Consider the following 56,099-nt stretch of genomic DNA (forward strand, 5'->3'; position numbering starts at 1 on the left):
TCCAGAATCGACGCATTCAGTTGTGCATCGCGCTGAGCACTCAGCGTGCCGCCCTGATTAGCCAGCTCCCCCGTGTTGATGCTCAAGTCACGGCTGGCGATCACCGTCTTACCGGTGTTGTCGATGCTTTGCGCTTTTAAGCGCACATCGCCTTGGGCATTGCGGGTGTTATCGGCATTGACGCCGGCTTCGATAATTCCGTTGTTGGTCAACCGCCCACCGGCGTCCAGTGTGATGCTGTCTTTGGCTGCCAGGGTTTTCTGATTGGTCAGTGCGCCTTGAGTGTTCACCGACAAGTCAGTACCGGCATACACCGCGCCTTTGGCCTCTACGCTGGCCGCTTTGACCGCCACCGCCGTACCGGCTGAGGTTTGGCCCATGACCACGTTACCCGCCGCGTCAATCTGGATATCACCACCGGCAACCATGTCCCCGGACAGCTTTACGCCGACGCCTGCTTCGGTCCCAACCAGCTTCACCGCCCCCACGTACATGCCGCCCAACGCCGACGAGTCAATCGCCAGGTCCGGCGCCTTGCTACCGTCCGCCGCACGCGCCGTCGCATTCAAGGTGCGCGCGTCCACATCGTTGCGCCCCGCCACGATGGTGAGTTTTTTTGCCTGGATCTGCGCGTTGATGGTGGTGGCGCGGGTGATGATTTCGAACTGGTCGACATTGCTGGCATTCAGGCCAGTGCCGTCAATGGACACGCTGCCCTTGTCCACTTGATAACGGCTGATCTGGCCGTTTTCGATGACCGCCTTGCCCGTGGTGAGTGTGGCTTGTGGTGTGTTGATAAAGCCGCAGCCGTTGCAGCTGATGCCGTAAGGGTTGGCCACGATCACATGGGCCGACTGCCCTGCTACTTCGGTGTAGCCACGCAGTTGGCTGGGGCTACCGCCATTGACCTCATTGAGGATGACGCTGGCGGCGCTGCCGTGGAAATTCGGGTTGCCGACAATGATCCCGCCGAGTTGGGTGGATTGCGTACGGTCGGTGGCATTGTTGAGGATGACGCCGTTGGCACCGACGTTGTAGTCGTGGAATTGGTTGTGCGACAGCCCGTTGGCGTTGGGCGCGGCAATATTGACAATCGGTACGCCGTTGCCCGCTTGCCCGAGCGTGGTACCCGGCCCACTCACTGCAATGCCGTCCGCCTGAGCCAGCAATGGCTGCCAGAACATGGCGTTGGCCAGCACCAATGCCAACCCGCGCTTGGGCAGGCCCAGGAAGGTAGAACGACTTTTTACGGCCGCAGAAGGTTGGCGCGCGAGGAAGGCGAACTGGCGAACATCCATGTGGTGTCTCGATGCCCAAAGGGCGGTAAAAAATTAAAAGAAGAAATCCATGCGGAAATAGATCGGCGCTTCACGTTCCGTGATCGGGTCCGGTCGTTCCAAAGAGTGTGCAAAGGTCACCGTGGCCGCGACGTTCTTGCCGCGTGCGAACAGTTCCAGGGAATTACTGCTCATGCGCCCATGCTGCTCGGCGTTGTAGCGACCATGGCGGATCACGCCCTGGTCGTAGCCGAGGCTGGTGCCGTATTCGGTCAGCACGGGTTGCAGCCAGGCCCAGGTCACCGGGCGGCTCCAGCGCAGGTCGTTGCGCCAGTAGCCGCCGCTGTCGCCGGAGAGCATCTGATCCTTATAACCACGAATCGATGACTGCCCGCCGAGGCTTATGCGCTGGGGGCTGAACAGCACGTCCTCACTGCGCTGGCCGGTCATCAGGCTGCTGAAACTCAACGACTCGCCCCACAGCTTGAACGGGTACAGGTAGCTCACGGTTGCGGTGTATTTGCGGTAGCGCGCATCCGCCTGACCCGGCCGTGGGTTGTGATTTGCCTGGGCGTCGAAGGCGCCGATGCCATCCTGCATGCCCAGGTCGATGTTGAGGAATGACCCGCCGATGCGTCGGCCGTGGTTGATGCCAAACTGCGCTTCGCTGAGACGGTTGCTGCTCAGGGCCAGCTTGCTGTCTTCGATGAAGTTGTTGGTGCGCAGGTAAGCCAATCCGGTGCTGAGAGAGGTTTTGCTCAGCGCGTCACGGTGAATGACTCGCTCCAGGCGCAACTGGTGACTCTGGCTGTCGCCCGACTGTTTGAAGTTGAAGTTGTTGGCCTGAGCCAGGGAGCGGTATTCGGACTCGCTGTAGCTGTAATTGAGGTTCCACCAGCCAAACGGCAGGTTGTAATTGAGCATCGAGTTGCGCGAGGTTTTCTGGTGATCGCTGACGGCATCATGGCCGCCACGCAAGGAAAGCTGGTCGGCCAGGCCGAGCGGATTATCCCAATCAAGACTGGCGCCCCATTGCTGCTCACCGGTGCTGCGCTGACCGCCGTTATGGCGTGACAGCCCAACGCGCCAGGGCTTTTGCGGGGTGTTTTTGACCAGTACATCGCTGCCACCCACCTCTTTACCCGGCGCCAGCTCCATCTGCGCCTGGTTCGACGGCAGGCGGTTCAACTGGTCGACCATCTGCTCGATTTCGCGCAGGTTGAGTAATTCACCCTGTTTACCTGGAAAGCTCATCCCCAGTTGGCGGGCGGTAATACCGCTGCCCTCCTCGCCCTTCAACCCTTCCAGCCGGCCTTCGACTACCTGGATCTTGAGCACGCCGCTGGAGAGGTCTTGTTGTGGCAAGTAGGCACGACTGGTGACCAGTCCCTTAGCCAGGTAGCGGTCAGTGATGACCTTGAGCACCTCATTGAGTTGCGGCACGCCCAAGCACTGGCCGATGTAAGGCTGGATCAGCGCGTGGCGTTCGCTTTCTGAGAGCGCGTCGGCACCGGAAACCTCAATGGTCTTGATGGGGAAACAACGAGTGTCGACTGGGGCCGTTGGCGTGGTGGGCGCGACGGTTTTACCAGGCAGATCCTTGAGTTCTTCGAGGCGACGCTGCTGCTCTTCGAGCAAACGATCCTGGCGATCACGGATCAGGTCGGTGATGCCCGGCGTGTTCTGCGGGGTGGCTGCTTGGGCCAAACCGGCTGTGCTCAGGCAAAAAAAGCGGACAGCAGGCCAAGCCCGGTCCGGCGTACCAAACGCCACATTTATAGATCCCTCTATATGGCACAGAGCCATCATTGAGGGGCGATCATATGGTGGCGATATAGTGGCGTCAATTAAATGTACAAATTTGTTTCGTTATAGATACAGAGCGATCGCCTATTTGGGCGTAAATCGAGCATCAGAGATGGTCTCAGACCTGCAGCTCTATTCGCGCCGATTGCCCGGTAAAACTCAACGAAAAGAAACCTGCAGGCCCTGCAGGCTTCTCTTTATCTAGCATCTCAATACAGGTTCTAAAGAGACTGAATCGTAAGATTTGAGACGGCTTCATGCTGGTCACGCTGTGCGCTTTGATCACCCTGGAGAAATCCAAGGCAAAAAAAAGCCTGCATCTCTGCAGGCTTTCTCTATCTGGCTCCACGACCTGGACTCGAACCAGGGACCCAATGATTAACAGTCATTTGCTCTACCAACTGAGCTATCGCGGAATGCGCCGTATGTTACTGATTAAAAAGGATAAGTCAAGCCTTCTCCGGTATTTTGCGTGATTAAACCGGATGATCGGTTGAATCGGCGTGTTCCCTGGCCAACTCCAACCACGCCAGCGCGGCCGGTGGCAGGTGGGCGCTGGTGCGCCAGGCCAGAGCGATGTGCCAGTCTGTGTGGGGTTCGTCCAAGGGAATCAGGGCGATGCCCGCGTGTTGATGCTTGTGCGCCAGCATGCGTGGCACAAAGGCCACGCCCAGTCCGGCGGCGACCAGGTCGATGATGAAGTCGATCTGCCCGCTGCGTGCGGTCACCTTGGGGCTGACGCCTTTGCGCTCGCAGGCTGCGAGGATCTTGGCGTTGAGGGCGAAGCCGGCTTCGAACAAGATGAAAGGAGAATCCGCCAGGTCGGTGAAGTCGATGCGTTTGCGCTGGGCTAACGGATGACTGATGGGCAACACGGCCATCAAAGGTTCATTGCGCACGGGCTGGTAATCGAAATCTTCGTCTACCGGCAGCAGCAGCGCCGCCAGGTCGACCTCCCCCGCCTCCAGGCATTCGCGCAACTTTTTGCTGCCGTACTCGGTGAGTTCGATGTCGATATCCGGGTAGCGGCTGCGGTAGGTCGCAAACATCGTCGCAAACAGCACACCGCAACCTACCGGCGGCAGACCGATGCGCAGCACGCCACGCTTTAAACCACGCAGGTCGTTGATCTCGGCCACCAAATCGTTGCGCTCGGCGAGCAGCACCAAGGCGCGGCGGTAGGCGATTTCGCCGGCGGCAGTGAGTTCGTTGCGGTGGCCCAGGCGATTGAGCAGCGGGGTGCCCAGTTCATCTTCCAGGGTCTTGACCGCCTTGCTGACGGTGGATTGGGTCAGTGAAACCACCTCGGCAGCCTGGGAAAAACCGCCCTGGCGCACCACTTCGACAAAGGCGCGCAACGTTCTCAGGTTCATCAGTATTCCTTTGGCGACTGGCTACCAGCGATAAAAGTTGTTTTTATCATGCCAGAGAATTGCCTATCCTGAACCCACCTTGCCTTGTGGAGCCCCCAATAATGATCATCTCGTCCGCCTCCGACTACCGTGCAGCCGCCAAGCGCAAGCTGCCGCGCTTCCTGTTCGACTACATCGACGGCGGCGCCTACGCCGAGCACACGCTGCGCGCAAACAGTTCGGACCTTGCCGAGATCAGCCTGCGCCAGCGCATCCTGCGCAATGTGGACAACCTGAGCCTGAAGACCACGCTGTTCGGCCAGGCGCTGGACATGCCGGTGATCCTCAGCCCGGTGGGCCTGACCGGCATGTACGCACGACGTGGCGAAGTGCAGGCGGCCAAGGCAGCGGCGAACAAAGGCATTCCGTTCTGCCTGTCGACGGTGTCGGTGTGCCCGATTGAAGAGGTGGCATCGCAGAGCGCCCAGGCGATCTGGTTCCAGCTGTATGTGCTCAAGGACCGTGGTTTCATGCGCAACGCGCTGGAGCGCGCGCAAGCCGCCGGCGTCACTACACTGGTGTTTACCGTGGATATGCCCACGCCCGGCGCGCGTTATCGCGATGCCCACTCGGGCATGTCCGGACCGTTCGCAGCACAGCGGCGCATGCTGCAAGCCGTCACCAAGCCGCAATGGGCCTTCGATGTAGGACTGATGGGCCGTCCCCATGACCTGGGCAATATCTCCAAGTACCTGGGCAAACCCACCCACCTGGAAGACTACATCGGCTGGCTGGCGAACAATTTCGACGCCTCCATCAGTTGGAAAGACCTGGAATGGATCCGCGAATTCTGGAAAGGCCCGATGATCATCAAAGGCATCCTCGACCCGCAGGACGCCAAGGACGCAGTAAGTTTCGGCGCCGACGGCATCGTGGTCTCCAACCATGGCGGTCGCCAGTTGGACGGCGTGCTATCCACCGCCAAGGCCTTGCCGCCGATTGCCGATGCGGTGGGCGATGACCTCACGGTGCTGGTGGACTCCGGCATCCGTTCCGGCTTGGACGTGGTGCGCATGCTGGCCCTGGGCGCCAAGGCCTGCCTGCTGGGTCGCGCCACGGCCTACGCGTTGGCCGCCGACGGCCAACACGGCGTGGAAAACCTGCTGGACATCTTCGCCAAGGAAATGCGCGTGGCCATGACGCTGACCGGCGTCACCTCCATCGCGCAGATCGACCGCTCTACCCTGGTCTAACCCTGCTGCTCGACGATCCCACGGGCCTTGAGTTGGGCCAGTTGCTCCGCCGACAAGCCCAACCGTTCACCGAGGATATCGTCGGTGTGCTGCCCCAGCCTCGGCGCCGGCCGTACGTATTCCACGGGCGTGCCGGACATTTTTATCGGGCTGCCGACCATGGCGAAATCCGGGTTCTGCGGGTGTGGAATCTTCACCATCAGGTTACGTGCGATCACCTGGGGTTCTTCCAAAGATTGCGCAATCGAGTTGATCGCCCCCACCGGCACCTTCGACGCATGGATGCACGCCACCCACTCATCGGCGCTGCGCCCCAGGAAGTGCGCCGAGAGCAACGCAACGATCTCTTCGCGATGGGCCACGCGGTCGGCATTGCGACAAAAGCGCGGGTCCTGCGGCAAGTGCGGCAGGCCGATGCTCTGGCACAGGGCGATGAACTGGCTGTCATTGCCGCAGGCGATGATGAAGTCACGGTCGGCGGCACGGAACACCTGGTAAGGCACGATATTGGCGTGGGCATTGCCGTAACGCTGCGGCACCTTGCCTGATGCCAGGTAGTTCATGCTCTGGTTGGCCAACGTGGCGACCTGCACGTCCAACAACGCCATGTCGATGTATTGGCCAACGCCGGTGCGCTCACGGCTGAGCAATGCGGCCTGGATTGCCACGGTGGAATACAGGCCGGTCATCAGGTCGGAAAACGCCACGCCAACTTTTTGCGGGCCGCCGCCCGGCAAATCATCACGCTCGCCAGTAATGCTCATCAAGCCGCCGATGCCCTGGATGATGAAGTCGTAACCCGGCTCTTCGGCACGCGGCCCGGTCTGGCCGAAACCGGTGATGGAGCAATACACCAGGCGCGGATTGATCTCGGCCAGGGTCGCGTAATCCAAGCCATAACGGGCCAGGGAGCCGGCCTTATAGTTCTCGATCAGTACATCCGAGCTGGCCGCCAATGCGCGTACCAATTCCTGACCTTCGGGCGTGGCCATGTCGATGGCCACGGATAACTTGCCGCGATTGGTCGACTGATAATAAGAAGCCTCACCGGATGATTCGCCAGTGTCGGTCTTCATCCAGGGCGGCCCCCACGCACGGGTGTCGTCGCCGCTTTTCGGGCGTTCGATCTTGACCACTTCCGCGCCAAGGTCGGCCAACACTTGCCCACACCAGGGGCCGGCCAACACACGGCTCAAATCCAGTACCCGCAAACCTGTCAATGCACCCATTGTTCTTATCCTGTGAGGTTGGGAAATCAGCCGGCTGTCGGCTCTTCATGGCGCAGGGAAACCCCCAGCATCGCCCGCCGCCGCAGCCAGGGGCTGGGACGGTAACGCGGGTCGTGGGTGAGTTCGCTCATTCGCTGCAAAATCGTGAGAATGCGCCGAGGCCCAAGCGCATCGCCCCAGGCCAGCGGACCCTTGGGGTAACCGAGCCCCAGTTGCACGGCCTGGTCGATATCTTCGACGCTGGCGATGCGCTGCTGGGCAATGTCACAGGCCAGGTTGACCACCATCGCCAGGGTGCGCTGGGCGACGAAGCCAACGCTGTCGCCAATCACTGTGACGCCCACGCCGTCTGCTGCGAGCAAAGCGTGAGCCGCGTCGCGCATGGCGGGCGAAGTCAGTGGGTTCTGCATCAAGGTGCGATGGCGCGACAGGTCTGTCAGCAGGTCGATGCACAGGGTGCGCGCAGGGTCGGTATCGAAGCGCACGCAGGCACTGGTGGCGTCGCGGCCATACGGGGCCAGCAGGCACAACGCCTCAGGCGAAGGTTGCGCAGCGTGTTCCAGGTGGGCGCCCAGGTTGATCACCAGGGCGCTCAAGCGTTCGTAGTCTTCACTGTTTTCCGTGGCGATCCATACCGGCGGTTGTTGTTGCACCGTGGGCACTGGCTGGGGTTGCGGGCCGTTGATGAGCTGGCCGTTTTCATACCGATAGAACCCGTGGCCGGTCTTGCGGCCAAGGCGGCCGCCCACCAGCATCTGCCGGGTCAGCGGCGAGGGTCTGTAGCGCGGTTCCTGATAGAACTGGTTGTAGATCGACTCCATTACCGGGTGCGACACATCCAGGCCCGTGAGGTCCAGCAACTCCAGCGGCCCCATCCGGAACCCTGCGCCGTCGCGAAGGATGCGGTCGATATCACCGCGCTCGGCAATGCTCTCATCCAGCATCTTCAAGGCTTCGGTGCCATAGGCACGGCCGGCGTGGTTGACGATGAAACCCGGCGTGTCCTTGGCGCGCACACCGCGATGGCCGATGCGTGCAACCAGGGCCAGCAGCGCGTCGCCCACTTTTCGCGCGGTGGCCAAACCATCGATCACCTCCACCACGCGCATCAGCGGCACCGGGTTGAAGAAGTGCAGCCCGGCCACGCGTTCAGGGTGTCGGCAGCCGGTGGCAATGGCCGTGACAGACAGCGAGGAGGTGTTGGTGGCGAGAATACAGGCCGGGCTGACGATGCCTTCCAGCTGTTGCAGCAGCCCGCGCTTGGCGTCGAGGTTTTCCACGATGGCTTCGACGATCAGGTCGCAATCGCCCAAGTCATCAATCGCCTCGACAACCCGCAGGTTGGCCAGCGCCGCCTCCATCGCGGTCTGGCTGATCTTGCCCTTGCTCACCAATTTGGCAAAGGTGCCGCTGAGATTATCCCGAGCCGATTGCGCAGCGCCTTCACGGGCATCGAACAGACGCACCACCACACCGGCCTGGGCCGCGATTTGTGCGATACCGGCGCCCATGACGCCCGTGCCCACCAGCCCCATCGTATTCGAGGTGTCGGTCATGCTTATTCCCCCCGATAATGCGGCGTGCGTTTCTCGAAGAACGCCGCGGCGCCCTCCTTCTGGTCCTTGGAATCGAACAGCAATTGGAATGCCTTGCGTTCCAGCACCAAGGCGCTTTCCAGCGGCAGGTCGGCCCCGGCCAGCATCACCTCCTTGATCTGCTCCACCGCCAACGGCGGCAATGCGGCAATCTGCGCGGCCAGCTCCAGGGCGCGGGGCAGTGTCTGGTCGTCGCTGACCATTTCGCTGAGCATGCCGATGGCCAGGGCTTCTTTCGCGCTGACCAAGCAGCCAGTGAGCGCAATGCGCATCGCCTGGAATTTACCCACCGCGCGGATCAGACGTTGAGTGCCGCCCGCGCCAGGCATCAAGCCGAGCTTCACTTCCGGCTGGGCAAATCGTGCCGACTCGCCCGCCACGATCAGGTCGCAATGCATCGCCAGCTCGCAGCCACCGCCCAGGGCAAAACCGTTGACGGCGGCAATCACCGGCCTGGGGCAACGGCTGATGGCTTCCCACAGGTATTCCGTATGGCGGCGGTACATATCGATCGCGCCCGCACTGGCGAACTCCTTGATGTCCGCGCCGGCCACGAAGAATTGCTCGCCACCGGTCAGCACGATGGCGCGTACATCCTGGCGTCGGGACAGCGCGCGGAAGTGCTCGGCGAGGGCTTCACGCACCTGGGCGTTGAGGGCGTTTTTCACTTCAGGGCGGTGGATACGCACCACGGCCACGCCATTGTCATGGACGTCGAGGGTCACCACGGGTGGGTTAGCGCTGGTCACATTCACTCCTGCTGCACGGTTCTTGTTAGTCGGACTGCCATATGTTTCGCTGTGCGAAATAATATTCCGTATTTGTCGATTAGCATAAGTACCGACCCCGCAGGTGTAAACGAAAAAACCCGAGCAACGCTCAAAACATCGACTAACTCGCTGTTTCAAAGGGATTTATCCTTGGAGAAAATCACAGATCAAAAGGTTGATTAGTTTCGCTGTGCGGAATACTATTTTGTTTTGTTGATTTTATAAAAAAATGAGGATTACCATGCGCCGTCGAAACCCCGAGCCGGACAGCACCGAAGTTTCCGCTTTCGAGCACGTGTTGATCGACCCGATGAACAACGATGAGGAGGAAGACAAGGACCGCCAGTTCGTCACCGCGCTGGCCCGAGGCCTGGAACTGCTGCGCTGTTTTACGCCGAGCGAGAGCGTATTGGGCAACCAGGAACTGGCGCGCAAGACCGGGTTGCCGAAACCGACGATCACCCGCATGACCCACACCCTGACCCGCCTGGGTTACCTCAAGCACCTGCCGCAGTCGGGCCGGTACCAGTTGGATGTGGGCGTGATGGCCTTCGGTTACGCGATGTTGTCGAACCTGTCGATCCGCGCCGTGGCGCATCCGTTGATGGAGACCATGGCCAAGTACGCCCAGGCGGCCGTCGCGATGGCCACTCGGGACCGCCTCGACGCGGTGTACCTGGACGTGGTCCAGGGCGAAGCGAACATGACCATGCGCCGCCAGGTCGGCACACGGTTGCCGTTGCACTTGAGTTCAGCAGGCCGCGCCTGCCTGGCAGCGATGCCGGAAAACGAGCGGGAGTTCATTCTCGACCATATCCGCCAGCGTCATCTGGAGGACTGGCCGAACATCCGCAAGGGGCTGGAACGCGCCTTCCGGGACTACACCGATTTCGGCTATTGCATGTCGATCGGTGAGTGGCACCGCGATGTCAACGCCATCGCCGTGCCCCTGCGACACGCACAACACGGCTTGCTGGCGTTCAACTGTGGCGGACCGAGTTTCCACCTCTCCCGGGAGAAACTCGAAGACGACATCGGCCCACGCCTCAAGCACATGGTGAACAATATCGAGGCCGCCACCCGCTAGCTGGAACGGTGCATGGCCTCGGCAGATTGACGATAACAGGCCCGCCGAACGGGCCGCTGAGGAATGCACATGATCCGAGACGCACAAACGCTTCATATCCTGGTGGACGCCATTGCGCAGTTCGTCGACGAAGCGCTGATCCCACGGGAAAACGAAGTCGCCGAGACCGATGAAATCCCGGCGGACATCGTCAGCCAGTTCCAGGACATGGGCCTGTTCGGCCTGACTATTCCCGAAGCCTACGGCGGCCTGGGCCTGACCATGGAAGAAGAGGTGACCATCGCCTTTGAACTGGGGCGCACCTCCCCGGCCTTCCGCTCCTATTTCGGCACCAACAATGGCATCGGCTCCATCGGCATCCTGCTGGATGGCACCGACGCCCAGAAAGAACACTACCTGCCGCTGTTGGCCAGCGGCGAGCTGCTCAGCTCGTTCTGCCTCACCGAGCCGGATTCGGGCTCCGACGCCGCCTCGCTGAAAACCACTGCCGTGCGCGATGGCGACCACTACGTGATCAACGGCACCAAGCGCTTTATCACCAACGCGCCCCACGCCGGGATTTTCACCGTAATGGCACGCACCGACCCGGCGATCCGTGGTTCGGCCGGAATCAGCGCGTTCATCATTGAACGTGACACGCCCGGCCTGTCCCTGGGCAAGCGCGACCACAAGATGGGCCAACAAGGCGCCCACACCAGCGACGTGATCTTCGACAACGTGCGTGTGCCCACCAGCCAATTGATCGGCGGTGTGGAGGGCGTGGGTTTCAAGACTGCCATGAAGGTCCTCGACAAAGGCCGCCTGCACATCGCCGCCGTCAGCGTGGGTGCTGCCGAGCGCATGTTGAACGACGCGCTGAACTACGCAATCGAACGCAAGCAATTTGGCCAGCCGATTGCCGAGTTCCAGTTGATCCAGGCCATGCTCGCCGACAGCAAGGCCGAGATCTACGCCGCGCGTTGCATGGTGCTCGACGCCGCCCGCAAGCGCGACGAAGGTCAGGATATCGGCACCGAGGCGTCGTGTTCGAAGATGTTCGCCACCGAAATGTGCGGCCGCGTCGCTGACCGTTGCGTGCAGATCCACGGCGGCGCCGGCTATATCAGCGAGTACGCCATCGAACGTTTCTACCGGGATGTGCGCCTGTTCCGCCTGTATGAAGGCACCACGCAGATCCAGCAACTGGTGATTGCCCGCAACATGATTCGCGCGGCGCAACGCTAGGACTCACCGCACCACCATACCCAATGCCCTAACAACTACAAGCAAGGTATCGCTATGGAAGTCGCCGCATCGGCGGGCGCGTTGTCGCCTGCAAAAAGCAAACTGTGGATCGTCGTTTTCATCTTCTGCTTCCTCGGCCTATTGATCGATGGCGCGGACCTGATGTTGCTGTCCTACAGCCTCAGCAGCCTCAAGGCCGAGTTCGGCCTGACCAGCGTCGAAGCCGGCAGCCTGGGCAGCTTCACCTTGGCCGGCATGGCCATCGGTGGTATCTACGGCGGCTGGGCCTGTGACCGTTTCGGCCGAGTGAAAACCGTGGTGTGGAGCATCGTGCTGTTCTCCGTGGGCACGGCCATCCTGGGCATGACCCACAGCTATTGGCAGTTTGCAGCCACCCGGTTTTTCGCCTCCCTCGGTCTGGGCGCGCTGTATGTGGCGTGCAACACCTTGATGGCCGAATACGTGCCGACCCGCTACCGCACCACCGTGCTCGGCACCCTGCAAGCCGGTTGGTCGGTGGGCTACATCGTCGCCACCTTGCTGGCGGGATGGATTCTTCCGGAGCACGGCTGGCGCTGGTTGTTCTACGTGGCCATCATCCCGGTGATCCTCGCCGTGCTGATGCAGCGCTTGGTGCCCGAGCCTCAGGCCTGGTTGACCGCACGCGCCGAGCGGGCGAAAGACAAAGCCAACGGCAGCCAGCATGCCCTGAAGAAAAAGCCCGATGGCATGTTCAAGCTGATCTTCAGCGATCCCAAGGCCAGCCGCATGTTCCTGCTCTGGGCCCTGACCGCAGGCTTCCTGCAATTCGGCTACTACGGCGTGAACAACTGGATGCCGTCGTACCTGGAAAGCGAATTGGGGATGAATTTCAAGTCGATGACCAGCTATATGGTCGGCACTTACGCGGCGATGATCTTCGGCAAGATCCTCGCGGGCCTGGCGGCGGACCGCCTTGGACGTCGCGTGGTGTTCGCGTTCGGCGCCCTGGGCACGGCGATCTTCCTGCCGGTGATCGTGCTGTTCCAGAGCCCCGAGAATATCCTGTGGATGCTGGTGGTGTTCGGCTTCCTGTATGGAATTCCCTACGGCGTCAATGCCACCTACATGACCGAAAGCTTCGAAGCGAAGTTTCGCGGTTCGGCGGTGGGCGGTGCATACAACATCGGTCGTATCGGCGCGGCGGTGGCGCCGGCGGCGATCGGTTTCCTGGCGTCCCATGGCTCCATCGGCATGGGCTTTTTGGTGATGGGCGGTGCGTACTTTATCTGCGGTGTCATACCTGCGTTGTTTATTCGCGATAAACAGTTCGATCCGCAGAAACAGTAAGGCCACCGCTTAGTTGCCAAATAACTGGCGTCATCGTTCAGCGACTGTTTTTAGCGATAAAAACAGTCGCTTGATTTATAAGGGTTTTTATTGAGTTGAACCTATTTGGCATGAATCTCGCTCTAACCTCATTCAAGCAGGTTAAGCGATGACAAGACGTGCGGCAGTACCCAGGGGTTATAACCCTGTGTAAAGCGGTCTAAACTGTTACTCATGTTTTACGGAACTGAAGGAACAGTAAGACGCTTGGCACTCGCCACTCTCATCGAGCCTGTAAGACAGCCAAGTGCTTAGAGGCCGATCGCTTATGAAAACACCTACCCAGACCAACGCAATTGACTTTGACAGCGCCAAATTGCAACGCCTGGGGTTTGGTCAGCCATCCCTCCTCCCACGCCGCCCTACTACCCTTGCTCAACTTCGCCAACAACTGGGACTGCAATTGCAGACCAGCCTGGAGCCGGAGCGCATCCTCGGTGTGTTCTTCCGTGAGATCCAACGCCTGGTGCCCCTGGATGCCTTGCAATACCGTCATCAAGCCAGCGACTTGCGCCTGGAATTCGGCCATCGCGGCCACCACTCAGTGAGCTATAGCCTGAGCCATGAAGGCGAGCACCTGGGCGAGCTGATCTTTCGTCGAAACCAGCGCCTGGCAGAAGAAGAACTCGGCCAACTCGAATCCCTGCTGGCCACCTTGCTCTACCCGATGCGCAACGCCCTGCTCTACCGCGCCGCCACCCGCAGCGCCTTGCGCGACCCGCTGACCGAGACCGGCAACCGCATTGCCATGGACCAGACCCTGCAACGGGAAATCGACATGGCGCGCCGGCACCTCAACCCGTTGTCGTTGCTGATGCTGGACATCGATCACTTCAAGACCATCAACGACACTTACGGCCACGCCGCTGGCGATAAGGTGCTGCGCGCCGTCGCCGGGGCGATCAAGAGCCAGTTGCGTAACGTGGATATGGTGTTCCGGTTTGGCGGGGAAGAGTTTCTGATCCTGCTGTCCAACACGGGTCGCGATGCGGCGGCGATGGTCGGTGAACGACTGCGCCAAGCGGCACAGGCCCAGGACTATTGGGCGGATGACACGCGGATCGAATTGACGGTGAGCCTGGGTTGCTCGACCTTGCTGGCCGCCGAGTCCGCCGAAAGCCTGCTACGCCGGGCCGACAGCGCCTTGTACGTGGCCAAGCGAGAGGGTCGCAACCGCCTGGCAATGGCGGGGTAAAGCCCCGCCACTCCCGTTACATCACGCTTCGCTGGCGACCCGCGCCTGGCGCTCGCGCGCCACGGCTGGGGCTTTTTCTTTCTCCAGGCGCATGCAGCTTTCCAGGAACAGGTACATGTAGTCGTAGCTCTTGCACACGGCCTGGCGCAGCTCGGTCTGCAGTTCCTTGGTCGGGTTCATGCCGGCCAGGGTGCAGATGATTTCCAGCGCTTCCCATGGGTGGGCATCATCGTACTGCGCGTGCATCTTCAGCCACTTCATCGCACGCTTGCGCTCTTCCTCTGGGAAGGCCGCCGCATAGACACCGGTAGAACACACCACGGCAGACCATTCCCCGGTAGCCCCTTCGATCGCATAGTTGGTCGCGGCGATGGCCACGATCAGCGAGTCGGCAGAGCTGGTGTGCCAGCACCAATGGCTCAGTGCATGCAGTTCCGGCGGTACGTTCTGGGCCTGCAATTCCTCCAGGCTCACGCCGTGGGCACGGGCCCAGTGCACCCAATAGTCGGCGTGGTTGAGTTCCACACGAATATTGCGCATCAGCCAGCGGCGCGCCATGTCCTCCCCAGGATGGCGGGCAAATTTGGTCTTGGTGAGGTTCTGTGCCATGTACAAGGCAAACTGTTCCACCACGGGCCATCCACCAATCAGGTAGTGGCGCATGGTCTTGGCGCTGAGGGTGTTGTCGCGCATACGCTGGTACAGTTCATGTTCGACAACGCGGCGCTTGCTCTCGCTACAGTCCAGGATCAGTTTCTGAGCCCAGGCGGGGTAACTGGAGGCTTCCATAAGCGGGCCGGTTCTGATGAATGTGTCGATCACTGTTAAGGCTCCTTTTTAAGTGTGATTGTACAGACCAGCAAATGTTTCAGCGGAATGTGCCGGGCGCCTTGAATAACAGAGGCTGCGGCCGCACAGGTCGACACTGCAAGCTATCAAAGGTAAACAATTGCGGTCGTTCAATCAGGTAGCCCTGAGCGTAATCCACACCAATTTCGAGTAATGCCTGTTCGATTTGCGGTGTCTCGACAAATTCAGCAATTGTGCGCTTACCCATGACATGGCCGATGTGGTTGATCACTTCGACCATCGCGCGGTTAATCGGGTCGTCCAGCATATCCTTTACGAAACTTCCATCGATCTTCAGGAAGTCTACAGGTAAATGTTTAAGATAGGCGAATGAGGACATTCCGGCACAAAAGTCATCCAACGAGAAATGACAGCCTAAGGCTTTGAGTTCATTAATAAAGCGGATCGCGCTGCCTAAGTTTGCGATAGCACTGGTTTCAGTTATTTCAAAACAGATCATGCCCGGCGGAATACCGTATGTATGAAACTTCTCACGTAAAAACCCGAGGAAGTCATCGTCACCAATAGTGATGCCTGACAAATTGATCGCACACATGGCCATGGGGCGCCCCGGCCGCTCCTGTATGCATCGATTGATGATCTTGAACACATTCTCGACCACCCAACGGTCCAGGGACGTCATCAAGCCATAACGCTCGGCGGCCGGGATAAAGCTGTCGGGCAAGATGATACGACCGGCTTCGTCATGCAGGCGCAACAGGATCTCGATATGCCCATCGCCCCCGTCGGTCTGCCCCAGGGGCGAGATTTCCTGGGCGTACAGGCAGAAGCGATTCTCTTCCAACGCCATGTGCAGGCGCTGCACCCAAGCCATTTCGCCAAACCGCAGGGACAATTCCGAGTCATCGGCGTGGTAAACCTGCACGCGGTTGCGGCCTTTTTCCTTGGCCATGTAGCAGGCCATGTCGGCGGCGCGCAGTGAGGTTTCCAGCGTCGTCGGGGTTTGCCCCAGATGCACCAGGCCAATGCTGACGGTGGTCATGAACGGCCGCCCCTTCCATACAAAGTGCAGGCTTTGCACAGTATGGCGCAGGCTCTCGGCGATCTTTTCCGCCACCGCTGCCGGGCAGTTCTCCAACAGGATGCCGAACTCGTCCCCACCCAGCCGCGCCAGGGTATCGCCCTCGCGCAGGTCCGACTGCAGCAGCGCGCAGATATGCCGCAGCAATTCGTCGCCGGCCGCGTGGCCACAGGTGTCATTGACCAGTTTGAACTGGTCCAGGTCAAGAAACATCAACGCATGCCGCTCGCCCAAATGCTGCGCTGTGGGGTGCAGCACCTGCTCCAGGCGGAATTCGAATTCGCGGCGGTTGGCCAGGCCGGTCAGGGCGTCGTGGGTGGCCTGCCAGGACAGGTTGGCGATGTATTGACGCTCCTGGGTCATGTCATGCAATACCAGCACCGCCCCCGTGACCTTGCCGGCGCTGCGGATCGGCGCGCCCACCAGGGTCACCGAGACCGTGCTGCCATCCAGGCGCTGGATGGTCTTGGAGTGTTCGCTGCCACCGCTGAGTTGGCCCTTGACGATGTGTTCGATCAGGGTGAAGCCATCCGGTTGGGCATTGTCATCCAGCAGGTTGAACAGCGCCGCCAGGGGCAACCCCTGAGCCTGGGCCGAATTCCAGTGGGTCAGCGCCTCGGCCGCAGGGTTCATGTAAGTGATGGCGCCGTCGACGTCAGTGGTGATCACCCCATCGCCAATCGATTCCAGGGTGATCTGCGCACGCTCCTTTTCTTCTTGCAGGGCATCGGCAAACGCGTGGCGCTGGGTCAACAGCTTATGGGTTCGTAGCAGTGCCAGTACGATAAGGCCGAGGGCCGTGGCCAGGTTGGTAATCAGCAGCAACCTCAGGATCATCCGCGAGCCTTCGCCCAAGGCATCACTGAAAGCCTTGGCCGCCGGGGTCACCCCTTCGTTGATGGCGATGATATGGGCTTTCCACTGACGCACATCGTTGGCGCTCACCTGGTCGCGGGTGATTGAGCTGTGCATCTCCCGCGCCAGGTCATCCAATTGCACCAGGTAGCTATCGCCTACGGTCCACAGCTCGATGGCTTTTTCCAGGTAGCTGAAATGGCGGAAATTGAGGTACAGCCAGATCAAACTGGAGACGTCATCCGGGTGGTTGCCCCCCTTGAGGATGCCCAGGCGGGCAGCGTTGAGGTCTGGCGTGGATTGGTCCAGCGCAACGCGCAGTTCGTGCCCGCCCTGGGGCACGGCGATAGCCTGCTGATATTTGAGGTAGGTGGCTTCGTCGCGGTTGTCAGCGTAAAGCGTCAGGTAATAGATGGCATCTTTCTGGCCCTTGGACCACAGGCTTTCGCCTGCCACATAGCCCCGCACTGCCGAGAGCACGTAGAGACTGACGCAGCCTAACAATGCCTGGAACAGGACGACGGCGATAAAAGGCCAGACAATGCCCAACAGCCGTGGCGTTCCGAGAGTCCGCTTTTGCTTCATGAAGCCCCTTGCACATGCACCGCTGGTTACGCACGCGAAAAACCGCTTCCGATAGCTCAGCCTAGGCTAAATCAACGAACTTGTTGCAAGTGCCCGTAGAGTTTGGCGTACAACCCACCGTCAGCGATCAGCTGCTGATGGTCGCCGTCCTCGGCAATGTGACCGCCGTCAAACACCAATACTCGATCAGCCTGCTTAACCGCCGACAGACGGTGGGCGATAATCAGTGTAGTACGGCCGCTGAGGAACCGCGCCAGCGCCTGGTGCAGGTTGTATTCGGTGGCAGCATCGAGGGCGGAAGTCGCCTCGTCGAGGATCACCACTTTCGGTTCGGCCAATACCATCCGTGCAATCGCCAGGCGCTGACGCTGCCCACCAGAAAACCGCACCCCGGAACGCCCCACCACACTGTCCAGGCCCATGGGCAATGCCTTGACGGTAGCCTCCAGTTGGGCGATTTCCAGTGCCTGCCAGCAGGCCTGGTCACTGCGTTCACGGCCCATGGTCAGGTTGGCGCGCACCGTGTCGTTGAACAGTGCCGGGTGTTGCAGCACCACGGCGACGTTTTCTCGAATGGTCTCCAGGCCGATTTCCTGCTGAGTGGCGCCACCGAAGCGGATAGTTCCAGCCTGTGGCGTATAAAGTCCGAGCAACAGTTGCACCAGGGTACTTTTGCCGCCGCCGCTCGCGCCGACGATGGCCACCTTTTCGCCGGGCGCGATGGCCAGGTTCAACTGGTCGAGGACCAAGTCTTCGCCATAACCAAAATTGAGGCCGCGCACTTCGATGCCGACAGTCTCACGCCCCACGAAGGGATCTTCGCCACCGGCGTATTGCGGCTCATCGCCACGCGCCAGCAGCTCGTTGATCCGAGTCAGCGCGCCGCCCGCCGCGTAGTAGGCGTATTGCAGGTTCAGCAATTGCTCCACCGGGCCGATCATGAACCACAAGTAGCTGAACACCGCGAGCATCTGGCCAATGGACAGGTCGGAGAACAACACGGTGAGCATCGCCGCCGCGCGGAAGATGTCGATACCGAACTGAAACAGCAAACCACTGGCGCGGCTGGAGGCGTCGGTTTTCCACTGGGAGTGGATCGCGTAGTCGCGCACTTCCTGGGCACGCTGGCCCAGACGCCCGAGGAAGAAACCCTGGCGGTTGCCGGCGCGGACTTCCTGGATTGCGTCCAGGGTTTCAGTCAGGGCCTGGGTAAACCGTGAGGTGCTGTCGTTTTCCAGCTTCTTCAGGTGTTTGACGCGCTTGCCCAACTGCACCGTGGCGTAGATCACCAGCGGGTTGAACAACAGGATCAGCAACGCCAGCTGCCAATGCATCCACACCAGGATCGCCGAGGTGCCCACCAGCGTGAGCATGGCCACCAGGAAGCGGCTGAGGGTTTCGCCGACGAATTTGTCCAGCGTGTCGAGGTCGGTGACCAGATGAGTCGTGACCGTGCCGCTGCCCAGGCTTTCGTACTCGCCCAGGGAAATGCGCTTGAGTCGCTCGATCAGGCGCACGCGGATGCGGTACACAACGTCCTTGGCCAATCGCGCAAACAAGCGCGCCTGCACTACGTTGAACACCAACGCACCGCAGCGCAGGAACAGGGTCACCAGCAGCATCAGGCCGATATAGCCAGCCGCCTTCTGCCAGCCCAGCGGCAATGCGTGGTTCATGACCTTGAGCGCAGCGTCACCATGGCCCAGCAGGACTTCGTCCACCAGCAGCGGCAACAACAACGGGATCGGCACGCTGCACAGGGTCGCCAGCACGGCGACACCATTGGCGATCCACAGGGATTTCTTGTGACGCAGGGCCAGGCGGCGAATCTCCGCCCAGGTCAGGCGATCGGTGCGCTGGGCGGGTTCATGCACAGGTGGCTCGCTCCAGCCATCGGCCCAGCAGAGGCGATAGCTCGGACAGCGGCTGGTAACCGTTGGTCAGCAAGGCCAATTGACCATTGCGCTCGGCCAGCAGCGTCGGGAAACCAGCGATGCCCAAGTCCTGCACCCAGGTGAAATCCGCCGCCGTAGCCGCATGCTGCTCAGCGCGGTCAAACTCGCCGGCAAACTCGATACGCGGGATACCCGCCTGTTCCGCCAGTTCCACCAGCACACTGGCGAGGGTCACGTCGCGGCCTTCCACATAGAACGCACGCTGGATCAGCCCCAGCAGCTTCCAGGCGCAGTCCGGCGCCAGGCTGCGGGCGGTGACAATGGCCCGGCACGCCGGCTCCGTGTCATACACAAAACCGTCGGGCAACGCACCTTCGCGCTTGAACGGTTGGCCGGTGGCGTCGGTGACTGCCTGCCAGTGTTCCAGGATATAGCGCCGAGTGGTCGGCTCCAGCGCCGCGCCGCTGCCGGTGCGCAAGCCGCCCACCACCAGGTGCAGTTCCACGCCGGCCGCCTGGGCCTGCTTCACCAACGCCTCGGCCACCGGGGCAAACCCCCAGCACCAGGAACACATCGGGTCCATTACATAGAGCAGGCGCGCGGACATGGGTCAGGCCTCGGAAGGAGTTTGCTTGTAGTTGAAACCAATCGGGTGCGGCATGTTACGGGCCTTGGCCAGCTCGATCTGCTTCTGGCGGTCGATCGCGCTGCGACGGGTCTTCTCGGGCAGCTTATCCCAGCAATGCGGGCAACTGATGCCAGCCACGTAGTGCTCGGAGGCACGGTCTTCGACGCTCACCGGTGTGCGGCAAGCATGACATTGATCGTAGTCGCCTTCGCTCAGGTCGTGGCGCACGGTCACGCGATTATCGAAAACAAAGCAGTCGCCCTGCCATTTGGTTTCGGCCTGCGGCACCTCTTCGAGGTACTTCAGGATGCCGCCCTTGAGGTGGTAGACCTCATCGAAGCCTTCGCTGAGCATGTAGCTCGACGCCTTCTCGCAGCGAATACCGCCGGTGCAGAACATCGCGACCTTCTTGTGCTTGGCCGGGTCGAAGTTGGCTTTGATATAGTCGGGAAATTCGCGAAAACTGGTGGTTTTAGGGTCGATCGCGCCTTCAAAGGTGCCGATGGACACTTCGTAATCGTTACGGGTGTCGATCAACAGCACTTCCGGGTCGCTGATCAGCGCGTTCCAGTCCTGCGGGTCGACATAGGTGCCGACTTTCTTGTTCGGGTCAACACCTTCGACGCCCAGGGTCACGATCTCTTTCTTGAGCTTGACCTTGGTGCGGTAGAACGGCTGGTCGTCGCAGTAGGATTCTTTGTGGTCGATGTCGACCATGCGCGGGTCGTTCTTCAACCAGGCCATCAGGCCGTCAATGCCTTCGCGGCTGCCGGAAACGGTGCCGTTGATGCCTTCTTCGGCGATCAGCAAAGTGCCTTTGATGCCGTTGTCGACCATCGCCTGCAGCAGTGGCTCGCGCAGGGCGACGTAGTCTTCGAGGGTGACGAACTTATACAGTGCCGCCACGACAATCGGTTGAGTCATGGGTGTTCTCTCCAGGTGGCTACCCTCGTAAAGGGTGAACCGGATGCAAAAAAAACGCGCCGGCTAAGCGGCGCGTTGCGGATTCTAACAAATGCCCGGTGTCAGAGACACCCGATCATCAGTCATGTCCGCCAGCGCAGGTCGGCGAGGCCGGGGCTGCGTCGATTTTCGCCCATTCCTCAGGCGTGTAGGTATGCAGCGCCAGCGCATGAAACTCGCTCATCAGGTCACCCAGGGTGGCGTAGACCTTCTGGTGGCGCTTGACGCGGTTGAGCCCCTCGAACTGCGGACTGACCAGCACGGCCTTGAAGTGGGTCTGCAACCCACGGCTGTGCATATGGCTTTCATCCAGCACGCTCAAGTGGTCGGTGCCCAGGGCGGCAAGCGCCGTTTCGATACGCTGTTGCATGGTCATTCCTGCTTACTTCTTCTTGGCCGGAGCAGCGGCTTTAGGCGTCAGCTCGTTGGTCATGTCTTCCAGCAGCTTGTTGACCACCGGCACGGCGCTTTCCAGCTTGGCCTGGGTCATCTGGGCCGATTGCTGGGTCAGCTGCGGCATTTTTTCCAGGACTTTCTTGCCCAATGGCGACTGGTAGAAGGCAACCAGGTCCTTGAGTTCGGATTCGCTGAAGTTGCTGGTGTAGAGCTTGACCATGTCCGGTTTCAGCTTCGGCCAGCCGATAGCCTGGTCCAGGGCGGCGTTGGCCTTGGCCTGGTAGCTGTCCAGTACGGACTGCTTGGCGGCAGGCGCCTTGGTCTGCTCGAAACGCTGGGCGAACATTTGCTGCACTTGCATGTACACCGGGGTACCCAGCTTGTCGGCATGGGCCAGGGTAAGGAAGGCTTCGGCACTGGCGTTGTGGCTGGCGGTATCGGCAAAGACTTGGCCGCTGGCGCAAACCAGAGCAACCGCGGTACAGATGGCACGAAGACGAGTCATCGAGTTTCCTTTTCTAGCAGGCGAGGTCGAACCCCAAGGGCGCCCATTCTGCGCCTAAAAAACCTTATGGCTCAACCCCAAGCCATGTAGGACAAGGATTCTCAAGGGATGAACCCGATGAAAAGTCTTTTAGGGAACCCCACCGGTCGATCAAGGCCTAAACTGCGCAATCAGACCTGAAGGAGTGTGCCCGATGAGCCGTATCGAAACCGACAGCCTGGGAGAAGTCCATGTCCCGGATGACGCTTACTGGGGCGCCCAGACCCAACGTTCGCTGGTGAACTTTGCCATTGGCGAACAGCGCATGCCGCTGGCGGTGTTGCACGCCCTGGCCCTGGTCAAGAAGGCCGCAGCACGGGTCAATGACCGTAATGGCGACTTGCCCGCCGACATCGCCCGCCTGATCGAACAAGCCGCCGACGAAGTGCTCGACGGGCAACATGACGACCAATTCCCCCTGGTGGTCTGGCAGACCGGCAGCGGCACCCAGAGCAACATGAACGCCAACGAAGTGATCGCCGGCCGCGCCAACGAACTGGCGGGCAACAAACGTGGCGGCAAGAACCCGGTGCACCCCAACGATCACGTCAACCGTTCCCAGAGTTCCAATGACTGCTTCCCCACCGCCATGAGCATCGCGGCGGTCCAGGCTGTGCATCAGCGTTTGCTGCCGGCGATTGCCACGCTTTCCGGCGGCCTGGCTGAACAAGCTGCCAAACATATGAAGCTGGTGAAGACCGGCCGCACCCACATGATGGATGCCACGCCGATTACCTTCGGCCAGGAACTCTCGGCGTTCATCGCCCAACTTGATTACGCTGAGCGCGCCGTGCGCGCCGCCCTGCCCGCCGTGTGCGAGCTGGCCCAGGGCGGCACTGCGGTCGGCACCGGGCTGAATGCGCCCCACGGTTTTGGCGAGGCGATTGCCTCCGAGCTGGCGGCGTTGTCGGGGTTGCCGTTCGTCACCGCGCCAAACAAATTCGCCGCCCTTTCCGGCCACGAACCGTTGGTGACCCTGCACGGCGCCCTGAAAACCCTGGCCGTGGCCCTGATGAAAATCGCCAACGACCTGCGCCTGCTTGGCTCCGGCCCGCGCACCGGGTTGGCCGAGGTGAGGCTGCCGGCCAACGAGCCCGGCAGTTCGATCATGCCGGGCAAGGTCAACCCGACGCAGTGCGAAGCGCTGTCGATGCTGGCCTGCCAAGTGTTGGGCAATGACGTGACCATCGGCGTCGCCGCCAGCCAAGGGCACTTGCAGTTGAATGTGTACAAGCCGGTGATCATCCACAACCTGCTGGAATCCATCCGCCTGCTGGCCGACGGCTGCAACAACTTCCAGGAACATTGCGTGGCCGGGCTTGAGCCTGACCCCGTGCAAATGGCCGAGCACCTGGAGCGCGGGCTGATGCTGGTGACCGCGCTCAACCCGCACATCGGCTACGACAAGTCGGCGGAAATCGCCAAGAAGGCCTACACCGAAGGCTTGACCCTACGCGAGGCCGCATTGGACCTGGGCTACCTCACCGATGAGCAATTCGACCAGTGGGTTCGCCCGCAAGACATGCTCGGTGCCTAGGACGCCATACGCAACCGCCGGGCCTTGAGCCCGGCGAGCAACGACGGCGCCAGCGCCACGGTCGCCGAGCCCAACACCACCACCAACGCCCCGGCATAGCCCAGGGCGTTGATCTCTTCGGCCTGCACATACTCGGGCCACAGCCACGCCGCCAGGGCCACAGCCACGAAAGTCACCAGGGGTGTCAGCGCCAGGGTCGCACTGACCCGCGATGCTTCCCAGTGGGCCAACGCTTCGGCAAAGGCGCCATAGGCCACCAGGGTATTCATGCAGCACGCCAGCAACAGCCAGCCTTGCAGCGGGCTCAGGTCCAAGGCCTCAAGGGGATGCGCCCAAGGCGTGAGCAATAAGGCGCAGGTGAGGTAGATCACCATCATCACTTGCAGCGAATTCCACACCGTCAGCAGTTGCTTCTGGCCCAGGGCGTAGAACACCCAGATCGACGTGGCCAACAAGATCGTCAGCACGCCGGCGGTATAGGCGCCAAGGGACGTCAGTAACTCCTCCAGGCGCTGGTTGAAGAACAGGCCAAAGCCTGCGATCAACACGAACAACCCGAGCACCTGCCCGCGACTGAACCGCTCCTTGAACACAAACACACTGGCGATCATCAAGAAGATCGGCCCCATCTGCACTACCAGCTGCGCGGTGCCGGGGCTGAGCATCTTCAGGCCCACCAGGTACAACACGTAGTTGCCCACCAGGCCGCACACCGCCATGCCCACCAGCCAACCGCCCTTGGGGCCCAATACCTTGCGGCTGGGCAAGCGTTTGGTCAGCGCCAGGTAGATAAACAGACAACTGCCGGCCACGATCAGGCGAAACCAGGTGACGGTGATCGGGTCCATCACCTGCAGCACTTGCTTGAGTTTGATCGGCAGAATGCCCCAGAGCAGCGCGGTCAGCAGGGTCAGGAGAAAACCATAGACCCAGCGGCCGGAAGAGATGTGCATGAGTGCCCCAGAAGCCAGAGGAAGTGGAGCCGCATTCTAGGGGCACCCGATGCACTTTGTGTAGCGAAGATCAGCGCACCGCTTCGAACAACCCGGTGGCGCCCATGCCACCGCCCACGCACATGGTGACGATGCCGTAACGCAGATTGCGCCGCTGCAACTCACGTACCAGATGCCCCACCTGCCGCGAGCCGGTCATGCCGAATGGGTGGCCGATGGAGATCGAGCCGCCGTTGACGTTGTACTTGGCGTTATCGATTTCCAGGCGATTACGCGCATACAGACACTGGGACGCGAAGGCTTCGTTGAGTTCCCACAGGTCGATGTCCGCCACTTGCAAGCCCTTGGCCTTGAGCAACTTGGGCACCGAGAACACCGGGCCGATGCCCATCTCGTCCGGCTCGCACCCGGCTACCGTGAACCCACGGAAAAATGCCTTAGGCTTGAGCCCTAATTCCAGGGCTTTTTCCAGGCTCATCACCAGGGTCATCGAGGCGCCGTCGGACAGCTGCGACGAGTTACCCGCCGTCACCGAACCGTCCTCGGCAAACACTGGCTTCAGGCCTTGCAGGCTGGCCAGGGTGGTGTCCGGGCGGTTGCAGTCGTCACGGTCAACCACGCCTTCGAGCACCTGCACTTCACCGGTGTTCTTGTCTTCAACCTTGTACTTGACCGCCATCGGCACGATTTCATCGTTGAACAAGCCGTCGGCCTGGGCCTGGGCCGTACGTTGCTGGCTTTGCAGGGCGTAGAGGTCCTGCTCTTCGCGGCTGACGCTGTAGCGACGCGCGACGATCTCGGCAGTCTGGCCCATGGGGAAATAGATACCCGGCACCTGCTCTTTCAGCAGCGGGTTGATCAGGTTGTCGGTGTTGACGCTTTTCATCGTCAGGCTGATGGATTCGACGCCACCGGCAACGATGATGTCGCTGCAACCGGAGGCAATCTGGTTGGCCGCGATGGCAATCGCCTGCAAGCCCGACGAGCAGAAACGGTTGAGGGTCATCCCGGCCGTGCCGGTGCCCAGTTGCGACAACACTGCCACGTTGCGCCCGATGTTGTAGCCCTGGGCGCCCTCGTTGGAGCCGGCGCCGACGATGCAGTCCTCCACCGTCGCCGGGTCGATGCCATTGCGGGTCAGCAGCGCGTTGACGCAATGGGCCGCCATGTCATCCGGGCGGGTCTGGTTGAACTTGCCGCGAAAGGATTTGGCCAGGCCGGTTCGCACACTGTCGACGATCACTACTTCACGCATGGGCTACCTCGATCTTGTGGTTGTGGGGAGATGGATCGAGGATAGAACCAGCTTTCGTCAACCGCGACGATCATTCATCCCGGATATACAAAACCATGGCGGCCCCCTCATTGTGGTGAGCAGGCCTACTTCTTCTTGCGTTTCTTGTCGTGCTTGTCGGATTTGTCGAACGCTTCTTCAAGCGCCCGGTTGATGGTGCGCAGCACCTTGACCCGTGCCCAGCGCTTGTCATTGGCTTCCACCAAGGTCCAGGGTGCGATTTCGGTGCTGGTGCGGTCGACCATATCGCCCACGGCGGCGCGGTAGTCGTCCCACTTGTCGCGGTTGCGCCAGTCGTCTTCGGTGATCTTGAAGCGTTTGAATGGGATTTCTTCGCGGGCCTGGAAACGCTCCAGTTGGGTCTGCTTATCGATGGCCAACCAGAACTTGACGACGATCACACCCGCATCACGCAGTTGCTCTTCAAAGTCGTTGATCTCGCCATAGGCGCGCATCCAGTCCGCCGGGGTGCAGAAGCCCTCGATGCGCTCCACCAGCACGCGGCCGTACCAGGAGCGGTCGAACACGGTGAACATGCCCCGCGCCGGGATCTTCTGCCAGAAGCGCCACAGATAAGGCTGGGCACGTTCGTCTTCACTCGGCGCGGCAATCGGTACGATGTGGTACTGACGCGGATCCAGCGCCGCCGCCACCCGACGGATAGCCCCGCCCTTGCCCGCCGCATCGTTACCCTCGAACACCGTGATCAGCGCGTGCTTGCGCATGCGTTTGTCGCGCATCAGCCCGGAGAAACGCGCCTGCTCGGTGATCAGTTGTTCTTCGTAATCGTCCTTGTCCAAACGTTGCGTCAGGTCGAGGCTGTCCAGCAGGCTCTTCTTGTCCACGGAGGCGATCAACGGCGCCGGGTTCATGCCGCTGGCCTTGCCCTTGGGCAGCTTCAGCGCATTTTGCAGGCCCTCGAGCAGCAGCTTGCCCACGGTAAGGCTGCGATAGTTGCTGTCCACCCCTTCGATCACATGCCACGGTGCATAGTCGCGGCTGGTGCGGCGCAACACGCGCTCGCCGAAATGCACGAACTTGTCGTAGGTCTCGGACTGTTGCCAGTCCAGCGGACTGATGCGCCAGCTGTGCAGCGGGTCGTCAGCCAGGGCCTTGAGCCGTGCCTTCATCTGCTTCTTGGAGAGGTGGAACCAGAATTTAAAGATCAACGCGCCCTCATCGCAGAGCATCTTTTCCAGGCGCTCGGCACCGGCAATGGCCTGGTCGAGTCTTGCGTCCTTGATCTGCCCGTGCACGCGGGCCTGCAGCATCTGGCTGTACCAATTACCGAAGAAAATGCCCATGCGGCCCTTGGCGGGCAGTTGCCGCCAGTAGCGCCAGGCCGGTGGCCGGGCCAGTTCTTCGTCGGTCTGCTGGTCGAAGGTGCGCACTTCGATCAGGCGCGGGTCCATCCATTCATTCAGCAGCTTGACGGTCTCGCCCTTGCCCGCGCCTTCGATGCCGTTGATCAGGATGATCACCGGGAAGCGCTTCTGCTGTTGCAGTTCGTACTGCACCTCTAGCAGGGCCTCACGCAGGGCCGGCACTTCGGCGTCGTAGGTGTCTTTGTCGATGGCGTGACCGATTTCGGCGGATTCGAACATGGGCAGCTCCGTTTCAAGATGGCTCAAGACTAGCGGATTGGGCCGCATCACGCGGGAGGAAATTCCATCGGCGCTTGCCGTGGGTCAATTCATTGCCTGTTGATCGGCTAGAATGGCTGCCTTGTATTTACCGAGCCGCCCATGACGCCCATCACCCACGCCCAGCTCGACTGGGATGACCAAGGCCGCCCGCACTCGCGGGTGTTTGACGACGTGTACTTCTCCGATAAGTCGGGCCTGGAAGAAACCCGTTATGTGTTCCTCGAACAAAACCGACTGCAGGAGCGTTTTGCCGCCTTGCCGGTGGACGGGCGGTTCGTGATTGGCGAGACGGGGTTTGGCACCGGGTTGAACTTCCTGTGTGCCTGGCAGCTGTTTGAACAGCACGCAGTAGCCGGTGCGCGCGTGCATTTTGTCAGCGTGGAAAAGTACCCGCTGAGCCCCGCCGACCTGCAACGCGCCCTCGCCCTCTGGCCCGAGCTGCAACCGTTCGCCGAGCAGCTACTCAAGCAATACATCGCCATCCACCAGGGCTTCCAGCGCCTGGTGCTGGATAACGGCCGCGTGACCCTGACCCTGTTGATCGGCGATGCCCTGGAGCAATTGCCGCAACTGGATGCACAGATCGATGCATGGTTCCTCGACGGGTTCGCCCCGGCGAAAAACCCGGACATGTGGACCGCTGAACTGTTCGCCGAACTGGCGCGCCTTGCCGCCCCCGGCTCGACCATCAGCACCTTCACCAGTACCGGTTGGGTGCGACGGCTGATCAACGCCGCAGGCTTCAAGATGAAACGCACGCCGGGCATCGGCCACAAGTGGGAGATTCTGCGCGGCGAGTTCCTCGGTTGGCCCGCCGAAACACCTGCACCGGCCGCCGCCAAACCCTGGTTTGCGCGGCCACCGGTTATCGAAGGCGAACGTCACGCCATGATCATCGGTGGCGGCCTCGCCGGTTGCGCCACCGCGGCCAGCCTCGCCGCCCGTGGCTGGCGCGTCAGCCTGCTGGAGCGGCATGCCGCACTGGCCCAGGAAGCCTCGGGCAACCCTCAGGGCGTGCTTTATCTAAAGCTGTCGGCCCACGGCACGGCGTTGTCGCAGTTGATCCTTAGTGGTTTTGGCCATACCCGTCGTCTGCTGGAACACCTGCATCGTGGTATCGACTGGGATGGCTGCGGCGTGTTGCAACTGGCCTTTGATGCCAAGGAAGCCGAGCGCCAGGCAAAACTGGCCGAAGCCTTTGCGCCTGAGTTGCTGCACGTGTTGGATAAAGATCAGGCCCAGCAACGTGCCGGTATCCAACTGGAACAGGGCGGGTTGTTTTTCCCTGAGGGCGGTTGGGTGCATCCGCCGGCGTTGTGCCAATGGCAAACAGCGCACCCTATGATCAGCGTGCTTCCCCATCACCACGCGGTTGAGCTGCGGCACGTCGATAACCAGTGGCAAGCCCTCGACGGCAATCGGCTGTTGGCCAGCGCCCGCGTGGTGGTGCTGGCCGGTGCCGGGGACATCAAGCATTTTCCGGCGAGCAGCGAGCTGCCGCTCAAGCGCATCCGCGGGCAAATCACCCGGTTGGCGCAAACCCCGGCGAGCGAAGCACTGGCGACCGTGGTCTGCGCCGAAGGCTATGTCGCCCCGGCCCGCTTGGGCGAACACACTCTCGGCGCCAGCTTTGACTTTAACAGCGACGACCTCACGCCCACCGCCGCTGAACACGCCGGCAATCTGGAGATGCTGCGGGACATCTCCGAAGACTTGCTGGTCCGCCTGGGCGCCGACCACCTCGACCCCGAGGGGCTGGAAGGCCGCGCCGCCTTCCGTTGCACCAGCCCCGACTACCTGCCCATTGTCGGGCCGCTGGCCGATCTCGCGCTGTTCAACCAAACCTATGCCGTGCTGAGCAAGGACGCCCGGCAAGTGCCGGACACGCCCTGCCCCTGGCTGCCAGGCCTGTACATCAACAGTGGCCACGGGTCGCGCGGACTGATCACCGCGCCGTTGTGCGGCGAATTGGTGGCTGCCTGGATTGATGCTGAACCGCTGCCGCTGCCGGCCAGCGTGGCCGAGGCGTGCCATCCGAATCGGTTTGCCTTGCGCGCGTTGATCCGGGCCAAGTCGACCGCATCTTGATCAACCTGCCGGCGCTTCACACACATGCTGGTCGTCACTGCGCAATGCGCCCTTGGTCAGCCGCTCGATCTCGACGGCTTCGGCCTGCTCCCTTTCCAGCCTGATCTGATTCATCAGGCGCTGGAATTCGGCGCTCGACAGCTCTTCACGTTGCTCATAGACCTCATCGGCGCGCAGGCTGAAGGGGGCGTTCAACGTGTCAAAACGGCTGGCAAAAGCGAGTTTCAGGTAGCGTTCCCAAAACGGCAGCTTGACGATATAGGCCAGTAACTGTGGCGATAATTCAGCACGCTTGAGTTCCAGCTCTGCCTGACTGAGCTTCAGCTCGGTGACGCCGGCCAGGTCGGGGAACAACATACCGCTTGGACACGATAAACCCGCGGCCCGTGGAAAAAGGTTCAAAAACCGCAGCATTCAAGAGCTGAAACGCCGCAAATTTTGCGGCGAAATCGGCTTCTTGTACCGCCACTGGCACGCAGCCCGCGCACGGCCGACAGAGGCCGCGCAGAGATTGCGGCTATTTGCCTTATAACTTATCGGTCTAAAACTCCACGAATAGCCCCGTGTCAGTTTCTGGGTACGCGCCCTTCGGGGCGTATTGAGTGTTTCCCCTCCCCAACGGAAAAACCGGTAAGGAATTTATGTGCGGATTAGCTGGAGAATTACGTTTCGATGCCCAACCTGCCGACCTGGCAGCCATTGAGCGCATCACCCATCACCTGGCTCCCCGTGGCCCAGACGCCTGGGGTTTCCATGCCCAAGGGCCGATTGCACTCGGCCACCGGCGCCTGAAAATCATGGACCTGTCGGACGGCTCGGCCCAACCGATGGTCGATTCGCAGCTCGGCCTGTCATTGGCCTTCAACGGCGCGATCTATAACTTCCCGGAATTGCGTGAAGAGCTGGAAGCCCTGGGCTACGCCTTCTATTCCGGCGGCGACACCGAAGTGCTGCTCAAGGGCTATCACGCCTGGGGCGAGGCATTGCTGCCAAAGCTCAACGGCATGTTTGCCTTTGCCATCTGGGAGCGTGATGCCCAGCGTCTGTTCATCGCCCGTGACCGTCTTGGCGTGAAGCCGTTGTACCTGTCGCGGACCGGCCAGCGTTTGCGCTTTGCCTCGGCCTTGCCGGCCCTGCTCAAGGGCGGTGATATAAACCCGATCCTCGATCCGGTGGCCCTCAACCATTACCTGAACTTCCACGCCGTGGTGCCTGCGCCGCGTACCTTGCTGGCCGGTATCGAAAAGATGCCGCCAGCCAGCTGGATGCGCATCGACGCCAGCGGCAAGACCGAGCAGAAAGTCTGGTGGACCCTGCCCTACGGCCCACACGACGACGAAAAAAACCTGACCCTGGAAGACTGGACCGATCGCGTGCTCGACAGCACCCGCGAAGCCGTGGCCATTCGCCAACGTGCCGCCGTGGATGTTGGCGTGCTGCTCTCCGGCGGTGTCGATTCGAGCATGCTCGTGGGCCTGCTGCGCGAAGTCGGCGTGCAAGACTTGTCGACGTTTTCCATCGGCTTCGAAGACGCCGGCGGCGAAGCGGGCAACGAGTTCCAATACTCCGACCTGATCGCCAAGCATTACGGCACCCGTCACCACCAGTTGCGCATCGCCGAAAGCGAGATCATCGAGCAACTGCCCGCCGCCTTCCGTGCCATGAGCGAGCCGATGGTCAGCCACGACTGCATCGCCTTCTACCTGCTGTCGCGGGAAGTGGCCAAGCATTGCAAGGTGGTGCAGAGCGGCCAGGGCGCAGATGAGCTGTTCGCCGGGTACCACTGGTACCCGCAGGTGGACGGCGCCAGCGATCCGTACGCGGCCTATCGCGATGCGTTTTTCGACCGCAGCTACGACGATTACGCGGCGACTGTCGCGCCAAAATGGCTGACCGCCAATGACGCCGCCGGTGACTTCGTGCGCGAGCATTTCGCCATGCCGGGCGCCGATGCCGCGGTGGACAAGGCCCTGCGCCTGGACAGCACGGTGATGCTGGTGGACGACCCGGTCAAACGCGTCGACAACATGACCATGGCCTGGGGCCTGGAAGCGCGCACGCCGTTTCTCGATTACCGCCTGGTGGAACTCTCCGCGCGGGTGCCGGGTAAGTTCAAGCTGCCCGATGGCGGCAAACAGGTGTTGAAAGAAGCCGCGCGCCGCGTGATCCCAAGCGAGGTCATCGACCGCAAAAAAGGCTACTTCCCGGTACCTGGCCTCAAACATTTGCAGGGCGACACGTTGAACTGGGTACGTGAACTGTTGCTCGACCCGAGCCAGGATCGCGGCCTGTTCAACCCCGCGATGCTTGACCGTTTGCTCACCGACCCGCAAGGCCAATTGACTCCGCTGCGCGGCTCCAAGCTGTGGCAACTGGCGGCGCTGAACCTGTGGCTCAGCGAACAAGGAATCTGATTGATGAAACCCCATGCAGCGGCTTACAGCCAACGTTTGCTGAAGGGCCAGGCTCCGTCATACGAGCGTCTGCAAGCCCGGCTGGCGGAAGATGGCAGCCCATTGGCGGCCGAACCGATTGCCGTGCATTGCGGTTGGGGCCGGTTGTTGATCGGTCATACCTTTCCAGACCCTGCCAGCCTCGCCCAGGAATTGCTCAACGAGCAGGCGGGCGAGCGGGATATCGCGCTTTACGTCGCGGCGCCCCAGCAGATCCTGGGGATCGACCCGCAGCAATTGTTCCTCGACCCTTCCGACACCCTGCGCCTGTGGTTCACCGACTACCGCCCCGCCACTCGCGTGTTCCGCGGCTTTCGCATTCGCCGGGTGCAGACCGAGGCGGATTGGTTGGCGGTGAACCAGTTGTATCAGGGACGCGGCATGTTGCCGGTCGACGCAGAACGCCTCACGCCGCGCCATCAAGGTGGCCCGGTGTATTGGTTGGCGGAAGACGAAGACAGCGGCGCGGTGATCGGCAGCGTCATGGGTCTGAATCACCAAAAAGCCTTTCACGACCCGGAAAACGGTTGCAGCCTGTGGTGCCTGGCGGTCGACCCGCAATGCACGCGGCCCGGTGTGGGCGAAGTATTAGTGCGCCATTTGGTCGAGCACTTCATGAGCCGTGGCCTGAGCTATCTGGATTTGTCGGTATTGCACGATAACCGTCAGGCCAAGAACCTCTACGCCAAGCTTGGCTTTCGCGCGCTGACCACCTTTGCGATCAAGCGCAAGAACGGCATCAACCAGCCGCTGTTTCTCGGCCCGGGCCCGCAGGCGGGGTTCAATCCCTATGCGCGGATCATTGTCGAGGAAGCCCATCGGCGCGGCATCGACGTGCAAGTGGATGACGCCGATGCCGGTTTGTTCACCCTGAGCCACGGCGGGCGTCGCGTACGTTGCCGTGAATCGCTGAGCGACTTGACCAGCGCCATCAGCATGACCCTGTGCCAGGACAAAAGCCTGACTCACAAAGTGCTGAAAGCTGCCGGTTTGAAACTGCCTTCACAGCAACTCGCGGGCAGCGCGGATGACAACCTGGAGTTCCTCGACGAACACCAGCGCATCGTCGTCAAGCCGCTGGACGGTGAGCAAGGCCAAGGCGTGGCAGTGGACCTGCAGAGCATCGAAGAGGTGCAGCAGGCCATTGAAGCGGCGCGGCAGTTCGACAGCCGTGTGCTGTTGGAGAGCTTTCACGAAGGGTTGGACCTGCGCATCCTGGTGATCGGTTTCGAGGTGGTCGCCGCTGCGATTCGTCGCCCTGCCGAGGTGACCGGTGACGGCCACCATTCCATCGGTGCACTGATCGAAGCCCAAAGCCGGCGCCGTCAGGCTGCCACCGACGGCGAAAGCAAAATCCCCCTGGATGGCGAGACCGAACGCACCCTGAAAGCCGCCGGTTTCGACTACAGCAGCATCCTGCCCCGTGGCCAGACCCTGGCCGTGCGCCGCACCGCCAACCTGCACACCGGCGGGTGCCTGGAAGATGTCACCGCCATCCTCCACCCGACGCTGGTGGACGCCGCCGTGCGCGCCGCCCGCGCCCTGGACATCCCCATGGTGGGCCTGGACCTGATGGTACCCGCCGCCGATCAACCCGAGTACGTGTTTATCGAAGCCAACGAACGGGCCGGCCTGGCCAATCATGAACCGCAGCCTACCGCGGAGAAATTTGTGGATTTGCTGTTCCCCCATAGCTGAACGATCCGACCCCCAGGAGTCTTTATGAGCCGAACCATCCCCGAACCGGATCTGAATTACCTGCAAAAAGTCCTGCTGGAAATGCTCGCCATTCCCAGCCCCACCGGGTTTACCGACACCATCGTGCGTTACGTCGCCGAACGCCTTGAGGAGCTGGGCATTCCCTTTGAAATGACTCGTCGCGGCACCATCCGCGCGACCTTGAAAGGCCAAAAAAACAGCCCCGACCGCGCCGTGTCCGCGCACCTGGACACCATCGGCGCCGCCGTGCGTGCGATCAAGGACAACGGCCGCCTGAGCCTGGCGCCGGTGGGCTGCTGGTCGAGCCGCTTTGCCGAAGGCAGCCGCGTCAGCCTGTTTACCGACAATGGCGTGATCCGCGGCAGCGTGTTGCCGCTGATGGCCTCCGGGCATGCCTTCAACACCGCCGTGGATGAAATGCCGGTGAGCTGGGACCACGTGGAGTTGCGCCTCGACGCGTACTGCGCGACCCGCGCCGATTGCGATTCCTTGGGGATTGGCATCGGTGACTACGTGGCCTTCGACCCGCTGCCCGAGTTCACTGAGAGCGGGCATATCAGCGCGCGCCACTTGGATGACAAAGCCGGTGTCGCCGCCCTGCTCGCGGCGCTCAAGGCCATTGTCGACAGTGGCGAGCCCTTGCTGATCGACTGCCACCCGCTGTTCACCATCACCGAAGAAACCGGCAGCGGTGCTGCGGCCGCCCTGCCCTGGGACGTCAGTGAGTTTGTCGGCATCGATATCGCCCCCGTCGCCCCCGGCCAGCACTCCAGCGAGCACGCGGTGAGCGTGGCGATGCAGGATTCCGGCGGGCCGTATGACTATCACCTGTCCCGGCACCTGCTGCGCCTGGCATCTGACAACGAATTGCCAGTGCGTCGCGACCTGTTCCGCTATTACTTCAGTGACGCACATTCAGCGGTCACTGCCGGCCACGATATCCGCACGGCCTTGCTGGCGTTCGGTTGCGATGCGACCCACGGCTACGAGCGCACTCATATCGACAGCCTCGCGGCGTTGAGTCGTCTATTGGGCGCTTACATCCTCAGCCCGCCGGTGTTCGCCAGCGATGCACAGCCGGCCCAGGGCTCCCTGGATCGGTTCAGTCATCAGATCGAGCACGAGACGCAGATGGAGAGCGACACCCGTGTGCCGTCGGTGGACAGTCTGGTGGGCAATAAGTCCTGAGGCTGGCAACCAGGGTCCCGGCGCAGTAGCATCGCCGGGATCCATCACCCGAGGCTTGTATGCTGATTCCCTACGACGCACTTGAAGTCGACACCCTGACCCGCCTCATCGAAGATTTTGTCACCCGCGACGGCACCGACAATGGCGACGACACGCCCCTGGAAACCCGCGTATTGCGGGTGCGCCAGGCCTTGACCAAGGGCCAGGCACTGATCGTGTTCGACCCGGAAAGCGAGCAGTGCCAGTTGATGCTCAAGCACGATGTGCCCAAGCATCTGTTCGACTGAGCGGGTTTTCAGGGGTTGGGCACAGGCACCGGATGGGTTCTGGCGTCTTGGCGCTCGAGGATCTTCTGGTACACCTCCGCGCGATGAACATGCACCCCGGCCGGCGCTTCAACGCCGAACTTCACCTGGTTACCGTTCAACTCAAGGATGTGTACGGCGATGTCATCGCCGATGGAGATGACTTCGCCTACAGCGCGGCTTAAGACCAGCATGGCGGTTGTCCTTTTAACAGTGAAAGGACCTCGACCATGCCCGCAGGGGTGGACCACAGCAATGGCTTGCGGCAAAAACAGGCACCACCTACAAACGTAGGTAAATTGCCTGACAGACTGCTACCTGACTAGCCCTTGGCCGCCTGCGCTTTAGCGCGCATTTTGTCAGCCATGGTGGTCATCTCGTCATAGAGCAACTGCGGGTTCTTCTGCTTCAACGCCCACGCCATCCGCCCTTGTTCATGGGGCAAGATCATGAACTCGCCTTCTGCCACGCGCTGGTAGATGTAGTCGGCAATGTCCGCCGCAGAAATCGGCGAGCTCTCAAGCAACTTGCCTACCTGGGCCTTCATCGCCGGGGTCGGCCCACGGAACGAATCCAACAGGTTGGTCTGGAAGAATGACGGGCATACCACGTGCACGCCGACTTCCTGGTGCTTGAGTTCCACCAGCAGGCTTTCCGACAGTGCGACCACGCCGGCCTTGGCCACGTTGTAGTTGCTCATCGCCGGACCCTGCATCAGCGCCGCCATGGACGCGATGTTGATAATGCGGCCCTTGCTCTTTTCCAGCAGCGGCAGGAACGCCTTGCAGCCCTTGACTACGCCCATCAGGTTGATCGCGATCTGCCAGTCCCAATCTTCCAGGGACAGTTCGGCAAAAAACCCACCGGAGGCAACACCGGCATTGTTGACGATCACATCGATGCCACCCAGTTTCACCTCGCACGCCTGGGCAAACGCGGTGAGCTGGCTGTAGTCGCGCACGTCGCAACGCTGGATAAACCCGTCGCCACCCGCCTCGCGTACGAGCTTGAGCGTTTCCTGCAAGCCAGGTTCGCTGACGTCTGACAAGGCCAACTGCCATCCTTCACGGGCCCAGCGCAAAGCGATTTCGCGGCCCAGGCCCGACCCGGCGCCAGTGATCATCATGCGATTTTGCATAGGAGGTAGCCTTGTGGTTCACGGAAGAAGTGACCGGCAGTGTAGCGAAGGTTCTTTCTGCCCCCATCCACCATCAGAATGATGAATGCCCCTGGCAAACCGGCAGCCGGGTCGCAGGTTCGCGTATAGCCTAAGTTCAATATTTTTCAACTAACAATGCGTATTTGCGAACGCATTAAAAGAAATAACCACGTGCGCAAAATGCTTTAAAAAAATACTGAATTTTCCGCAGTGGGCAACAGTCGGAGTTGTTAAGGCGTTCGTGAATCAACTAGCGGGCCTATCGTTAATAACCGGTCTTTGCAGAAGGCCAATAAGGAAAAAAACCATGAGCCTCATTCTGATCATTATCCTGATCCTCCTGCTGGTCGGTGGTCTGCCAGTATTCCCTCACTCGCGCAACTGGGGTTATGGCCCGTCGGGTATTCTGGGTGTCGTACTGGTCGTCCTGCTGGTACTGTTGTTGCTCGGCCGGATATAAAAGCCAGGCAAAAAAAGAGGCCTTTCAAGGCCTCTTTTTTATTGCCGGTTAATTAGTCCGGTTTACCGTCAACCACGCCAGCGGTGTTATCCAACAGGCTCTTGGTCGCCGTCTGCAGGAACGACTCCAGTTTCTGCCTTAATGCACCTTCGTCCGGTGATTCGGCAATCACCTTACCGGTCGGGTTGGCGCCCAGTTCATATTCCCACAGCTTCGGCGGCATCTCCTTCGGCAGTACCAGGATGCGATCGCCGGTGACCAGCGCTACAGTCTGATCGCTGCCCGACGGTTTGATCACACCAAAGCCCTTGTCGCCTTCCGGCAGGTTCAGCAGGTCGCGGCCCCAGCACTGGTGCAGGGTCTCGCCACCGAGGCGGCCCATGATGGTCGGCACGATGTCGATCTGCGTACCGACGGTGTGGTCACGCTCGCCGAATTTCTCCTGCATGCCCGGTGCAATCATCAGCATCGGCACGTTGAAGCGACCCAGGTCCATTTCAGTAATTTGCTGCTCGTTACCAAAACCATGGTCGCCCACGATCACAAACAGGGTTTCCTTGAAGTACGGTTCCTTGCGGGCCTTTTCAAAGAACTGGCCCAGGGCCCAGTCGGAGTAGCGCATCGCCGTCAAATGCTCGTCGAGGCTGCCACGGCCCGTGACCTTCTCCACCGGCAATGGCGTCGGCAAGGCATACGGCGTGTGGTTGGACAGGGTTTGCAGCAAGGCATAGAACGGCTTGCCGCCTTCACGGGCTTTCAACTCTTCCAGGCCACGGTTGAACATATCCTGATCGGATACGCCCCACGTCGGATCGGAGAACACTGGGTCGACGAAGTCGTTACGCCCGATGAAGTTGGTCATGCCCTGGTTGCTGAAGAAGCCCGACTGGTTGTCCCAGGCGAAGTCGCCGTTGTAGACATACACGTCGTCAAACTTGCGCGCGCTGAGCAACTGCGGCAGGCCCGACAGTTTGTGGCTGCCTTCCGGGGTCTGCATCAGGTATTCGAACGCTGGCAGGTTCGGGAAGCACGCCATGGTGGCGAACATGCCTTGGTGGGTGTGCGTGCCGTTGGAGAAGAAGCGGTCGAACAGCAGACCTTCCTTGGACAGTTTGTCGAAGTACGGCGTGATATTACCCGGACGCCCCAGGGCGCCGACCGAGTGACCGGCGAAGCTTTCCATCAGGATCACGACGACGTTCTTGATTGGCAGGGTTTTCTCGGCTGGCGGGGTGAACTCGCGGCGCACGGCGGCGGTGTCGGTATCCACCAGTTTTTCCGTCGGCAGCACCAGCATGTCACGCACGGTCTGGGTTGCCAGCGGCTGCTCCAGCGTGGCCTTCCAGGTGTTATCACGGTGTTCGGAGAAACGCGCCTTGGCCGCGCCGATCAACGACAGCGTGCCATTGAGGCCCAACTGGTTGGCGAAGTTCGAGTCGGTGGTGTACACATCACCCCAACGCAGCGGCGGGCCCTGGCGCAGGGTGCCGCGAATGGCGACCACGGCGACCAGCAGGCAGACCACGAACACCGCGATGCGGGTGTACCACGGTGCCACCTGGCGGGTGCCGATGCTGCCACCGCTGAACGGGCCACGCGGGCGCGTTGCACGGTCGGCGCCTTTGAAGGCGATGCTCAGGATCAGCGTACCCACGGCCCAGGCCAGCAGGTAGCGCACCACCGGGAAACCGTACCAGAGCATGCTCATCACGGTTTTCGGGTCTTCCTTCACATACTGGAAGACCAGGCCGTTGAGGCGCTGGTGGAACTCGCGATAGAAGTCCATTTCCATCAGGCCCAGGAACAGGGCAATGCTGGACGCGACGGTCAGCCACAAACGGAAGAACCCACGCGCAGCCATGGCGCGGACGCTGAACAGAGCCAGCAGCAGCGGAACCAATGCGTACATCACAAAGCGGATGTCGAAGCGCGTGCCATTGCCGAACGCTTCCAGGAAGGTCGAAGCCGGCGTGTCGAGGATCATTTCGCGGTTGTACACCAGCAGCGCGAGGCGCAGCAGGGAGAACATCACCATCATGACCAGTGCGCAGAGCAGCGTGTACGCCAGATGGGATTTGACGGTCGGTTGCAGCAAGCGATTTGAAGCGCGCTGCTGATTCAGGGCGTCCGGGTTTGCCATGTCGTTTTAGGACCCATTGGAAGTTTAAGTTGCGAAATATTGCAGCGGCATCCTGCCCACGCCCAAGCGTGTAGGAACAGGGGGGTTAGCGCGTTGGCGCAAATGGTGCCCGATGAATGCCATCAACGCTATTGATTACTGAGGGAAAACACGTCTTTGTGGTGCTTTTCCAGGCCTTTGACAGACCTATCCTACAAGGAAGCAAAGCGAAGGGAATTGTCCAAAACGCTGTGTGAAAATTCTGTGTAGCGAATATTTGGACACAAAAAAATGTGGAAGAAGGCTTGCCCCTCTTCCACATCGATTAAGCGTTGCGGGGTCAGATCCGCACGTTACCGCGCGGCCCGGCGATTGCCCAAATGATCAAGCCCAGCACCGGCAACAGCAGGATCAGCAAAATCCACAGCACCTTGGCGCCCGTGCTCGCGCCGCTTTTGAACACGTTGATGATCGCCCAGATATCCAGGGCCAGGATGATCAGCCCGATCAAGCCATTAAAAGTGGAACCCATGGTGTCGCTCCTAAAGTGGGGGCATGCACTTGTAGGATAGCCAGCCCTGGTGGGGGTTCCGTTTTATTTCAGACGTGAACGGCGATCTTCAGCGCTTCCAGGGACGGCTCGCCCTTGATGCCCACCTCGGCGCACAGTTCCAGCACGCGCGGCAAGTCGTTGCCATAGACCAGCACGGCCTGGATCTCGTCATCCAGCAGTTGGCTGAAGTTAAGCAGCACATAGCCGCCATCTTCCGGGCTCAGGGCACTCATCTGGATCTGGATGCGGTTCAGCGCCGTGAGGTCCTCAGTCTTCGCCAGCTGCTTGGGCTTGAGGTTGAACGCCACGCCAGGACCGAACGAGGCAACGATTTGCGCGAACAGGTCGCCATAGGTGTCGGCCTGGAACAGCACGGTCTCCGGCAGGCTGCCGACGACGACCCACTCGCCCAACGGAATCGGGAAGCTGTCGTCGTAGTTGATATCCGGGTTGGCCGCCAGAAACGCCGCAGGGTCCGCGTAGGCCTGGGCCGCTTCATCGGCAATGCGCGCCACTTCGTCCTCGCTCATGACACCCGCGCTGATTTTGCTGATGAGTTCGACGAGGGCGGTTTTCATGGGTGTGGTCCTGTGGCGGGCTGAATTGGGGCCGGGAAGATAACACCGGCTACCCTGTACAACAACTTCGCGCAATTGTAGGACCTGTTCAGGTGCATGCGTAGTCCAATTCCGAAATTCCAACACGCTGATTTATTGCGCCTTCAGCTACTTATAGTCCGTGGCCATGTTTGTTCGTCTAAGGACAGAGCGCATGGCCCAAGCGTATATCAATCAGTACACCACCGACTTGCTCAGTTTGAAGTCGCGCTTGTTACCCGGATCAAGTCGAGCGTTGAGTGAAAAGTTCGATGCACTGAACCTGCATCTGCGTCATGGCCTGGTCACGCCAGGGCAGATGGTGATTATCCCGCAAGAATATGGTGTGGCCTGTACTGCCGATGATGCGCGGCTGATGCGCCACGCACAGGAGATACGGCGCCGTTTGGACCAAGATGCTTCGGCGGGAACGGTAGTCATTGGTCACTATGACTTGCTTCAGAGTTGGTTGGGGTATGGCTCCTTGGGCGTAGGCAGCACGACCTCCGCGTGGGCACAGCATTTGGACGAAATGAAGCAGACACTGAGCGAGATTGAACAACTTCACCAACGATTCAAGGACGGTACGCTGGAGAGGGCGACGTTTCTCCAGCAGCGCCAGACTTTGTTCAAGAAACTGGATGCTCAACTACACGGCGTCGCCCGCTTGGGTACCAGCCTACGCTCGCACACGTCGCTGAAGAAAATTCTAGGGATCTCGACTAAGAGCTACCTGCACAAACGCGAGATCGTGGGTTATACGCAACGCATCAGGGCGATAGCTGAAACCTCTAAGTTTTTGGGAAAAGGAACTTACATCGGAATGGCGCTGGATGTCGGCGCGACTGGGTTGGCGATTAAGGAGGCTTGTATGGAGGGACGGGAGGCGCTGTGTGAAAGAGCTAAATATATAGAAACGGGCCGCTTGGTTGCGGGTACCGCATTAGCTGCAGCAGCGGGAACCTTTACGTCAAAGGCGGCCAGCAAGCTGTGTATTTCACTGAAAATACGAAAGCGTGGGTTAGGTGCGCTAGGTTGCGCAATCATTGGAGGGGTCGCGGGTGGATTGGCGGGGGGCAGTGTCGGAGGCTCGGTGGGCGAGGAATTCGGGGACATCCTTTATGAGGCAAAAGACTGATGGTCATGACATGGGAAAAAGTCGTCGTTCTCGTAATAGTTCCCGCTTTGGTACTGGACTGTGCACTCCATTGGTATCTACGTAAGTGGAGACTCGAAGAATTGGAAAGTTACTTCCCCAACAACCGTGAAGTACAGGAAGAAAAAAAGTTCTGGTGGTGGAACACATTCATGAATGAGTCATTCCGATTAAGCGCCATCATTGACTATGTCGTCTGGCCCAAAAAAATGATCAAACGCGGCGAGATCACCGAAGAGGAGCTCGCCGCGATCCCTATTGTTTTGAAACGCTGGCTTATCGCTTACTACTGTTATTCAAGACTGCAAATGACCGGTGTATTCACTTGGTATGTTTGGGCAAAGCTACTGTAACCAGTGATTCGCCTCCTCCGACTTACACCAGTTTTTGCAATTTCGCCGCCGTATCCACCGCGCCCATGGTGTGTGCCGCCGCCAACGCGGTTGCGCCTTGGGCGTCAGCGGCCTTGGGATCGGCGCCCTGGCCGAGCAGGTAGTCGAGCATTTCCACGCGGTTGAACATCGCGGCCATCATCAGTGCCGTACGGCCATCGGAGGACGACGCGTCCACTGGCACACCGCCTTCGATCAGTGCCTTGACTACCTCCAGGTTGCCTTTGAACGCCGCGCCAGCCATTGGCAGCTGGTTCTTGTCGTTGGCAATCAGCGGGTCAGCCTTGAACTCCAGCAACACTTTTACTGCCTCGACATGACCGTGATAGGCCGCGAGCATCAGCAAGGTGTCGCCATTGTGATTACGAAAGTTGGCTGGCAAGCCCTTGGCCAGCAGCGCGGCAAGCATGGCGGCGTCGCCTTTGCGGGCGACGTCGAACACCTGTTCGGCAAATTCTGCGGCTTCGTCATCGGTCATTTGTTTGGCTTGGTCTGACATGTGGGGCTCCTTGTCTGGTCCTCTATATGGCGCCCAGTGTCGCGAGGGAGTTCCCACCTGTCATGGCTTTTTTGTCAAAAGCCTCCATAGGCATATTCAATAGCCCGGCCTAATAGCGAAAGTGTCCGCCCTGGATCTGCGCCAATAGCTGTCCAGTGACCGGCACATAGCAGTCCGAACCTGGCAACCAGGCATAGACCGGGTCATTGCCTGCCCTCTGCGGATCGAATGCCTCCTCCTTGAGTTTCACCTTTTGGTATTTGAACGTGCCGGTGGTCTCCATCTTGACCTTGATGCGCAGGAACAGCGGCACCGCGTAATGCGGCAACTGGCCGTGGGCGAATTGCAGCAACTCGCGCATATCCAACGAGGCCAGCGATTCGCTCGGGGTGATGGCAACCATTCCGGCGCGGCCGTTGGTGTTTTCGATTTCCACACCGTAGGCCACCACTTCAGCGATCTGCGGATGTTGCAGCAACACGTTCTCCACCTCGGTGGTGGAGACGTTTTCACCCTTCCAGCGGTAGGTATCCCCCAGGCGGTCGACGAACTGCGCATGACCGAAGCCGATGCTGCGCACCAGATCGCCGGTATTGAAGTAGCGGTCGCCTTTCTCGAATACGTCGGTGAGGATCACCTTGCGGTTTTTTTCCGGGTCGGTGTAGCCATCATAGGGCGACTTTTCATCGATCCTGGCCAGCAGCAAACCTTGCCCGCCAGTCTTCACTTTGTGCATGAAGCCATCGCGGCCACGAATCGGCTCGCCGGTGTCGTGGGCGTAGTCCACCAACGCCCAGTGCTGCAGGCAAAAGCCGACGGTATTGTCGAAGTTCAATACGTTGGTGAAGCCGATGTTGCCGTCGCTGGCTGCATACAACTCGCAGACATGCTCAACCCCATACCGCGCCTTGAACTGCGCCCACACGCCGGGACGCAGGCCATTGCCGACCATCTTGGTCACGCGGTGATCGCGGTCGTTGGGGTTGGCGGGTTGATCGAGCAGGTAACGACACAATTCGCCGACATAACCGAGGGTGGTCGCCTTGAAGCGGCGAGCGTCATCCCAGAATTGGCTGGCGCTGAACTTGCGCCGGATGGCGAACCCTGACGCCCCGACAATCGCCGAGCCCCAGCACACGCAAAGGCCGGTGGCGTGGTAAAGCGGCAAGGTGCAATAGAGGACGTCGTCCGGGCCCATGTCCAGGGCGATGCTGCCGAAGCTGACGGCGGTCTTGGTCCAGCGGCCATGTTTCATGATGCCGGCCTTGGGCAAGCCGGTGGTACCAGAGGTGTAGATATAGAAGCAGGGATCGTTGAAGAAGATCTGCGCGCTGCTGACCGGGTTATCCACCGGGGCGTCGGCGCTGGCGGCCATCAGGTCGACATAACCCTCAGGCGTCACAACGGCCTGCGGCTCCGGGATAAACCAGGACCGTGCAGTGGGAATGTCCACTTGATCGCGTACGGCATCATAGGCAGCCACCAACTCTGCGCCCACTACAATCGCCACCGGGCTCACCAGGTTCAGGCTGTGCACCAGCGCCGCTTGGGTCTGCGCCGTATTGAGCATGGCGCAGATGCCGCCCAGCTTGGCCACGGCCAGTACGTTCAGCAGCAACTCGGGACGGTTTTCGATAAACATCGCCACTACATCACCCTTGCGGATGCCCTGGGCCTGCAAGTGGTGGGCGATGCGGTTGGCGGATCGGTTGGCCTCGGTGTAGCTGAGCACGCGGTCGGCGTACAACAATGCGGCGCCATCCGGATTGCGCTGGGTGGCTTGCTCGAAGTGCCAGCCCAGGCCGCAGGGCTGCTGAGGGTCGGTAACGTTGGCGGCACGCATGCCGCGCACGACCCGTGGCAGGGCGCGAACAATGGCGGGCACCTTACGCAGCATCATGCCCCAGGTAATCATGTCGTTTGGCGATTGGCTCATGGGAACATCCTTTTTCTTATTCTTCGTAAACCTCGCAGGAAAGTACGTCAGCCTCTCTTCGGCTGTACACGCAGGATTTGAAAAGTTTTGTATCCCGATGAACGACCGCCGAAAAAAGGAATTCAGCGACGCCAGGGCAGTCTGTAGGAGTAATGGCGGACCCTTTCGACCCCGCCGGGCCACGCAAAATGCAGGATGCATGATGGCCATTCATGCAAATTGCACGAAATCGAAAATCTGAATTTTTTATATCTTATTGATTTATAACGATATTTTATAAAACCAAGAGCTGGCACAATCACTGCACCTATCACTCCATGCTTGCCAACTTGAGCCAACGGAGCTGATAGACATGAGCCTGATCCAAGATAAATTCGCTTCAGTATTCTCCAACTACGACGTCACCACCCAGCCACGTCCCGACGGTGGCATCCTGTTGACCCTGCGTAATAGCGAAGGCAAACAGGTCAAGCGTTCGATCTCGTACCAGCAGTTGCACACGGCCGATCAATTGACTTGGGTGATCAGTGCCATCCGCCGCGACCTGGCCGAACAAGCCAGCGACCTGCCACAGATTTCGATGCTGCAAAGCCAGAACCGCTTTGCCCTGCCGACTTACCATTCGGCTTAAGTACCTGACAAAGAAAAGGGCCGCGACACGCACGGGTGTCGCGGCCCTTTTTTCATGCATTCAGCAAAGCCCCTTGCGCGCCGCTTCATTCATTGCCTGGACGCGGTTACTGACTTCCAACTTGCCGTAGATATTGCGCAGGTGGAATTTCACCGTGGCTTCGGACGTGGCGCGTATCTGGCTGATCTCCCACACGGTCTTGCCTTCCGAGGCCCAACGCAGTATTTCCAGCTCCGTGCGCGTCAGGCTCTTGCCCGCCAGATTAATGCGCCGCCTGACAGCGTTGGGCACCGTATACGGCGCCAGAAACGATTCCCTTGGGCCTCTCATGAGTTTCTCTCCTTTATTATTGGCTGACGCCCTATCACCCTTCGGATTCCTCCTATTGACGGATGATATAAACGTTATTGCCGAAGAGAGTTACATAAGGCGTGAGATTAAGGCGCACCCACGAGAATAAACAGCAAGACCCTACATAAGCTTAAGTTTATTCCCACAACAACTTCCAACATGCGGGGGTTGAAGTTTCTGATAGCTCGCGATTAATCATCCAATCCGGGAAAACGCCGGGCGATATCGTCACCGGTGAACTCGGGCACCCACCCTTTCTCGGTGTTGTATAAACGCAACGCCACGAAGTGCGGGTTTTCACCCATGTCGAACCAATGCGCCATACCGGCCGGGATCACCAGCAGGTCGTTTTTCTCGCAACGTAGGGCGTATACGTAATCGCCAATGTGCAGTGCGAACAGGCCCTGGCCGGCAAGGAAAAAACGCGCATCGTCTTCGCTGTAGCGCCGCTCATCGAGAAACTGCCCACGTAATTCGGCGTTCTGCGCGGGGTCGCCGGCATCCCTCATCACCTCGGCTGCGCGGTAGCCGAGCTGATCAATCTGCGCCTGACAGGCGGCAATCAACTCGCCATCGCTGGCGCCCTTCTCGACCGGGCCGGGCTGCCAGCGCTCAAAACGCACGCCCTGCTCGGCCAGGGTGGCGGCGATGTCGTCAAAATGGGTCAGGACCTTGTTCGGCGTATCCGGTGTAGCGACGGAGTAGACAGCGACATAACTCATTGAAGGGTTCCTTGGTTCTGCTCTTGCAATCGAAAACCGATGATAACGGCGGCTGCCAGGGCGGCGACGCTGGCGATGCTGAAGGTCAGGGTCGGCCCCAACAGGTTCCAACTGTAGCCCGAATACAGGGCGCCCAATGCGCCACCGGTGCCGGCCAACGCGGCATACAGCGCCTGGCCCTGGCCTTGTTGCTTGTCGCCGAAACTGCGCTGCACAAAGGCAATCGCCGCCGCATGGAAACTGCCAAAGGTAGCGGCGTGCATCACCTGCGCCAGCAACAGCACCCAGAAAAACTCGGCAAATGAGCCCAGCAGCAGCCAGCGCAGCGCCGCCAGCAGGAAACTCGCCAGCAGCACCCGGCGTACCGAAAAGCGCGAAAGGATGCGGCTCATGGCCAGGAACATCAGCACCTCCGCCACCACGCCCAACGCCCACAACATCCCGATCACACCGCGGCTGTAGCCCAAATGTTCAAGGTGCAGGGTGAGAAAGGTGTAATACGGGCCATGGCTCATCTGCATCAGCGCCACGCAGGCATAAAACGCCAGGACGCCAGGGCTACGCAATTGTTTGAGGAAGCCCTCGCCCGCCAGTCGATTGCCGTGGCTGGCAGGTTGCGCATTCGGCACCCACAGGCTGGCACCGATGATGCCGGCCATGATCACCACGACCACCACCGGGTAGATGTCCAGGCTCAGCCAGTCGAACAGGCGGCCCATGATCACCACGGTGAGAATGAAGCCGATGGAACCCCACAGGCGGATCTGGCTGTAGCGCGAGGTTTGTTTTTGCAGGTGCGCCAGGGTGATGACTTCAAACTGCGGCAGTACCGCATGCCAGAAGAACGCATGCAGGGCCATGACCAGGGCCAGCCAGGCGTAGGTATGGCTGATGAAGATCAGCGAAAAACTCGCCAGGGTGCACACCGCGCCAAAACGGACGATGGCCAGGCGCCGGCCAGTGTAGTCACCCAGCCAGCCCCACAGGTTGGGCGCCACGCAGCGCATCAGCATAGGGATGGCCACCAGCTCGCCGATGCGCGCGCTGGAGAAGCCCAAATGGTCGAAGTACAGCGCCAGGAAGGGTGCGGTTGCACCCAGGAGGGCGAAGTAGAAGAGGTAGAAGCTGGAGAGGCGCCAGTACGGAAGGGCTGTCACAGCCGAACCGTCACAGCTGGCCCAGCACCGGCGTACTCACGTGAACATCGGCATTCTGCCCACGGTTGCGCAGCAGGTGGTCCATCAACACGATGGCCATCATCGCTTCGGCAATCGGCGTGGCCCGGATGCCGACGCACGGATCGTGGCGACCCTTGGTGATCACGTCCACCGGGTTGCCGTGCACATCAATCGAACGGCCCGGCGTGGTGATGCTCGACGTCGCCTTGAGTGCCAGGTGCGCCACAATCGGTTGACCGGAAGAAATGCCACCGAGGATGCCGCCCGCGTTGTTGCTGAGAAAACCTTCCGGGGTCAGTTCGTCGCGGTGCTCGGTGCCGCGCTGGGACACGCAGGCGAAACCAGCGCCGATTTCCACACCTTTCACCGCGTTGATGCTCATCAGCGCATGGGCCAGTTCAGCGTCGAGGCGATCGAAGATCGGTTCGCCCAGGCCGGGCTTCACGCCTTCGGCGACCACGGTGATCTTGGCGCCGACGGAGTCCTGGTCACGGCGCAACTGGTCCATATAGGCTTCCAGTTCCGGCACTTTGTCCGGGTCGGGGCTGAAAAACGCGTTGTCTTCGACGCTGTCCCAGGTCTTGAACGGGATTTCAATCGGGCCCAGCTGGCTCATGTAGCCACGGATCACAATGCCTTGGGTCGCCAGGTATTTCTTGGCGATGGCACCGGCCGCCACGCGCATCGCGGTTTCGCGCGCCGAGCTGCGGCCGCCGCCACGGTAGTCGCGCTCGCCGTATTTGTGGTGATAGGTGTAGTCGGCGTGGGCCGGGCGGAACAGGTCCTTGATCGCCGAATAGTCCTTGGACTTCTGGTCAGTGTTGCGGATCAGCAGGCCGATGGCGCAACCGGTGGTGCGGCCTTCGAACACGCCGGAGAGGATCTCGACTTCATCGGGCTCCTGGCGCTGGGTGGTGTGGCGGCTGGTGCCGGGCTTGCGGCGGTCGAGGTCACGCTGCAGGTCTTCCAGGGACAGCTCGAGGCCGGGCGGGCAGCCGTCGACAATGGCGACCAACGCCGGGCCATGGCTTTCGCCCGCGGTGGTGACAGTGAACAGCTTGCCGAAGGTATTGCCGGACATGCAGGGCGCTCCGTGAAATCAGTTGAATCAAGTCAACCGTAATAACTTAAGGCGGCCAGTATACGCAGGCTAACCGAGTAGTTCATCCTCGAAACCTTAGCGGTAGACCTTGGTCCAACCGGCACCTTCCCAATGATGGCGCGATGATGCTGCGAGTTCTGCTTTTGACCCTCACCCTGTTTTCCAGCCTGGGCTTCGCCGCCTCCCCCGTGGTGTTGCAACGGCCTATCAGCCTGGACACCGGCAGCGGCGAGCTGTTTGGCTCACTCTTGTTGCCTAAATCCGACAAAACCGTGCCGGTGGTGTTGATTATCGCCGGTTCCGGGCCCACCGACCGCAATGGCAACAGCGCCGACGGTGCGCGCAATGACAGCCTCAAGCGCCTGGCCTGGGTGCTGGCGCGGCATAACATCGCCAGCGTGCGCTACGACAAGCGCGGCGTCGCGGCCAGCCTGGCGGCCACCCCCGACGAACGCAACCTGACCCTCGACGCCTACGTCGCCGACGCCGTGGCCTGGGGCAAACTGCTCAAGGCCGACAAACGCATGGGCCCGCTGATTGTGCTGGGCCACAGCGAAGGTGCGCTGGTGGCCGCCCTCGCCGCGCCGCAACTGGACCCGGCGGGCGTGGTCTCGTTGTCTGGCAGTGCGCGCCCGGTGGATCAAGTGATCCGCCAACAGTTGGCCGATCACCTGCCCCCTGCCCTGCTGCTGCGCAGTAACCAAATCCTCGATCACCTCAAGGCCGGCCAAGTGGATGCGGATGTGCCTGGCCCGCTGGAAGGCATTTTCCGACCCAGTGTGCAGCCATATCTGATCAGCCTGTTTCGTGCCGATCCGTCGGCAGCCTTTGCCAAATTGAACATGCCGGCACTGATCATTCAGGGCACCAACGATATCCAGGTCGGCGTCGGCGATGCCCAGCAACTGAAAAAGGCCAAGCCCGACGCTCAGCTTGCGGTGATCGAGGGCATGAACCACGTGATGCGCATCGTGCCCAACGATGTGAAGCAGCAATTGGCCTCCTACAACGACCCGCAACTGCCCCTCGCCGCCGAGCTGGGCAACCGCCTGGTGCGCTTTATCGACGGACTTCAACCCCGTTAAGCGACAATTTGCCTCCAGTCCTGGGCAAAGCGGCCGATAAGCCCAGAGTCGACAGTAAAAAGACTGTCGACTCGCAGGGCTTGGACAGGATCGCGCCGCATGACAACCACTGAAGCAACACCGGAATCCACCGCCGACACCCCGGCAGACAAAACCGAGGCCGTCGACGCGGCGCCCCTGCCGTGGGCGGATGTCCAGGCTGAGCATTTCAAGATGCTGCGCCTGGCGCCCCTGGCCACCGACCGCGCCACGGGCGTGCGGCCTTTGCGCTTCGTGCAGTTCGGCTATGCCGAGCGCAACGACAAACACCACAGCCTGCTGCGCATGGTCATCCAGTTGCCCGGCCAACGCGTGCGCCGTGAACAGAATCACCTGGATATCTGGGTTGACCACGACACGCACCGCGTGCACTTCGGCCCTGGCAACAGCCTGGAGATCGAACCGGCCAACCGTGGCATCGGGCGCTTCCTGGTGGCCCAAGGCGCTGCCTGGGCGAAAAAGAAATGGTCGCACTACCGCGTCGACGGCGTTGACCTGGCCAACAAAGATGCACTGAACGAAGCCACCCGCCTGCGCCGCGATCACTTCCTGCGCATCCAGGGTTTTGATGTGGCTTACGCCGATGTGCAGCACCTCAAGGGTAACGTGCAGCCGGGCAAGGTCAGTGATGTGCTGGACAGCTGGAACACCGAGAAGGTGCAGTTCGTAGAAATCCTGGAAGCGGCGCAGATGCTGCAACAGGCAGAACAGAACCTGGCAGAGCAGGAAGTGAAGCTGCGCAAGGAAGAGGAAAAGGTCACCAAGTTCAAGCGTGAGGACAGCGGATTGCGCTTTACCATCACCTGTCTGGTGGCATTTACGGTGTTTCAGGCGGGGTTGTTGATCTGGATTGCAACTCACCGCTGAAACAGATTCGCACTATGAAATGCGGTCATTGACCGCACTCCTACCGCTAGTACAGGTTAAACGCGGGCAGCAAATGCAGCCTGATGTTGACGGCACTGCTCAGCCGTCAACATGAACACCCCATGGCCGCCGCGCTGGAAGTCCAGCCAGGCAAAGTCCACTTCCGGGTACAGTGCCTCGACGTGCACTTGGCTGTTGCCCACTTCAACAATCAGCAAACCCTTCTCGGTCAGGTGGTCCGCCGCTTCGGCCAGCATGCGCCGCACCAGGTTCAAACCGTCGTCGCCACAGGCCAGGCCCAGCTCCGGTTCGTGCTGGTATTCGTCAGGCATATCGGCGAAGTCTTCGGCATCCACATACGGCGGGTTGGACACGATCAAGTCAAAGCGCTGGCCCGGCAGGCCGTCGAAACCGTCACCCTGCACGGTATAGACACGCTCATCAACGCCATGGCGCTCGATGTTCTGGTTGGCCACTTCCAGGGCTTCGAAGGACAAGTCCCCCAGCACCACTTCGGCGTCCTGGAACTCATAGGCGCACGCAATGCCGATGCAACCGGAACCGGTGCACAGGTCGAGGATGCGTGCCGGTGGCTGCGCCAACCAGGGTTCGAAGCGGTTTTCGATCAGCTCGCCGATCGGTGAGCGCGGGATCAGCACGCGCTCATCGACGATAAACGACATGCCACAGAACCAGGCTTCACCAATCAGATAGGGTGTCGGCACGCGTTCGTGGATACGGCGATGCAACAAGCGTTGCAGGTGGGCGACTTCCTCTTCTTCCAGGTTGCAGTCGAGGTAGCTGTCGGCAATTTCCCACGGCAAATGCAAGGCACCGAGCACCAGTTGCCGGGCATCGTCCCAGGCATTATCGGTGCCATGGCCAAAAAACAGGTCTTCCCCATGGAAACGGCTGACAGCCCAACGGATATGGTCGCGCAAGGTGCGCAGGCGGGAAGTGGTCACGGGTGCAAGCTCCTGGAAAAAACGACTGGCGATTCTAACAGCCTTCACCTGTACCGACGATGTACGAAAACCCGGCGCCACCCGTCGGATTTCATCCAAATTGCCATCATTGTGTTAAACAGGCCCACCTCTTGACATGGCTGCACGTCAACAACGGCGTACCTTACGATGGTAGCGATTCACAGAACCGCTCAGCCAGTGGACAATGTCGCAAAAGCCCCCCTCACAGGAGCCCCAGAATGTCCGTTCCAAAGACGATGTTTCAACTCAGCGGTCGTGGTTACGCAGCAGCGAACCTCAGCCATGCGACCCTCGTGATCATCGACGCCCAGAAGGAATACCTCAACGGCCCCCTCGCCCTCTCGGGCATGGACGCGGCCGTCGGCAACATCAAGCAACTTGTGTCTGCCGCCCGCAACGCTGGGCGTCCGATCGTGCATGTGCGTCACCTGGGCACCGTGGGTGGCCTGTTCGACCCACAGGGCGAGCGTGGCGAGTTCATTCCAGGGCTTGAGCCTGAAGGCGACGAAACCATCATCGGCAAGCTGCTGCCCAGCGCCTTCCATGGCACCGGCCTGGAAAAACACCTGCAGGACCTCGGCTCTCTGGACCTGATCGTTTGCGGTTTCATGAGCCACTCCAGCGTCAGCACCACCGTGCGCGCCGCCAAAAACCTGGGCTTTCGCTGCACCTTGGTGGAAGACGCCTGCGCCACACGTGACTTGCCTTACAAAGGCGGCATCCTCAGCGCCGAGCACGTGCAGCAGACCGAAATGGCCATCATGGCCGACAATTTCGCCACCCTGGCGCTCACCAAAGATCTGATCTGATCAACCTTCTGATGAGCGGCGCGGCCTGTTTACGGCCCCGCTCATCCGCAAAGCCCTCTCATTTGGCGCATTTACCCCTCCCCCCGGAACAACCTGTGTATTGTCCGGTCGAAGGGCCGATACCCTGGAGGAAAGGTCGGAATGAAGATATCCGATGGTTTTGACGCTCGTCGCTTGCGCCCCAAGGGCCCGAGCAATTGGCGTCTGCGCCTGGTGGCCGGCATTGCCGCGCTGCTGGCGATAATTGGTTTGCTGTTGGCCGGCGCTGGTGGTGCCGGTTTGTTTGGCCACTCGCCCGCCCTCGGCGAGCTGAATGCCAGCCCTGGCGGCTCGGCGATTCTGTTGGTGATCGGGCTGCTGGTGCTGTGGTTGGGCGTATGGTTATGGCGGCGCAGCCGTCGGAAAATGCGTCAGCCGTTTTCGCTGAATATCGCTTCACACCTGATGAAAAAGCACGACTGATGGCGCTTGGATAGCGTTTCCTGCGCCCTGGCCGCCGCGATTTAGGTAAACTGCCCGCCCTTCGCGGAGGCCAACATGCAAGACGACGATTTTTCCCTGTTCAAAAACGAGCTGCGCGGCGTCAAGCCGATCAAGCACGACCGCGCCGACACCGGCAAACCCAAGGCCGACCGCGCGCAGATCGCCAAGCTGCGCCAGGCCGCGACCGTGCGCACTGACGCCACCACCGTGGACGGCCTGTCGGACCAGTTCGTGATCGATGTCGGCCCTGAAGACGAGCTGATGTGGGCCCGCGATGGCGTGCAGGAAAGCCAGATGCGCAAGCTCAAGGCCGGCCAGATCCCGTTCGAAGGCAGCCTCGACCTGCATGGCATGAACGTGGAAAAAGCCCGGGAAACCCTGTGGGCCTTCCTGGCCGAAGCCACTAAGTTCGAAATCCGCTGCGTGCGCGTCACCCACGGCAAGGCCGTGCGGTTGGACGGCAAGCGCCCAATGATCAAGAGCCACGTCAACACCTGGCTGCGCCAGCATGCCCAGGTGCTTGGCTTTACCTCATGCCAGGCCCGCCACGGCGGCGCGGGGGCGGTGTATGTGATGCTCAAGCGCACGATGATGGAAGGGCGCGACGAGTAACAAGTGCCATCGTCAGGCTTGCAGCGATGTGCCCGCCACCGTAACCTTGCGCTTTGCGAAAATCCCACAGGTAGTTTCATGTCCCTGGAACAGAATTACACCGCGATCCTCGGCCAACTCGGCGAGGACGTTTCCCGCGAGGGCCTGCTCGACACGCCAAAGCGTGCCGCCAAGGCGATGCAGTACCTCTGCCGCGGCTATGAGCAGACTCTGGAAGAGGTCACCAACGGTGCCTTGTTCAGCTCCGACAACAGCGAAATGGTGCTGGTCAAGGACATCGAGTTGTACTCGCTGTGCGAACACCACTTGCTGCCGTTCATCGGCAAGGCCCACGTCGCGTATATCCCGAGCGGCAAGGTGCTGGGCCTGTCCAAGGTTGCGCGGATTGTCGACATGTACGCCCGCCGCCTGCAGATCCAGGAAAACCTCAGCCGCCAGATCGCCGATGCCGTGATGCAAGTGACCGGCGCCCTGGGCGTGGCCGTAGTGATCGAGGCCAAGCACATGTGCATGATGATGCGCGGTGTGGAGAAGCAGAATTCGTCGATGATCACCTCGGTGATGCTGGGTGAGTTCCGCGAAAACGCGGCCACCCGCAGCGAATTCCTTAGCCTGATCAAGTAACCGGCTGCGGACGAAAAAACCGGCGTTCATCGCCGGTTTTTTTTCGCCTGCAAAATTGAGGTAAGCTGCGGCCCCTTCTTCATGGGCAAGAGGTTTCAGCCATGTTCGTCAAAGCACTTCGAGTGGGCCTCGGCCACGTCATCATCGCGGGCGACTTTCTTACCCGCCCACGCAAAAAGCAGCGTTCCGCCGAGCAACAGGCACAGGTGAATGCAGCGGCCAAGGAGCTGACGCTGTATCAGTTCCACGCTTGCCCATTCTGCGTGAAGACCCGCCGCACCCTGCACCGCCTGAATGTGCCCGTCGCGCTGAAAGATGCGAAGAACAACGAACAGGACCGCCAGACCCTGCTTGAGCAAGGTGGCAAGATCAAGGTGCCGTGCCTGCGTATCGAAGAGAATGGCCAGACCACCTGGATGTACGACTCCAAGGTGATCATTGAATATCTGGACAAGCGTTTCGCCGGGGTTTGACCGCCTACTGCTGAATCGACAGTTCCAGTAGCGCCGAGCCCAGGCACTTGCCATGGGCATCCAGCGCCAGCGAGCGGGTGACGCCACCGCGCAGGATGCCCGGCAACACGAAGTTCAGCGCCTGCACATTCGGCAATTCATAGCGCCGCACAGGCGCTGCGTCGGGCTCACGCAACCCCGCGAAAAATTCGGCCACACGTTCGGCGGTCAGTTGCTCGCACAGCAATGGGTAGTCTTCAGCACGATAGGCGATGATCGAAATGTTCGACGTGTCGCCCTTATCCCCGGTGCGGGAATGGGCCAGCATCTGCAGCTTCATGCTTGAATCCTCGGGTTGACCACATCACGCGGCAGCAACAACGACGCCACCGCCACCACCTGACGCACGCTTTTGCTGGCGCCGCCGCCGCCCGACGGGCCGTTAGTGTAGAGGGTTTCCACTTCATTGCCGACGCGCACCGCCTCATCGCGCGCCTCACAGCGCGCCGCCACGCGCAGGCGCACTTCCCAGGGCTCGACCGTGCTGCGCGGGCCGTGAAGCGAGTCCATGCCGATCAGTTCGGCACGCACGTCCTGCATTTTCACGCCCATCAACTCAAGGCGCTTGAGGACCACATCCCGCGCCAACTGCGCCCGTGCGACAGCACCGGGGCCACCGTAGGACATCTGCCCCTCTCCAATCCAACCGTCCAGATAGCCGACGCTGACCTTCAGCTGTTCGGGGCGCGCACGACCGTCTGCACCTTGGGCGCGAACGCGATCAACGCCCTCCTGCACAAACCCCACTTGGGAAAAATCCGCCGTCACGTCAGGCGTGAGGTACGCCGCCGGGTCGTGCACTTCATAGATCAGCTGTTCAGTGCAGGTCGCACGGCTGACCCGCCCGCCGGACCCAACCACCTTGGTAATCACCGCCTCACCGTCCGCAGTGATCTCGGCCAGAGGGAAGCCCAGGCGCGCCAGGTCTTCCACATCCTTGAAACCCGGATCGGCGAAATAGCCGCCGCTGACTTGCCCGGCGCATTCAAGCAGATGCCCCACCAGCGTGCCACGCCCCAAACGCTGCCAATCGTCCGCTGCCCAGCCGAATTCAAACATCTGTGGCGCGAGGAACAGCGAAGGGTCGGCCACGCGCCCGGTGATCACCACGTCGGCATCGGCGTGCAATGCCTGCAGAATGCCGTCGACGCCCAAGTAGGCATTCGCGGAAATCAGCCGCTCGCCCAAGGAACCGACGGTCTGGCCGTTATCCAGCAAACACTCGGGCTGCAACACGCTCAACACATCATCGCCGACAACGGCGACCACCTTGAGATCAAGGCCCAACTCTTGGGCGATTCGCCGCACCTCACGGGCCGCCGCCACTGGATTGGCCGCGCCCATATTGGTGATCACCCGCAGGCGACGACGCCCGGCCTTTACGCCCACGAACGGCAGCACGCGGCGCATACGCTCACTCAGCAGCGGGTCGTAACCGCCCTCGGGATCGCTGATGCGTGCCTGTTGCGCCAAAGCAATCGTGCGTTCGGCCAGGCATTCGAATACCAGGTAATCCAGTTCGCCCTGCTCGGCCAGTTCCACGGCAGGTTCGATACGGTCGCCGGAATAGCCGGCGCCGGAACCGATGCGCAAGGTTTTCATCTCAAATAACTCCCAGGAGCAACGCGGTCAGGGTCATCAACACCGACGCGGCAAACAGAAACGGAATGGTGAAGCGCTGGTGATCGGCCAGTTCGATCTTGCACAGGCCCACCAGCAGGAAGGTCGCGGGGGTCAGCGCGCTGACCGGGAAGCCGGTGGTGTGCACACCCAGCAACGAGGCCTGGGCCACTTGCAGCGGGTCGACGCCCAGGGCCTTGCCGACTTCAGCGATCACCGGCATCACACCGAAATAGTAGGAATCCGGGTCAAACAACATGCTCAGCGGCATGGAGATAAAGCCCACCACCGCCGGGATCAACTTGCCATGGCCGGCCGGAATCTGCGCCACCGCCACCTCGGCAATCGCCTTGAGCATGCCGGTGCCCTGCATGATCCCGGTGAACACCCCGGCGGCGAGCAGGATACTGGCCATGGTCAGGGCGGTCTTGGCATGGGCGTCGATGCGGGCGCGCTGAGCGTCCACATTCGGATAGTTGATGCACAGCGCCACCACGGTGCCGAGCATGAAC

Annotated in this window: 54 protein-coding genes and 1 tRNA gene (2 of these 55 running past the window's edge); 22 read left to right on the forward strand and 33 right to left on the reverse strand. The window is 60.7% G+C overall.

Features of this window, described 5'->3' with window-relative positions:
- The 4 genes from ACP7EW_RS04130 to ACP7EW_RS04145 form a co-directional block, all read right to left on the reverse strand.
- Nucleotides 1-1,298: the 5' portion of a filamentous hemagglutinin N-terminal domain-containing protein gene (locus ACP7EW_RS04130; RefSeq protein ID WP_426215500.1), read on the reverse strand. 11,974 nt of this gene lie to the left of the window's left edge; 1,298 of the gene's 13,272 nt are visible here — the first part of the coding sequence; its start codon is at nt 1,296-1,298; the stop codon falls past the left edge of the window.
- Nucleotides 1,299-1,331: 33 nt separating this feature from the next.
- Nucleotides 1,332-2,984 (reverse strand): ShlB/FhaC/HecB family hemolysin secretion/activation protein, encoded by a 1,653-nt coding sequence (locus ACP7EW_RS04135; protein WP_426215502.1) that lies wholly within the window; start codon nt 2,982-2,984, stop codon nt 1,332-1,334.
- Nucleotides 2,985-3,423: 439 nt separating this feature from the next.
- Nucleotides 3,424-3,499, reverse strand: a tRNA-Asn gene (locus ACP7EW_RS04140).
- A 60-nt stretch (nt 3,500-3,559) separates the two neighbouring features.
- Nucleotides 3,560-4,456 (reverse strand): LysR family transcriptional regulator, encoded by an 897-nt coding sequence (locus tag ACP7EW_RS04145; RefSeq protein ID WP_426215504.1) that lies wholly within the window; start codon nt 4,454-4,456, stop codon nt 3,560-3,562.
- Nucleotides 4,457-4,557: 101 nt separating this feature from the next.
- Between ACP7EW_RS04145 and lldD the strand changes: the two genes are divergently transcribed.
- On the forward strand, nt 4,558-5,688 hold the full coding sequence (lldD, locus tag ACP7EW_RS04150; protein ID WP_033900956.1) for an FMN-dependent L-lactate dehydrogenase LldD: 1,131 nt from the start codon (nt 4,558-4,560) through the stop codon (nt 5,686-5,688).
- On the opposite strand, the gene ACP7EW_RS04155 is transcribed toward lldD, so the two are convergent.
- Genes ACP7EW_RS04155 through ACP7EW_RS04165 form a run of 3 tightly spaced genes read right to left on the reverse strand, consistent with a single transcriptional unit; the run spans nt 5,685 to nt 9,261 of the window.
- On the reverse strand, nt 5,685-6,917 hold the full coding sequence (locus ACP7EW_RS04155) for a CaiB/BaiF CoA transferase family protein (RefSeq protein ID WP_033900954.1): 1,233 nt from the start codon (nt 6,915-6,917) through the stop codon (nt 5,685-5,687). The two genes, lldD and ACP7EW_RS04155, sit on opposite strands and share 4 nt — an antisense overlap.
- A 26-nt stretch (nt 6,918-6,943) precedes the next feature.
- Nucleotides 6,944-8,473, reverse strand: a complete 1,530-nt coding sequence (locus ACP7EW_RS04160) for a 3-hydroxyacyl-CoA dehydrogenase (RefSeq protein WP_426215506.1) — start codon at nt 8,471-8,473, stop codon at nt 6,944-6,946.
- A 2-nt stretch (nt 8,474-8,475) separates the two neighbouring features.
- Nucleotides 8,476-9,261, reverse strand: coding sequence for an enoyl-CoA hydratase (locus ACP7EW_RS04165; RefSeq protein WP_426215508.1), 786 nt, complete (start codon nt 9,259-9,261; stop codon nt 8,476-8,478).
- A gap of 262 nt (nt 9,262-9,523) precedes the next feature.
- Between ACP7EW_RS04165 and ACP7EW_RS04170 the strand changes: the two genes are divergently transcribed.
- The 4 genes from ACP7EW_RS04170 (at nt 9,524) to ACP7EW_RS04185 (ending at nt 14,156) form a co-directional block, all read left to right on the forward strand.
- Nucleotides 9,524-10,369, forward strand: coding sequence for an IclR family transcriptional regulator (locus tag ACP7EW_RS04170; RefSeq protein WP_156487837.1), 846 nt, complete (start codon nt 9,524-9,526; stop codon nt 10,367-10,369).
- 69 nt (nt 10,370-10,438) lie between these two features.
- The gene (locus ACP7EW_RS04175) at nt 10,439-11,593 is read left to right on the forward strand and encodes an acyl-CoA dehydrogenase family protein (RefSeq protein WP_426215510.1); all 1,155 of its coding nucleotides are present in this window, start codon (nt 10,439-10,441) and stop codon (nt 11,591-11,593) included.
- 54 nt (nt 11,594-11,647) lie between these two features.
- Nucleotides 11,648-12,922, forward strand: coding sequence for an MFS transporter (locus ACP7EW_RS04180; protein WP_426215512.1), 1,275 nt, complete (start codon nt 11,648-11,650; stop codon nt 12,920-12,922).
- A gap of 307 nt (nt 12,923-13,229) precedes the next feature.
- On the forward strand, nt 13,230-14,156 hold the full coding sequence (locus tag ACP7EW_RS04185) for a GGDEF domain-containing protein (RefSeq protein WP_016976404.1): 927 nt from the start codon (nt 13,230-13,232) through the stop codon (nt 14,154-14,156).
- Nucleotides 14,157-14,177: 21 nt separating this feature from the next.
- On the opposite strand, the gene ACP7EW_RS04190 is transcribed toward ACP7EW_RS04185, so the two are convergent.
- The 7 genes from ACP7EW_RS04190 to ACP7EW_RS04220 form a co-directional block, all read right to left on the reverse strand.
- A complete protein-coding gene (locus ACP7EW_RS04190) occupies nt 14,178-14,945 on the reverse strand; it encodes a TenA family transcriptional regulator (RefSeq protein ID WP_426216384.1) in 768 nt (255 codons plus the stop codon).
- A 79-nt stretch (nt 14,946-15,024) separates the two neighbouring features.
- Entirely contained in the window at nt 15,025-17,487 is a 2,463-nt protein-coding gene (locus ACP7EW_RS04195) for an EAL domain-containing protein (RefSeq protein ID WP_426215514.1), read from the reverse strand.
- Nucleotides 17,488-17,558: 71 nt separating this feature from the next.
- Nucleotides 17,559-19,361 carry an ABC transporter ATP-binding protein gene (locus tag ACP7EW_RS04200; protein ID WP_426215516.1) on the reverse strand — a complete coding sequence of 601 codons (1,803 nt, stop codon included), beginning with the start codon at nt 19,359-19,361 and terminating at the stop codon, nt 17,559-17,561.
- The gene (locus ACP7EW_RS04205; protein ID WP_426216386.1) at nt 19,354-19,956 is read right to left on the reverse strand and encodes a DsbA family protein; all 603 of its coding nucleotides are present in this window, start codon (nt 19,954-19,956) and stop codon (nt 19,354-19,356) included. Before ACP7EW_RS04205 ends, ACP7EW_RS04200 begins: the two co-directional genes overlap by 8 nt.
- 36 nt (nt 19,957-19,992) lie before the next feature.
- Entirely contained in the window at nt 19,993-20,934 is a 942-nt protein-coding gene (locus ACP7EW_RS04210; RefSeq protein ID WP_033900937.1) for a rhodanese-related sulfurtransferase, read from the reverse strand.
- 118 nt (nt 20,935-21,052) lie between these two features.
- The gene (locus ACP7EW_RS04215; protein WP_038847405.1) at nt 21,053-21,349 is read right to left on the reverse strand and encodes a BolA family protein; all 297 of its coding nucleotides are present in this window, start codon (nt 21,347-21,349) and stop codon (nt 21,053-21,055) included.
- A gap of 6 nt (nt 21,350-21,355) precedes the next feature.
- Nucleotides 21,356-21,874 (reverse strand): DUF2059 domain-containing protein, encoded by a 519-nt coding sequence (locus ACP7EW_RS04220; protein WP_010567461.1) that lies wholly within the window; start codon nt 21,872-21,874, stop codon nt 21,356-21,358.
- A 193-nt stretch (nt 21,875-22,067) separates the two neighbouring features.
- Between ACP7EW_RS04220 and ACP7EW_RS04225 the strand changes: the two genes are divergently transcribed.
- A complete protein-coding gene (locus tag ACP7EW_RS04225) occupies nt 22,068-23,450 on the forward strand; it encodes a class II fumarate hydratase (RefSeq protein WP_426215518.1) in 1,383 nt (460 codons plus the stop codon).
- Here the strand turns inward: ACP7EW_RS04225 and ACP7EW_RS04230 are convergent.
- The 3 genes from ACP7EW_RS04230 to pap form a co-directional block, all read right to left on the reverse strand.
- Nucleotides 23,447-24,403, reverse strand: coding sequence for a DMT family transporter (locus ACP7EW_RS04230; protein ID WP_038847411.1), 957 nt, complete (start codon nt 24,401-24,403; stop codon nt 23,447-23,449). The genes ACP7EW_RS04225 and ACP7EW_RS04230 overlap by 4 nt on opposite strands.
- Nucleotides 24,404-24,473: 70 nt before the next feature.
- Nucleotides 24,474-25,658, reverse strand: coding sequence for a thiolase family protein (locus tag ACP7EW_RS04235; RefSeq protein WP_061449148.1), 1,185 nt, complete (start codon nt 25,656-25,658; stop codon nt 24,474-24,476).
- A 125-nt stretch (nt 25,659-25,783) separates the two neighbouring features.
- Complete coding sequence (gene pap / locus ACP7EW_RS04240; RefSeq protein ID WP_426215520.1) at nt 25,784-27,301, reverse strand: polyphosphate:AMP phosphotransferase; 1,518 nt, start codon at nt 27,299-27,301, stop codon at nt 25,784-25,786.
- A gap of 141 nt (nt 27,302-27,442) precedes the next feature.
- Here pap and mnmC point away from each other — a divergent pair, with 141 nt between their 5' ends.
- Nucleotides 27,443-29,431 carry a bifunctional tRNA (5-methylaminomethyl-2-thiouridine)(34)-methyltransferase MnmD/FAD-dependent 5-carboxymethylaminomethyl-2-thiouridine(34) oxidoreductase MnmC gene (mnmC, locus tag ACP7EW_RS04245; protein WP_426215522.1) on the forward strand — a complete coding sequence of 663 codons (1,989 nt, stop codon included), beginning with the start codon at nt 27,443-27,445 and terminating at the stop codon, nt 29,429-29,431.
- Here mnmC and ACP7EW_RS04250 read toward each other — a convergent pair whose 3' ends face one another.
- The gene (locus tag ACP7EW_RS04250; RefSeq protein ID WP_426215524.1) at nt 29,432-29,788 is read right to left on the reverse strand and encodes an NEL-type E3 ubiquitin ligase domain-containing protein; all 357 of its coding nucleotides are present in this window, start codon (nt 29,786-29,788) and stop codon (nt 29,432-29,434) included.
- A 284-nt stretch (nt 29,789-30,072) separates the two neighbouring features.
- Here ACP7EW_RS04250 and ACP7EW_RS04255 point away from each other — a divergent pair, with 284 nt between their 5' ends.
- The 4 genes from ACP7EW_RS04255 to ACP7EW_RS04270 are packed head-to-tail and all read left to right on the forward strand — an operon-like array spanning nt 30,073 to nt 35,078.
- Nucleotides 30,073-31,845, forward strand: coding sequence for an N-acetylglutaminylglutamine amidotransferase (locus tag ACP7EW_RS04255; RefSeq protein ID WP_177076440.1), 1,773 nt, complete (start codon nt 30,073-30,075; stop codon nt 31,843-31,845).
- Between the two features lie 3 nt (nt 31,846-31,848).
- Nucleotides 31,849-33,582 carry an N-acetylglutaminylglutamine synthetase gene (ngg, locus tag ACP7EW_RS04260; protein ID WP_426215526.1) on the forward strand — a complete coding sequence of 578 codons (1,734 nt, stop codon included), beginning with the start codon at nt 31,849-31,851 and terminating at the stop codon, nt 33,580-33,582.
- Between the two features lie 24 nt (nt 33,583-33,606).
- Nucleotides 33,607-34,791 carry an osmoprotectant NAGGN system M42 family peptidase gene (locus tag ACP7EW_RS04265; RefSeq protein WP_010208883.1) on the forward strand — a complete coding sequence of 395 codons (1,185 nt, stop codon included), beginning with the start codon at nt 33,607-33,609 and terminating at the stop codon, nt 34,789-34,791.
- 59 nt (nt 34,792-34,850) lie between these two features.
- Entirely contained in the window at nt 34,851-35,078 is a 228-nt protein-coding gene (locus ACP7EW_RS04270; protein ID WP_003192759.1) for a YheU family protein, read from the forward strand.
- Between the two features lie 8 nt (nt 35,079-35,086).
- Here the strand turns inward: ACP7EW_RS04270 and csrA are convergent, their stop codons facing one another.
- Nucleotides 35,087-35,290 carry a carbon storage regulator CsrA gene (gene csrA / locus ACP7EW_RS04275; protein ID WP_038847428.1) on the reverse strand — a complete coding sequence of 68 codons (204 nt, stop codon included), beginning with the start codon at nt 35,288-35,290 and terminating at the stop codon, nt 35,087-35,089.
- Nucleotides 35,291-35,418: 128 nt separating this feature from the next.
- On the reverse strand, nt 35,419-36,234 hold the full coding sequence (locus ACP7EW_RS04280) for an SDR family oxidoreductase (RefSeq protein WP_033900899.1): 816 nt from the start codon (nt 36,232-36,234) through the stop codon (nt 35,419-35,421).
- A gap of 328 nt (nt 36,235-36,562) precedes the next feature.
- Here ACP7EW_RS04280 and ACP7EW_RS04285 point away from each other — a divergent pair, with 328 nt between their 5' ends.
- Complete coding sequence (locus tag ACP7EW_RS04285) at nt 36,563-36,715, forward strand: DUF3309 family protein (protein ID WP_015885095.1); 153 nt, start codon at nt 36,563-36,565, stop codon at nt 36,713-36,715.
- Nucleotides 36,716-36,767: 52 nt separating this feature from the next.
- On the opposite strand, the gene ACP7EW_RS04290 is transcribed toward ACP7EW_RS04285, so the two are convergent.
- The 3 genes from ACP7EW_RS04290 to ACP7EW_RS04300 form a co-directional block, all read right to left on the reverse strand.
- Nucleotides 36,768-38,855 (reverse strand): LTA synthase family protein, encoded by a 2,088-nt coding sequence (locus tag ACP7EW_RS04290; protein WP_178950768.1) that lies wholly within the window; start codon nt 38,853-38,855, stop codon nt 36,768-36,770.
- Nucleotides 38,856-39,174: 319 nt separating this feature from the next.
- Nucleotides 39,175-39,366, reverse strand: a complete 192-nt coding sequence (locus ACP7EW_RS04295; RefSeq protein ID WP_003172956.1) for a PLDc N-terminal domain-containing protein — start codon at nt 39,364-39,366, stop codon at nt 39,175-39,177.
- Nucleotides 39,367-39,434: 68 nt separating this feature from the next.
- The gene (locus ACP7EW_RS04300; RefSeq protein WP_269131509.1) at nt 39,435-39,965 is read right to left on the reverse strand and encodes a hypothetical protein; all 531 of its coding nucleotides are present in this window, start codon (nt 39,963-39,965) and stop codon (nt 39,435-39,437) included.
- A gap of 193 nt (nt 39,966-40,158) precedes the next feature.
- Here ACP7EW_RS04300 and ACP7EW_RS04305 point away from each other — a divergent pair, with 193 nt between their 5' ends.
- On the forward strand, nt 40,159-41,121 hold the full coding sequence (locus ACP7EW_RS04305) for a hypothetical protein (protein ID WP_426215530.1): 963 nt from the start codon (nt 40,159-40,161) through the stop codon (nt 41,119-41,121).
- A gap of 5 nt (nt 41,122-41,126) precedes the next feature.
- The gene (locus ACP7EW_RS04310; protein ID WP_426215531.1) at nt 41,127-41,492 is read left to right on the forward strand and encodes a hypothetical protein; all 366 of its coding nucleotides are present in this window, start codon (nt 41,127-41,129) and stop codon (nt 41,490-41,492) included.
- 22 nt (nt 41,493-41,514) lie between these two features.
- Here ACP7EW_RS04310 and ACP7EW_RS04315 read toward each other — a convergent pair whose 3' ends face one another.
- Nucleotides 41,515-42,030, reverse strand: a complete 516-nt coding sequence (locus tag ACP7EW_RS04315; RefSeq protein ID WP_033900893.1) for an ankyrin repeat domain-containing protein — start codon at nt 42,028-42,030, stop codon at nt 41,515-41,517.
- A 109-nt stretch (nt 42,031-42,139) separates the two neighbouring features.
- Nucleotides 42,140-43,966, reverse strand: coding sequence for a long-chain-acyl-CoA synthetase (locus tag ACP7EW_RS04320; protein WP_426215534.1), 1,827 nt, complete (start codon nt 43,964-43,966; stop codon nt 42,140-42,142).
- A 352-nt stretch (nt 43,967-44,318) separates the two neighbouring features.
- Between ACP7EW_RS04320 and ACP7EW_RS04325 the strand changes: the two genes are divergently transcribed.
- Complete coding sequence (locus ACP7EW_RS04325) at nt 44,319-44,597, forward strand: DUF3509 domain-containing protein (RefSeq protein WP_010208870.1); 279 nt, start codon at nt 44,319-44,321, stop codon at nt 44,595-44,597.
- Between the two features lie 60 nt (nt 44,598-44,657).
- Here the strand turns inward: ACP7EW_RS04325 and ACP7EW_RS04330 are convergent, their stop codons facing one another.
- The 4 genes from ACP7EW_RS04330 to aroC all read right to left on the reverse strand — a co-directional run bounded on the left by ACP7EW_RS04330 (nt 44,658) and on the right by aroC (nt 47,929).
- Nucleotides 44,658-44,927: a response regulator transcription factor gene (locus ACP7EW_RS04330; protein WP_033900889.1), complete on the reverse strand. Its 270-nt coding sequence runs from the start codon at nt 44,925-44,927 to the stop codon at nt 44,658-44,660.
- A 212-nt stretch (nt 44,928-45,139) separates the two neighbouring features.
- Nucleotides 45,140-45,670 carry a 1,2-dihydroxy-3-keto-5-methylthiopentene dioxygenase gene (locus tag ACP7EW_RS04335; protein WP_426215536.1) on the reverse strand — a complete coding sequence of 177 codons (531 nt, stop codon included), beginning with the start codon at nt 45,668-45,670 and terminating at the stop codon, nt 45,140-45,142.
- Entirely contained in the window at nt 45,667-46,827 is a 1,161-nt protein-coding gene (locus ACP7EW_RS04340; protein WP_033900884.1) for an MFS transporter, read from the reverse strand. The genes ACP7EW_RS04335 and ACP7EW_RS04340 overlap by 4 nt, the downstream gene beginning before the upstream one ends.
- Nucleotides 46,828-46,837: 10 nt before the next feature.
- Nucleotides 46,838-47,929 (reverse strand): chorismate synthase, encoded by a 1,092-nt coding sequence (gene aroC, locus ACP7EW_RS04345; protein WP_426215539.1) that lies wholly within the window; start codon nt 47,927-47,929, stop codon nt 46,838-46,840.
- A 143-nt stretch (nt 47,930-48,072) separates the two neighbouring features.
- Here aroC and ACP7EW_RS04350 point away from each other — a divergent pair, with 143 nt between their 5' ends.
- The gene (locus ACP7EW_RS04350) at nt 48,073-49,035 is read left to right on the forward strand and encodes an alpha/beta hydrolase (protein WP_426215541.1); all 963 of its coding nucleotides are present in this window, start codon (nt 48,073-48,075) and stop codon (nt 49,033-49,035) included.
- A gap of 99 nt (nt 49,036-49,134) precedes the next feature.
- Nucleotides 49,135-49,941, forward strand: coding sequence for a hypothetical protein (locus tag ACP7EW_RS04355; RefSeq protein WP_038847446.1), 807 nt, complete (start codon nt 49,135-49,137; stop codon nt 49,939-49,941).
- Nucleotides 49,942-49,997: 56 nt separating this feature from the next.
- On the opposite strand, the gene prmB is transcribed toward ACP7EW_RS04355, so the two are convergent.
- Nucleotides 49,998-50,906 carry a 50S ribosomal protein L3 N(5)-glutamine methyltransferase gene (gene prmB, locus ACP7EW_RS04360; protein WP_033900879.1) on the reverse strand — a complete coding sequence of 303 codons (909 nt, stop codon included), beginning with the start codon at nt 50,904-50,906 and terminating at the stop codon, nt 49,998-50,000.
- A 239-nt stretch (nt 50,907-51,145) separates the two neighbouring features.
- Between prmB and ACP7EW_RS04365 the strand changes: the two genes are divergently transcribed.
- The 5 genes from ACP7EW_RS04365 (at nt 51,146) to ACP7EW_RS04385 (ending at nt 53,928) form a co-directional block, all read left to right on the forward strand.
- On the forward strand, nt 51,146-51,736 hold the full coding sequence (locus tag ACP7EW_RS04365; RefSeq protein WP_016976373.1) for a cysteine hydrolase family protein: 591 nt from the start codon (nt 51,146-51,148) through the stop codon (nt 51,734-51,736).
- Between the two features lie 141 nt (nt 51,737-51,877).
- Nucleotides 51,878-52,198, forward strand: coding sequence for a hypothetical protein (locus ACP7EW_RS04370; RefSeq protein ID WP_426215544.1), 321 nt, complete (start codon nt 51,878-51,880; stop codon nt 52,196-52,198).
- Nucleotides 52,199-52,273: 75 nt separating this feature from the next.
- On the forward strand, nt 52,274-52,831 hold the full coding sequence (locus ACP7EW_RS04375) for a Smr/MutS family protein (protein ID WP_016976371.1): 558 nt from the start codon (nt 52,274-52,276) through the stop codon (nt 52,829-52,831).
- A 78-nt stretch (nt 52,832-52,909) separates the two neighbouring features.
- Nucleotides 52,910-53,455, forward strand: a complete 546-nt coding sequence (gene folE / locus ACP7EW_RS04380; protein WP_003442011.1) for a GTP cyclohydrolase I FolE — start codon at nt 52,910-52,912, stop codon at nt 53,453-53,455.
- A 101-nt stretch (nt 53,456-53,556) separates the two neighbouring features.
- Nucleotides 53,557-53,928, forward strand: a complete 372-nt coding sequence (locus tag ACP7EW_RS04385; protein ID WP_033900875.1) for a glutathione S-transferase N-terminal domain-containing protein — start codon at nt 53,557-53,559, stop codon at nt 53,926-53,928.
- 4 nt (nt 53,929-53,932) lie between these two features.
- On the opposite strand, the gene ACP7EW_RS04390 is transcribed toward ACP7EW_RS04385, so the two are convergent.
- The 3 genes in view from ACP7EW_RS04390 to ACP7EW_RS04400 are tightly spaced (at most 1 nt apart) and all read right to left on the reverse strand, a layout consistent with a single transcriptional unit that may run on beyond the window.
- Nucleotides 53,933-54,247, reverse strand: coding sequence for an AtuA-related protein (locus ACP7EW_RS04390; protein ID WP_426215546.1), 315 nt, complete (start codon nt 54,245-54,247; stop codon nt 53,933-53,935).
- Nucleotides 54,244-55,569, reverse strand: coding sequence for an acyclic terpene utilization AtuA family protein (locus tag ACP7EW_RS04395; protein WP_426215548.1), 1,326 nt, complete (start codon nt 55,567-55,569; stop codon nt 54,244-54,246). Before ACP7EW_RS04395 ends, ACP7EW_RS04390 begins: the two co-directional genes overlap by 4 nt.
- Nucleotide 55,570: 1 nt before the next feature.
- Nucleotides 55,571-56,099 carry the 3' portion of a CitMHS family transporter gene (locus ACP7EW_RS04400; RefSeq protein WP_426215550.1) on the reverse strand. It continues 764 nt past the right edge of the window, so only the last 529 of its 1,293 coding nucleotides appear in the window; the start codon falls outside the window, past its right edge — the gene reads right to left on this strand; its stop codon occupies nt 55,571-55,573.

The sequence above is a fragment of the Pseudomonas sp. DWRC2-2 genome (genome assembly GCF_049897885.1).
GTDB classification, from domain to species: Bacteria; Pseudomonadota; Gammaproteobacteria; order Pseudomonadales; family Pseudomonadaceae; genus Aquipseudomonas; species Aquipseudomonas azotoformans_A.

Coding starts and splice junctions, on each gene's coding strand:
- ACP7EW_RS04145 (WP_426215504.1), bottom strand. CDS start 4,456: ATGAACCTGAGAACGTTGCGCGCCTTTGTCGAAGTGGTGCGCCAGGGC.
- lldD (WP_033900956.1), top strand. CDS start 4,558: ATGATCATCTCGTCCGCCTCCGACTACCGTGCAGCCGCCAAGCGCAAG.
- ACP7EW_RS04155 (WP_033900954.1), bottom strand. CDS start 6,917: ATGGGTGCATTGACAGGTTTGCGGGTACTGGATTTGAGCCGTGTGTTG.
- ACP7EW_RS04160 (WP_426215506.1), bottom strand. CDS start 8,473: ATGACCGACACCTCGAATACGATGGGGCTGGTGGGCACGGGCGTCATG.
- ACP7EW_RS04170 (WP_156487837.1), top strand. CDS start 9,524: ATGCGCCGTCGAAACCCCGAGCCGGACAGCACCGAAGTTTCCGCTTTC.
- ACP7EW_RS04175 (WP_426215510.1), top strand. CDS start 10,439: ATGATCCGAGACGCACAAACGCTTCATATCCTGGTGGACGCCATTGCG.
- ACP7EW_RS04180 (WP_426215512.1), top strand. CDS start 11,648: ATGGAAGTCGCCGCATCGGCGGGCGCGTTGTCGCCTGCAAAAAGCAAA.
- ACP7EW_RS04185 (WP_016976404.1), top strand. CDS start 13,230: ATGAAAACACCTACCCAGACCAACGCAATTGACTTTGACAGCGCCAAA.
- ACP7EW_RS04190 (WP_426216384.1), bottom strand. CDS start 14,945: ATGGAAGCCTCCAGTTACCCCGCCTGGGCTCAGAAACTGATCCTGGAC.
- ACP7EW_RS04195 (WP_426215514.1), bottom strand. CDS start 17,487: ATGAAGCAAAAGCGGACTCTCGGAACGCCACGGCTGTTGGGCATTGTC.
- ACP7EW_RS04205 (WP_426216386.1), bottom strand. CDS start 19,956: ATGTGTTCCTGGTGCTGGGGGTTTGCCCCGGTGGCCGAGGCGTTGGTG.
- ACP7EW_RS04210 (WP_033900937.1), bottom strand. CDS start 20,934: ATGACTCAACCGATTGTCGTGGCGGCACTGTATAAGTTCGTCACCCTC.
- ACP7EW_RS04215 (WP_038847405.1), bottom strand. CDS start 21,349: ATGACCATGCAACAGCGTATCGAAACGGCGCTTGCCGCCCTGGGCACC.
- ACP7EW_RS04220 (WP_010567461.1), bottom strand. CDS start 21,874: ATGACTCGTCTTCGTGCCATCTGTACCGCGGTTGCTCTGGTTTGCGCC.
- ACP7EW_RS04225 (WP_426215518.1), top strand. CDS start 22,068: ATGAGCCGTATCGAAACCGACAGCCTGGGAGAAGTCCATGTCCCGGAT.
- ACP7EW_RS04230 (WP_038847411.1), bottom strand. CDS start 24,403: ATGCACATCTCTTCCGGCCGCTGGGTCTATGGTTTTCTCCTGACCCTG.
- ACP7EW_RS04235 (WP_061449148.1), bottom strand. CDS start 25,658: ATGCGTGAAGTAGTGATCGTCGACAGTGTGCGAACCGGCCTGGCCAAA.
- pap (WP_426215520.1), bottom strand. CDS start 27,301: ATGTTCGAATCCGCCGAAATCGGTCACGCCATCGACAAAGACACCTAC.
- mnmC (WP_426215522.1), top strand. CDS start 27,443: ATGACGCCCATCACCCACGCCCAGCTCGACTGGGATGACCAAGGCCGC.
- ACP7EW_RS04250 (WP_426215524.1), bottom strand. CDS start 29,788: ATGTTGTTCCCCGACCTGGCCGGCGTCACCGAGCTGAAGCTCAGTCAG.
- ACP7EW_RS04255 (WP_177076440.1), top strand. CDS start 30,073: ATGTGCGGATTAGCTGGAGAATTACGTTTCGATGCCCAACCTGCCGAC.
- ngg (WP_426215526.1), top strand. CDS start 31,849: ATGAAACCCCATGCAGCGGCTTACAGCCAACGTTTGCTGAAGGGCCAG.
- ACP7EW_RS04265 (WP_010208883.1), top strand. CDS start 33,607: ATGAGCCGAACCATCCCCGAACCGGATCTGAATTACCTGCAAAAAGTC.
- ACP7EW_RS04270 (WP_003192759.1), top strand. CDS start 34,851: ATGCTGATTCCCTACGACGCACTTGAAGTCGACACCCTGACCCGCCTC.
- csrA (WP_038847428.1), bottom strand. CDS start 35,290: ATGCTGGTCTTAAGCCGCGCTGTAGGCGAAGTCATCTCCATCGGCGAT.
- ACP7EW_RS04280 (WP_033900899.1), bottom strand. CDS start 36,234: ATGCAAAATCGCATGATGATCACTGGCGCCGGGTCGGGCCTGGGCCGC.
- ACP7EW_RS04285 (WP_015885095.1), top strand. CDS start 36,563: ATGAGCCTCATTCTGATCATTATCCTGATCCTCCTGCTGGTCGGTGGT.
- ACP7EW_RS04290 (WP_178950768.1), bottom strand. CDS start 38,855: ATGGCAAACCCGGACGCCCTGAATCAGCAGCGCGCTTCAAATCGCTTG.
- ACP7EW_RS04295 (WP_003172956.1), bottom strand. CDS start 39,366: ATGGGTTCCACTTTTAATGGCTTGATCGGGCTGATCATCCTGGCCCTG.
- ACP7EW_RS04300 (WP_269131509.1), bottom strand. CDS start 39,965: ATGAAAACCGCCCTCGTCGAACTCATCAGCAAAATCAGCGCGGGTGTC.
- ACP7EW_RS04305 (WP_426215530.1), top strand. CDS start 40,159: ATGGCCCAAGCGTATATCAATCAGTACACCACCGACTTGCTCAGTTTG.
- ACP7EW_RS04310 (WP_426215531.1), top strand. CDS start 41,127: ATGACATGGGAAAAAGTCGTCGTTCTCGTAATAGTTCCCGCTTTGGTA.
- ACP7EW_RS04315 (WP_033900893.1), bottom strand. CDS start 42,030: ATGTCAGACCAAGCCAAACAAATGACCGATGACGAAGCCGCAGAATTT.
- ACP7EW_RS04320 (WP_426215534.1), bottom strand. CDS start 43,966: ATGAGCCAATCGCCAAACGACATGATTACCTGGGGCATGATGCTGCGT.
- ACP7EW_RS04325 (WP_010208870.1), top strand. CDS start 44,319: ATGAGCCTGATCCAAGATAAATTCGCTTCAGTATTCTCCAACTACGAC.
- ACP7EW_RS04330 (WP_033900889.1), bottom strand. CDS start 44,927: ATGAGAGGCCCAAGGGAATCGTTTCTGGCGCCGTATACGGTGCCCAAC.
- ACP7EW_RS04335 (WP_426215536.1), bottom strand. CDS start 45,670: ATGAGTTATGTCGCTGTCTACTCCGTCGCTACACCGGATACGCCGAAC.
- aroC (WP_426215539.1), bottom strand. CDS start 47,929: ATGTCCGGCAATACCTTCGGCAAGCTGTTCACTGTCACCACCGCGGGC.
- ACP7EW_RS04350 (WP_426215541.1), top strand. CDS start 48,073: ATGATGCTGCGAGTTCTGCTTTTGACCCTCACCCTGTTTTCCAGCCTG.
- ACP7EW_RS04355 (WP_038847446.1), top strand. CDS start 49,135: ATGACAACCACTGAAGCAACACCGGAATCCACCGCCGACACCCCGGCA.
- ACP7EW_RS04365 (WP_016976373.1), top strand. CDS start 51,146: ATGTCCGTTCCAAAGACGATGTTTCAACTCAGCGGTCGTGGTTACGCA.
- ACP7EW_RS04370 (WP_426215544.1), top strand. CDS start 51,878: ATGAAGATATCCGATGGTTTTGACGCTCGTCGCTTGCGCCCCAAGGGC.
- ACP7EW_RS04375 (WP_016976371.1), top strand. CDS start 52,274: ATGCAAGACGACGATTTTTCCCTGTTCAAAAACGAGCTGCGCGGCGTC.
- folE (WP_003442011.1), top strand. CDS start 52,910: ATGTCCCTGGAACAGAATTACACCGCGATCCTCGGCCAACTCGGCGAG.
- ACP7EW_RS04385 (WP_033900875.1), top strand. CDS start 53,557: ATGTTCGTCAAAGCACTTCGAGTGGGCCTCGGCCACGTCATCATCGCG.
- ACP7EW_RS04390 (WP_426215546.1), bottom strand. CDS start 54,247: ATGAAGCTGCAGATGCTGGCCCATTCCCGCACCGGGGATAAGGGCGAC.
- ACP7EW_RS04395 (WP_426215548.1), bottom strand. CDS start 55,569: ATGAAAACCTTGCGCATCGGTTCCGGCGCCGGCTATTCCGGCGACCGT.